Annotated in this window: 49 protein-coding genes, 1 rRNA gene and 1 pseudogene (1 of these 51 cut by a window edge); 21 read left to right on the top strand and 30 right to left on the bottom strand. The window is 63.5% G+C overall.

Going from position 1 to position 56386, the window contains the following annotated elements; all coding sequences use genetic code 11:
- Together ACWCIA_RS16400 and ACWCIA_RS16395 are read right to left on the bottom strand one after the other, a co-directional pair.
- Nucleotides 1-1058 carry the 5' portion of a N,N-dimethylformamidase beta subunit family domain-containing protein gene (locus ACWCIA_RS16400; RefSeq protein ID WP_454164960.1) on the bottom strand. It extends 325 nt beyond the left edge of the window, so the window shows 1058 of its 1383 coding nt (coding positions 1-1058); the start codon lies at nucleotides 1056-1058; its stop codon lies off the left edge, out of view.
- Nucleotides 1055-2734, bottom strand: a complete 1680-nt coding sequence (locus ACWCIA_RS16395) for a carbamoyltransferase family protein (RefSeq protein ID WP_454164958.1) — start codon at nucleotides 2732-2734, stop codon at nucleotides 1055-1057. Before ACWCIA_RS16395 ends, ACWCIA_RS16400 begins: the two co-directional genes overlap by 4 nt.
- A gap of 265 nt (nucleotides 2735-2999) precedes the next feature.
- Between ACWCIA_RS16395 and nudC the strand changes: the two genes are divergently transcribed.
- Complete coding sequence (nudC, locus tag ACWCIA_RS16390; RefSeq protein WP_454164957.1) at nucleotides 3000-3821, top strand: NAD(+) diphosphatase; 822 nt, start codon at nucleotides 3000-3002, stop codon at nucleotides 3819-3821.
- 1 nt (nucleotide 3822) lies between these two features.
- On the opposite strand, the gene ACWCIA_RS16385 is transcribed toward nudC, so the two are convergent.
- Nucleotides 3823-4716, bottom strand: a complete 894-nt coding sequence (locus ACWCIA_RS16385; protein WP_454164955.1) for a hypothetical protein — start codon at nucleotides 4714-4716, stop codon at nucleotides 3823-3825.
- Between the two features lie 168 nt (nucleotides 4717-4884).
- Between ACWCIA_RS16385 and folE the strand changes: the two genes are divergently transcribed.
- The 3 genes and pseudogenes from folE to ACWCIA_RS16370 all read left to right on the top strand — a co-directional run bounded on the left by folE (nucleotide 4885) and on the right by ACWCIA_RS16370 (nucleotide 6916).
- Nucleotides 4885-5451: a GTP cyclohydrolase I FolE gene (gene folE, locus ACWCIA_RS16380; protein WP_454164954.1), complete on the top strand. Its 567-nt coding sequence runs from the start codon at nucleotides 4885-4887 to the stop codon at nucleotides 5449-5451.
- A 96-nt stretch (nucleotides 5452-5547) separates the two neighbouring features.
- Nucleotides 5548-5823 (top strand): annotated as a pseudogene (locus tag ACWCIA_RS16375) (transposase); the annotation flags it as partial.
- A gap of 484 nt (nucleotides 5824-6307) precedes the next feature.
- Complete coding sequence (locus tag ACWCIA_RS16370) at nucleotides 6308-6916, top strand: phosphatase PAP2 family protein (RefSeq protein WP_454164952.1); 609 nt, start codon at nucleotides 6308-6310, stop codon at nucleotides 6914-6916.
- 14 nt (nucleotides 6917-6930) lie between these two features.
- On the opposite strand, the gene ACWCIA_RS16365 is transcribed toward ACWCIA_RS16370, so the two are convergent.
- Entirely contained in the window at nucleotides 6931-7350 is a 420-nt protein-coding gene (locus ACWCIA_RS16365; RefSeq protein ID WP_454164950.1) for a hypothetical protein, read from the bottom strand.
- A 152-nt stretch (nucleotides 7351-7502) separates the two neighbouring features.
- Here ACWCIA_RS16365 and ACWCIA_RS16360 point away from each other — a divergent pair, with 152 nt between their 5' ends.
- Complete coding sequence (locus ACWCIA_RS16360; protein ID WP_454164948.1) at nucleotides 7503-8738, top strand: RtcB family protein; 1236 nt, start codon at nucleotides 7503-7505, stop codon at nucleotides 8736-8738.
- A 127-nt stretch (nucleotides 8739-8865) separates the two neighbouring features.
- Here ACWCIA_RS16360 and ACWCIA_RS16355 read toward each other — a convergent pair whose 3' ends face one another.
- The 5 genes from ACWCIA_RS16355 to ACWCIA_RS16335 all read right to left on the bottom strand — a co-directional run bounded on the left by ACWCIA_RS16355 (nucleotide 8866) and on the right by ACWCIA_RS16335 (nucleotide 15505).
- Nucleotides 8866-9519: an HAD hydrolase-like protein gene (locus tag ACWCIA_RS16355; RefSeq protein WP_454164946.1), complete on the bottom strand. Its 654-nt coding sequence runs from the start codon at nucleotides 9517-9519 to the stop codon at nucleotides 8866-8868.
- An 85-nt stretch (nucleotides 9520-9604) separates the two neighbouring features.
- Entirely contained in the window at nucleotides 9605-11470 is a 1866-nt protein-coding gene (locus ACWCIA_RS16350; protein WP_454164945.1) for an AI-2E family transporter, read from the bottom strand.
- A 119-nt stretch (nucleotides 11471-11589) separates the two neighbouring features.
- Nucleotides 11590-14064: a PAS domain S-box protein gene (locus ACWCIA_RS16345; RefSeq protein ID WP_454164943.1), complete on the bottom strand. Its 2475-nt coding sequence runs from the start codon at nucleotides 14062-14064 to the stop codon at nucleotides 11590-11592.
- Between the two features lie 87 nt (nucleotides 14065-14151).
- A complete protein-coding gene (locus ACWCIA_RS16340) occupies nucleotides 14152-15066 on the bottom strand; it encodes an NAD(P)/FAD-dependent oxidoreductase (RefSeq protein WP_454164941.1) in 915 nt (304 codons plus the stop codon).
- Nucleotides 15047-15505, bottom strand: a complete 459-nt coding sequence (locus ACWCIA_RS16335; protein WP_454164939.1) for an Rrf2 family transcriptional regulator — start codon at nucleotides 15503-15505, stop codon at nucleotides 15047-15049. The genes ACWCIA_RS16340 and ACWCIA_RS16335 overlap by 20 nt, the downstream gene beginning before the upstream one ends.
- Before the next feature lie 143 nt (nucleotides 15506-15648).
- Between ACWCIA_RS16335 and ACWCIA_RS16330 the strand changes: the two genes are divergently transcribed.
- Complete coding sequence (locus tag ACWCIA_RS16330) at nucleotides 15649-17277, top strand: ATP-binding domain-containing protein (protein WP_454164938.1); 1629 nt, start codon at nucleotides 15649-15651, stop codon at nucleotides 17275-17277.
- 4 nt (nucleotides 17278-17281) lie between these two features.
- Here the strand turns inward: ACWCIA_RS16330 and ACWCIA_RS16325 are convergent, their stop codons facing one another.
- Nucleotides 17282-19132, bottom strand: a complete 1851-nt coding sequence (locus ACWCIA_RS16325; RefSeq protein WP_454164936.1) for a sensor domain-containing diguanylate cyclase — start codon at nucleotides 19130-19132, stop codon at nucleotides 17282-17284.
- 220 nt (nucleotides 19133-19352) lie between these two features.
- Between ACWCIA_RS16325 and ACWCIA_RS16320 the strand changes: the two genes are divergently transcribed.
- Entirely contained in the window at nucleotides 19353-20495 is a 1143-nt protein-coding gene (locus ACWCIA_RS16320; RefSeq protein ID WP_454164935.1) for an acyltransferase family protein, read from the top strand.
- A 219-nt stretch (nucleotides 20496-20714) separates the two neighbouring features.
- Here the strand turns inward: ACWCIA_RS16320 and ACWCIA_RS16315 are convergent, their stop codons facing one another.
- The 4 genes from ACWCIA_RS16315 to ACWCIA_RS16300 all read right to left on the bottom strand — a co-directional run bounded on the left by ACWCIA_RS16315 (nucleotide 20715) and on the right by ACWCIA_RS16300 (nucleotide 25980).
- Entirely contained in the window at nucleotides 20715-20966 is a 252-nt protein-coding gene (locus tag ACWCIA_RS16315; RefSeq protein WP_454164934.1) for a class IIb bacteriocin, lactobin A/cerein 7B family, read from the bottom strand.
- On the bottom strand, nucleotides 20938-21084 hold the full coding sequence (locus ACWCIA_RS16310; protein ID WP_454164932.1) for a class IIb bacteriocin, lactobin A/cerein 7B family: 147 nt from the start codon (nucleotides 21082-21084) through the stop codon (nucleotides 20938-20940). Before ACWCIA_RS16310 ends, ACWCIA_RS16315 begins: the two co-directional genes overlap by 29 nt.
- Nucleotides 21085-22483: 1399 nt before the next feature.
- On the bottom strand, nucleotides 22484-24646 hold the full coding sequence (locus ACWCIA_RS16305) for a peptidase domain-containing ABC transporter (RefSeq protein ID WP_454164930.1): 2163 nt from the start codon (nucleotides 24644-24646) through the stop codon (nucleotides 22484-22486).
- Nucleotides 24647-24687: 41 nt separating this feature from the next.
- Nucleotides 24688-25980, bottom strand: a complete 1293-nt coding sequence (locus ACWCIA_RS16300; RefSeq protein WP_454164928.1) for an HlyD family secretion protein — start codon at nucleotides 25978-25980, stop codon at nucleotides 24688-24690.
- Nucleotides 25981-26186: 206 nt separating this feature from the next.
- Here ACWCIA_RS16300 and ACWCIA_RS16295 point away from each other — a divergent pair, with 206 nt between their 5' ends.
- Nucleotides 26187-27473 (top strand): MFS transporter, encoded by a 1287-nt coding sequence (locus ACWCIA_RS16295; protein ID WP_454164926.1) that lies wholly within the window; start codon nucleotides 26187-26189, stop codon nucleotides 27471-27473.
- A gap of 64 nt (nucleotides 27474-27537) precedes the next feature.
- Here the strand turns inward: ACWCIA_RS16295 and gyrB are convergent, their stop codons facing one another.
- The 3 genes from gyrB to dnaA all read right to left on the bottom strand — a co-directional run bounded on the left by gyrB (nucleotide 27538) and on the right by dnaA (nucleotide 32725).
- The gene (gene gyrB / locus ACWCIA_RS16290) at nucleotides 27538-30039 is read right to left on the bottom strand and encodes a DNA topoisomerase (ATP-hydrolyzing) subunit B (RefSeq protein ID WP_454164924.1); all 2502 of its coding nucleotides are present in this window, start codon (nucleotides 30037-30039) and stop codon (nucleotides 27538-27540) included.
- 90 nt (nucleotides 30040-30129) lie between these two features.
- The gene (dnaN, locus tag ACWCIA_RS16285; protein WP_454164922.1) at nucleotides 30130-31236 is read right to left on the bottom strand and encodes a DNA polymerase III subunit beta; all 1107 of its coding nucleotides are present in this window, start codon (nucleotides 31234-31236) and stop codon (nucleotides 30130-30132) included.
- A 97-nt stretch (nucleotides 31237-31333) separates the two neighbouring features.
- Nucleotides 31334-32725 (bottom strand): chromosomal replication initiator protein DnaA, encoded by a 1392-nt coding sequence (dnaA, locus tag ACWCIA_RS16280; RefSeq protein ID WP_454164920.1) that lies wholly within the window; start codon nucleotides 32723-32725, stop codon nucleotides 31334-31336.
- Between the two features lie 346 nt (nucleotides 32726-33071).
- Here dnaA and rpmH point away from each other — a divergent pair, with 346 nt between their 5' ends.
- From rpmH to ACWCIA_RS16245, 7 genes are all read left to right on the top strand, one after another.
- Nucleotides 33072-33206 carry a 50S ribosomal protein L34 gene (rpmH, locus tag ACWCIA_RS16275; RefSeq protein ID WP_040378179.1) on the top strand — a complete coding sequence of 45 codons (135 nt, stop codon included), beginning with the start codon at nucleotides 33072-33074 and terminating at the stop codon, nucleotides 33204-33206.
- Nucleotides 33207-33237: 31 nt separating this feature from the next.
- Complete coding sequence (rnpA, locus tag ACWCIA_RS16270) at nucleotides 33238-33654, top strand: ribonuclease P protein component (RefSeq protein WP_454165086.1); 417 nt, start codon at nucleotides 33238-33240, stop codon at nucleotides 33652-33654.
- On the top strand, nucleotides 33651-33911 hold the full coding sequence (gene yidD, locus ACWCIA_RS16265; RefSeq protein WP_454164919.1) for a membrane protein insertion efficiency factor YidD: 261 nt from the start codon (nucleotides 33651-33653) through the stop codon (nucleotides 33909-33911). The genes rnpA and yidD overlap by 4 nt, the downstream gene beginning before the upstream one ends.
- A gap of 11 nt (nucleotides 33912-33922) precedes the next feature.
- Nucleotides 33923-35596, top strand: a complete 1674-nt coding sequence (gene yidC, locus ACWCIA_RS16260; RefSeq protein ID WP_454164917.1) for a membrane protein insertase YidC — start codon at nucleotides 33923-33925, stop codon at nucleotides 35594-35596.
- Nucleotides 35597-35686: 90 nt separating this feature from the next.
- The gene (mnmE, locus tag ACWCIA_RS16255; protein WP_454164915.1) at nucleotides 35687-37066 is read left to right on the top strand and encodes a tRNA uridine-5-carboxymethylaminomethyl(34) synthesis GTPase MnmE; all 1380 of its coding nucleotides are present in this window, start codon (nucleotides 35687-35689) and stop codon (nucleotides 37064-37066) included.
- A 104-nt stretch (nucleotides 37067-37170) separates the two neighbouring features.
- A complete protein-coding gene (locus ACWCIA_RS16250; RefSeq protein ID WP_454164914.1) occupies nucleotides 37171-37749 on the top strand; it encodes a DUF1439 domain-containing protein in 579 nt (192 codons plus the stop codon).
- A 379-nt stretch (nucleotides 37750-38128) separates the two neighbouring features.
- Nucleotides 38129-38320, top strand: coding sequence for a hypothetical protein (locus ACWCIA_RS16245; RefSeq protein ID WP_454164912.1), 192 nt, complete (start codon nucleotides 38129-38131; stop codon nucleotides 38318-38320).
- Between the two features lie 81 nt (nucleotides 38321-38401).
- Here ACWCIA_RS16245 and ACWCIA_RS16240 read toward each other — a convergent pair whose 3' ends face one another.
- Together ACWCIA_RS16240 and ACWCIA_RS16235 are read right to left on the bottom strand one after the other, a co-directional pair.
- Complete coding sequence (locus ACWCIA_RS16240) at nucleotides 38402-38989, bottom strand: Hpt domain-containing protein (protein WP_454164910.1); 588 nt, start codon at nucleotides 38987-38989, stop codon at nucleotides 38402-38404.
- A gap of 7 nt (nucleotides 38990-38996) precedes the next feature.
- Nucleotides 38997-40019: a CAP domain-containing protein gene (locus tag ACWCIA_RS16235; protein WP_454164908.1), complete on the bottom strand. Its 1023-nt coding sequence runs from the start codon at nucleotides 40017-40019 to the stop codon at nucleotides 38997-38999.
- 138 nt (nucleotides 40020-40157) lie between these two features.
- Here ACWCIA_RS16235 and pssA point away from each other — a divergent pair, with 138 nt between their 5' ends.
- Entirely contained in the window at nucleotides 40158-40961 is an 804-nt protein-coding gene (gene pssA / locus ACWCIA_RS16230; RefSeq protein WP_454164906.1) for a CDP-diacylglycerol--serine O-phosphatidyltransferase, read from the top strand.
- 7 nt (nucleotides 40962-40968) lie between these two features.
- Here the strand turns inward: pssA and ACWCIA_RS16225 are convergent, their stop codons facing one another.
- From ACWCIA_RS16225 to ACWCIA_RS16175, 11 genes are all read right to left on the bottom strand, one after another.
- Entirely contained in the window at nucleotides 40969-41277 is a 309-nt protein-coding gene (locus ACWCIA_RS16225; protein WP_454164904.1) for a metal-sensitive transcriptional regulator, read from the bottom strand.
- Nucleotides 41278-41285: 8 nt separating this feature from the next.
- Complete coding sequence (locus ACWCIA_RS16220) at nucleotides 41286-42212, bottom strand: aldo/keto reductase (protein WP_454164902.1); 927 nt, start codon at nucleotides 42210-42212, stop codon at nucleotides 41286-41288.
- A 354-nt stretch (nucleotides 42213-42566) separates the two neighbouring features.
- Complete coding sequence (locus ACWCIA_RS16215; RefSeq protein WP_454164900.1) at nucleotides 42567-43712, bottom strand: D-alanyl-D-alanine carboxypeptidase family protein; 1146 nt, start codon at nucleotides 43710-43712, stop codon at nucleotides 42567-42569.
- A 123-nt stretch (nucleotides 43713-43835) separates the two neighbouring features.
- On the bottom strand, nucleotides 43836-44483 hold the full coding sequence (locus ACWCIA_RS16210; RefSeq protein WP_454164898.1) for an alpha/beta hydrolase: 648 nt from the start codon (nucleotides 44481-44483) through the stop codon (nucleotides 43836-43838).
- A gap of 16 nt (nucleotides 44484-44499) precedes the next feature.
- The gene (locus tag ACWCIA_RS16205; RefSeq protein ID WP_454164896.1) at nucleotides 44500-44829 is read right to left on the bottom strand and encodes a (2Fe-2S) ferredoxin domain-containing protein; all 330 of its coding nucleotides are present in this window, start codon (nucleotides 44827-44829) and stop codon (nucleotides 44500-44502) included.
- A gap of 42 nt (nucleotides 44830-44871) precedes the next feature.
- Complete coding sequence (locus tag ACWCIA_RS16200; protein WP_454164894.1) at nucleotides 44872-46029, bottom strand: VanZ family protein; 1158 nt, start codon at nucleotides 46027-46029, stop codon at nucleotides 44872-44874.
- The gene (locus ACWCIA_RS16195) at nucleotides 46026-46664 is read right to left on the bottom strand and encodes an ABC-type transport auxiliary lipoprotein family protein (protein WP_454164892.1); all 639 of its coding nucleotides are present in this window, start codon (nucleotides 46662-46664) and stop codon (nucleotides 46026-46028) included. The genes ACWCIA_RS16200 and ACWCIA_RS16195 overlap by 4 nt, the downstream gene beginning before the upstream one ends.
- An 8-nt stretch (nucleotides 46665-46672) precedes the next feature.
- Complete coding sequence (locus tag ACWCIA_RS16190) at nucleotides 46673-47620, bottom strand: MlaD family protein (protein WP_454164891.1); 948 nt, start codon at nucleotides 47618-47620, stop codon at nucleotides 46673-46675.
- Nucleotide 47621: 1 nt separating this feature from the next.
- The gene (locus tag ACWCIA_RS16185) at nucleotides 47622-48503 is read right to left on the bottom strand and encodes an ABC transporter ATP-binding protein (RefSeq protein WP_454164889.1); all 882 of its coding nucleotides are present in this window, start codon (nucleotides 48501-48503) and stop codon (nucleotides 47622-47624) included.
- Nucleotides 48503-49636, bottom strand: a complete 1134-nt coding sequence (locus tag ACWCIA_RS16180) for an MlaE family ABC transporter permease (RefSeq protein ID WP_454164887.1) — start codon at nucleotides 49634-49636, stop codon at nucleotides 48503-48505. The genes ACWCIA_RS16185 and ACWCIA_RS16180 overlap by 1 nt, the downstream gene beginning before the upstream one ends.
- A gap of 56 nt (nucleotides 49637-49692) precedes the next feature.
- Nucleotides 49693-51201 carry a DUF4080 domain-containing protein gene (locus ACWCIA_RS16175; RefSeq protein ID WP_454164885.1) on the bottom strand — a complete coding sequence of 503 codons (1509 nt, stop codon included), beginning with the start codon at nucleotides 51199-51201 and terminating at the stop codon, nucleotides 49693-49695.
- A 156-nt stretch (nucleotides 51202-51357) separates the two neighbouring features.
- Between ACWCIA_RS16175 and rrf the strand changes: the two genes are divergently transcribed.
- The 5 genes from rrf (at nucleotide 51358) to ACWCIA_RS16150 (ending at nucleotide 55878) form a co-directional block, all read left to right on the top strand.
- Nucleotides 51358-51470, top strand: a 5S ribosomal RNA gene (gene rrf, locus ACWCIA_RS16170).
- Between the two features lie 182 nt (nucleotides 51471-51652).
- Complete coding sequence (locus ACWCIA_RS16165; RefSeq protein WP_454164884.1) at nucleotides 51653-51970, top strand: YbjQ family protein; 318 nt, start codon at nucleotides 51653-51655, stop codon at nucleotides 51968-51970.
- 1 nt (nucleotide 51971) lies between these two features.
- Nucleotides 51972-52436 (top strand): YbjQ family protein, encoded by a 465-nt coding sequence (locus ACWCIA_RS16160; protein WP_454164882.1) that lies wholly within the window; start codon nucleotides 51972-51974, stop codon nucleotides 52434-52436.
- Nucleotides 52433-53260, top strand: coding sequence for a M48 family metalloprotease (locus ACWCIA_RS16155; protein ID WP_454164880.1), 828 nt, complete (start codon nucleotides 52433-52435; stop codon nucleotides 53258-53260). Before ACWCIA_RS16160 ends, ACWCIA_RS16155 begins: the two co-directional genes overlap by 4 nt.
- A 164-nt stretch (nucleotides 53261-53424) precedes the next feature.
- On the top strand, nucleotides 53425-55878 hold the full coding sequence (locus tag ACWCIA_RS16150) for a penicillin acylase family protein (RefSeq protein WP_454164879.1): 2454 nt from the start codon (nucleotides 53425-53427) through the stop codon (nucleotides 55876-55878).
- Nucleotides 55879-56386: the final 508 nt, after the last annotated feature.

The following is a 56386-nucleotide window of genomic DNA, read 5'->3' as shown; positions in this document are numbered from 1 at the left end:
TAGCCGGCCAGCGGCGGCCAGGTGTCGGCCCCGAAGGCGTCGCCGCGCGCCAGGCCGGTGCCGGCGAATACCCAGTGCTCCGGCTGCTGCACGATGAAGCCGGCTGTGTGGCGTGCGCCGTCCCACCAGCCGCCGCCGTGGCGGTAGCTGACGCCGGCGAGCCGGTCTTCCGGCCTTCCGGCGCCGCGCGCCGGCCACCAGTGGTCGAAGGCGCCGCGCGGCCCGCCCTGGTGGCAGACGAGCGCACGGCCGTCGTCGACCAGGTGCATGCGCCACCAGCACAGGTTGGCGGCGAAGAAGGCGAGGTTGCCGCCGGCGGCGACGAAATCCTCGATAGCGTCGCGCGTGGGCTCGGTCCAGTATTCGTCGTGGCCGGCCGACACCAGCAGCCGGTAACGCAGCGGCAAGCCGGGGTCCAGGTGGATGTCGAGGTCGGTGCAGAATTCGGGCGTGTAGCCCTGGCGTACCAGCCAGCGGATGAAGCGCCCGTCCCAGTGGGCGAAAGTCTGGCGGCTGGAGCTGGCGTCGTAATGGTCGGGGGCGCCCCAGGTCGGGCCGCCGATGCCGCCGCCGGGCCGGCGCAGCGACACGCGGGCGCCGGGCGGGTCGAGCGAGCGCGGCGGATTGCAGTAGTAACAGCCGCCGCCGCTGAAGTTATAGGCGTGGTAGGTCGCCAGCGGCAGCTTGTAGAGCATGCCGCCCATGCGGTTGCCGTACGGGCCTGCGCCGCGCGGACCGCGCACGACGAACAGGGCGGCGGCGAAGTCGAGCGCCAGCGAGAGCGGCACCTTGCCTTCGGCTTCCTCGAGATGGGCGATGTAGACGCTGGAGGTCCAGTGCGCCGGCACCGGGAATTCGTAGGCCGGCCAGTCCCAGTCGTCGCCGGCGCCGCGTTCGCGCGCGCGCTCGCCCGGCAGCCAGGACGAGCTGTGCAGGGCCTCGAAACCGTCGCGCCAGCGGTAGAAGTGCACGCGAAAGCGCCGGCTGTCGGTGGCGACATGCAGCACCAGCCGCTCGCCGGGCAGCACGCTGGCGCGCTCGGGATAGGCCCGGATCATTCCGGCAGCTCCGGCTCGACGCGCTTGCGCACCAGGTAGGGCGGCATCGCCAGCGCATGCAGCGGCATGCGCCGGAACGAGGCCACCGCCTGCGCCGGCGTTTCGACGATCGGCTCGTCCTTGCCGTTGAACGAGGTATTGAGCAGCACTGGCACGCCGGTGCGCTCCATAAAGCCCGTCAACAGCGCGCGCAGCAGCGGGTCGTCGTCCGGGCCCACGGTCTGCAGCCGGGCCGTGCCGTCCACATGGGTGATCGCGGGGACAGTGCTGGCGCGACCTGGCCGTACGGGCGCGGCGAACTGCATGAAGGGAGAGGCGCCGGGGACGTCGAAATACGCGTCCGCATGCTCGGCCAGCACGACCGGGGCGAGCGGGCGGAACCATTCACGCTGCTTCACGCGGGCGTTGATCCAGTCGCGGACATAGCCGCGGCGCGGGTCGCCCAGGATGCTGCGGTGGCCGAGCGCGCGCGGGCCGAATTCGCTGCGTCCCTGGTACAGGGCCACCACCTTGCGCGCGCACAGCAGGTCGAGCATGCGCTCGCGCAGGGTGTCCTGGCTCGTAAAACGTTCGACCAGCAGGTCGGGCACGTCCGCCAGCGCCGCCGCGATGTCCTCGTCCCGGGGCTGCGGGCCGAGGTAGTCGTGGCGCCAGCGGTAGTCGCAGGGCAGGCCGGCCAGCTCGGTCAGTCCGTACAGGGCGCAGCCGAGCGCGGTGCCGGCGTCGCTCGGCGCCGGCGGGATGAACACGTTCCGGAAGGGCGTCTCGCGCAGCAGCCGTTCGTTGGCCGAGCAGTTCAGCGCGGTGCCGCCGGCGAAACAGAGGTTCTGCATGCCGGTGGCCCCGTGCAGCCAGCGCGCCACGGCGAGCAGGGCGTCCTCGAAGGCGCGCTGGCCGGCCGCGGCCAGGTTGGCGCACTCGGAGAAGCTGATGCCGGGCGTGCCGTAGCGGAAGCGCTCACGCTCGGCAAGCAGGCTGCGCCAGGCCGGCGGAATCGTGACCCGGCAGCCGTCGACCGCGAGCGGCGGCAGCTCGAATGCGTGCGCGTCGCCGTGCGGCGCCAGCCCCATCACCTTGCCCTCGTTGCCTTCGCCGGGGAACAAGGCCTGGGTGAGCAGGAAGTAGAACATGCCCAGGCCCACGAGGCGGGCGTCGTCGCGGTCCCACAGCTGCTTGGCGAGGCAGTCGACCCGTTCGCGGGTCGCGGTGTAGAACGAGGAGACCTCGCGCCAGTCGCCGGGGACGCCTGCCGCCCCGCTCCAGTGTTCGGTGAAGTCGGCGACGGGGCTGCCCTGGCCGTCGACGACCATGACGGCCGCCTCGCGGAAGGAAGAAGGGTGGAACACGCTGTACAGGTGCGCCAGGTGGTGCGAGATGCGCGCGCGCCGGCAGCCGGGCGCCAGCACCAGGGTGTCCTGCAGCTCGGCCTCGTAGTCGGGCAGGGCATCGATTTCGGCGTCGGACGAAAAGCATTCGACCAGCACGTCGATCGGACGCTCGAGCCCGGGCAGGGAAGGGAGGTAATGCCGGCGCAGGTCGCCCGGCTTGCCCCAGTGGTGCTTGTGGCGGGTGAGCCGTTCTTTCTGGATCGCCCACACCAGCTGCGAGCCGTGCATCAGGCAGATGCTGGCGTCCTGGGTGCGGTTTATACCGAGCACAACGGGTGCATCGTCCATCGTCTTCTCCCCGGTTGTCGTTCAAGGATGCAGCGATCAGTCAGCACTTTGAGCGCCATGCCGGGTGAATAGTTCGGACTGCTGGTTGCGGCTGACGCAGGTCCGGAAAACCGCGAAACGACGAAACTTGACGGCAAGATGAGGGTCAGAAGCGACAGCAGCCCTGCGGGAACGCGGCCTGCGGTCGAGGTCGTTGAGGCAGGCAGCAGGCGCAGGGCAGCGGCTCGCGGTATGATGGTCCACCTGCCATTCGACCATGACCGATATGCTGCGAACACCCCCGACCTTCACGCCGCTGATGGCGCCCCAGGCGCATGCTGACCCACTCACTTTCCTGTTCCATGGCGGACGCCTGCTGGTGCGCGAGCATGACCTCGCCTTGCCGGATGCGGCCGCGCTGGCGGCGCTCGGGCTCGATCCCGCGAACGTCCAGCCGGTCGGGCTGCTGGGCGAACGTTATTGCCAAGCAGGCTGGCGCGATGACGAGGCGGTACCGGAGGGCTATGCCTGGCGCGGGCTGCGTTCGCTCTTCTTCGGAGAGTGGGAAGAGGCGATGATGGGCGTGGCCGGGCGCGCGGCGCAGATCGCGGAATGGGCGCGTACGCACCGCTTCTGCGGCGCCTGCGCACACCCGATGACGCGCGTGCCGCACGAGCGCAGTTTCAAATGCGGCCATTGCGGGCACCTGGCCTATCCGCGCATCTCGCCGGCAATGATGGTCCTGATCCGCAAGGGAGACAGCGTGCTGCTGGCGATGCACGTGGCGTCGCCTGCCAAGCGTTTTACGCCGCTGGCGGGCTTCCTGGAGGCGGGCGAATCGATCGAGGAAGCGATCCACCGCGAGGTGTACGAGGAGGTCGGGCTGCGGGTGACGAACCTGCAGTATTTCGCGAGCCAGTCATGGCCCTTCCCGCATTCGCTGATGATTGCCTTTACGGCCGATTACGTGGGCGGCGAGATTCGCGTCGACCCAAGTGAAATCGCCGAGGCGCGCTGGTTCGGCCCCCATGACGAGTGGCCGGAGCGCGTGCCGCAGGTCTCGGTTTCGAGCGTGCTGGTCGACGCGCACCGGCCACCGGGGCGCTGATTCAGGACTGGTTGACTGCGGCCGGCATGGCGGCGCCAGTACGCACCTCGACCGCTGCCTGGGTGCGCACCGCATCGTCCGGGCGCGCGCCCGTGCCGCGCAACTGCACCGCGCGCTGGAGCAGGTCGAACCAGAACGGGGCGCCGAACAGGGTCGTCGCCGCCGTCACGATCCACCCCGCCGCCTGCAGCGCAAACGCACTGTTCAATACGGGCGGGAAGCTGGTCCAGCCGATCGGCATGGCCAGCAGCTGGCGCAGGGTTTGCGCGTCGAGCGCGCCGGGCGCGGCGCCGATGTGGGCCGCCAGCTGCGGCTGCTGCCACAGGGCCTGGAACAGGGCAATGCTGTCGATGTTGAACAGGATCGCCAGCAGCAGCGACAGCAGGAAGGAGATCAGGAGCTGGCGCCGTTTGTAGTTGCCCGACACGCGCTGCATGGCGTTGTCGAACCAGCTCGCCACCGCACGCTGGAAACGCTCGAGGTCGCCGCCCGCGCGCGCATGCAGGGCCTGCAGTGCGCGCCGTATCTGCGGATCGGCGACCGCGTCGATGTCGGCGCCCAGGCGCGCAAAATCGCCCGGCACCTGCTGGATGCTGTCGATCAGGGCGATCGCGAAATGCGCCGGTTCGATATAAGAAGGACGGCTTGCCAGCGCGCGTTCGCCGACGCGGCTGCCGTCGCTGTGCGGATTGACCAGCGGGTGCGCGTAGACGGCCTGCGCCAGCGCCTCGAAGCGCGGGTCGTTGAGCATGCTTTTGATACCCGCCAGCAGCGTGTTGGCGCGCAGCCGGAAGGCGGCCGCCAGCGCTTCCTGCACCGTGGCGACAATCAGCGCCACCGTGCCGTAACAGAACGTCAATCCGATTGCTACTTCCAGTACCGAGCTTCCGAACATAGGCCGCCTCCAGGAGTTAGGATCCTCCTTCACGCTAGCGCAAGGGTTTAGTGGATGAGTCCGGTTTGCTCAAGAAAAGGGCAGCAGCCGGTCGCTCCCGCCCATTTTCTATATACTGGCGGCAATCGCATTTTTTATGCGCATCGTTTAGCGCATTTTAGGATTCCCATGTCAGAAAAAGAAGCATTCACCGAACACGACTGGCGTCGCCTGCTGACCAGCCTCGGTGAAGATCCGAACCGTCCCGGCCTGCACGAAACGCCGGCGCGCGTCGCAAAAGCCTGGAAGCACTGGACCTCGGGCTACGACCAGGACCCGGTCCAGGTACTGAAAGCTTTCGAGGACGGCGCCGAGCAGTACAACGAGCTGATCGTGGTGCGCGGCATCCCGGTCTACAGCCATTGCGAACACCACCTGGCGCCCTTCTTCGGCAAGGCCACCGTCGGCTATCTGCCGAACGGCAAGATCGTCGGGCTGTCGAAACTGACCCGCCTGGTCGACATTTTTTCGAAGCGCCTGCAGGTGCAGGAGCGCATGACGATGCAGATCGCCAACGCGCTGATGGAAGTGCTCGAACCGAAAGCGGTCGGCGTCGTCGTCAAGTGCCGCCACATGTGCATGGAAAGCCGCGGCATCCGCACCCAGGGCGAGGAAACCATCACCTCGTGCATGCTGGGCGAACTGCAGCCGAACCTGGCGCTGCGCACCGAGTTCCTGGCGCTCGCACGCGACTGATTTTTACCAGGTCCGGGCCCTCGGCTTTGGCCAGGCCCACGCCTGTCGGGAACCTGTTCATAAACTTCGCCTCAAAGGGATTTTGGGGCGAACGACATGGCCAGGCCCGAATTCCCCAGTGACATTCCACGTGAGCAGTTCGAACTCGTACGCGACATGCTCGAAGCGGCGCGCCGCAAGACGCGTCCGCGCAAGCACGACCTGTACGACGTGTACTGCGCGGTGCTCTACTTCCTGCACACCGGAGCCGCCTGGCGCAGCCTGCCGCGCGAGTTTCCCCCCTGGCGCACCGTGCACGAATATTTCACCCAATGGACGATGGTGCGCGACGGCGAACGTACCCTGCTCGAGCAGACGCTCGACAAGCTGGGGCGCGATACGGAACTGGCGCAGCTGCACCGGCTGATGCGGCCGCGGTGAGGGCCGCCCAGGCGTGTCTGGCTGTGCAGCTGCGCCTGTTGGGTTGTATCAGTCGCGTCAGCATGGGCGCAGGGGTGATTGAGGCCAATGGCCTCAATCACGGGTCCACCGGACGGCTCCGCTCCGCGGCTGGCACTAACGCGTGGACGCCGTCCACGCGTTCAATCAGCGGACGCTTGGCCGCAGCAGTGTTTCCAAGGTGCGTTGAACGCGTGGACGGCATACCTGCCATATGAACGCTCACTGCCGGGTATAGCCGTCCACCCTACGACGTTGCGCGGTTGCGTCACATTCACGTGCTTTAGGAACATTGATCTGACTTTGAGCAGACACAGCCGTAAGCACGGCCGCTCTTGTCACATTCTGTTGCGATTTCAAAGCGTGCGCATCCAGCGGCTGAGCTAAGCTGGGATATTGCTTTTTTTGTAACGCAGCCATGTTCGACGCCCTGAACCACTCCCTGTTTTCGTTGATTAACGCCGCGCCCGGCCTGTCGGGATGGCAGCTGCACGGCGCCCTCTTTGCCGCCGAATGGCTCATCATGATCGTGCCGCTCGGGCTGGTCCTGATGTGGACCAATGGTGCGCCGGGCCAGCGCGATGCGGCCGTGCGCGCCCTGCTGGCCGCGGCCATTGCACTCACGATGAGCAAGATCATCGGCTTGCTCTGGTTTTATCCGCGCCCTTTCGTCGTCGGCATCGGCCAGACCTTCCTCGAGCACGCGCCGGACAGTTCCTTCCCGAGCGACCACGGCACCAGCATGTTCTCGGTGGCGATCGCCCTGATGCTGTGCCAGCTGCGCGAGGCGCGGCGCTTCGGCGCGGTGTTGATGGCGCTGTCGGTAGTGGTTGCCTGGTCGCGCGTGTTCCTCGGTGTGCACTGGCCGCTGGACATGGTGTGCGCCCTGGTCGTGTCGGGCGTGGCGGCGGTGCTGGCCAATAGCCGGGCAGGGCAGGCGGTGGCGGGCGCGCTTGGCGGGCTGATGCAATACGTCTACCGCCGCGTGCTGGCGGCGCCGATCGCCCGCGGCTGGCTGCGTCCCTGAAGTGTATTAAACGCTCAGGCTGGCGGCGTTTCTGCCGCCGCTTCGAAAATCAGTTTCTTGTTCTCGTCCAGGTGAAACAGGCCGAGCGGCTGCCCGGTCACCTGCTCGGGCGCGTCCAGCTCCCTGCACCCCTGCGTTTCGACGCGCCAGGCCTGTTCGCCGGCGCGCAGCGTGTATTCGTTCTCGCCCGAGGCGAACAGTTCAAGCTCCAGTTCCCCGATCGGCAATTCGCCCAGCGCGATGCGGCGCTGGCAGTCCGGCATGCGCGCCGCGACCAGCTCGAGCGTGACATCCTTTTTCCAGAACCAGTCCTGGGTCGCGCGCACCGTCAGGGCGTGCTGGTTGCCGTCGATGTAATACGTGGCCGAGTCGTCGACGCAACCGGCCAGCAGCAAGGGCGCGAGCAGGGCCGCGAGCAAATGAGATTTTCGCATGCAGGGTTCCGAGGTTCGGCGCGGCAAGTGCGGCGCCCCGGGGCAGTATAGAACGTGCCTTTCCCGCCGTGCAACTGAGCCGCGCCTGCCGGACTCCCCCGAATCGCGAATTCGGCGATGATGAAAGCCTTGTCGTCTCCATCAGAATCCCGATGAAACAGCCTGCCTACGAACTGCTCGACGCCGACAAGGCCAAGCCCGTCAAAATGTGGACCCGCGGCGTGCCGGTCGAAGCCGCCGCCAAGGACCAGCTCGCCAAGCTGGCGCAGATGCCCTTCATTTACCACCACGTCGCCGTCATGCCCGACGTCCATCTCGGCAAAGGATCGACCATCGGCAGCGTCATCCCGACGCTGGGGGCGGTGATCCCGGCGGCGGTCGGCGTCGATATAGGCTGCGGCATGATGGCCGCCAAGACCACGCTGCGGGCACAGGACTTGCCCGACAACCTGGGTAAACTGCGCGGCGCCATCGAACAGGCGATCCCGCACGGCATGTCGCCCAAGACGCGCAATGCCAAGGGGCGCGACGTCGGCTCCTGGAACAACCCGCCGCCGCCCGTCGATGCCGGCTGGGCCAAGCTCAAGGACGAGTTCGACGCCCTGTGCCGCAAATGGCCGAAGCTGCGCGGCACGAACAACTACAAGCACCTGGGCACGCTGGGCAGCGGCAACCATTTCGTCGAAATCTGCCTCGACGAAGAAGGGGCCGTCTGGCTGATGCTGCACTCCGGCTCGCGCGGCGTCGGCAACGCCATCGGCACCCATTTCATCGAGCTGGCCAAGCAGGACATGCGGCGCCACATGGTGAATTTGCCCGATGCCGACCTCGCCTATCTCGAGGAGGGCACCCAGCACTACAAGGATTACGTGGAAGCCGTCGGCTGGGCCCAGAAGTTCGCGCGCGTGAACCGCGAAGTGATGATGCAGAACCTGATCCACGCGGTGCGCGGCGTGATCACGAAACCCTTCGAGACCCATGTCGAAGCGGTCAATTGCCACCACAACTATGTGCAGCAGGAACGCCACTTCGGCCGCGACGTGATGATCACCCGCAAGGGCGCGGTCTCGGCGCGCGCGGGCGAGCTCGGCATCATTCCCGGATCGATGGGCGCGAAAAGTTTCATCGTGCGCGGTAAGGGGAATCCGGAAAGTTTCAATAGCTGCAGCCACGGCGCCGGCCGCGTCATGAGCCGCACCGAGGCCAAGCGGCGTTTTACGCGCGCCGACATGGAACGCGCCACGCAAGGCGTCGAATCGCGCAAGGACGACGGCGTGATCGACGAGATTCCGATGGCCTATAAAGACATCGACGCCGTCATGCAGGCGCAGAGCGAGCTGGTGGAGGTGGTGCATACCCTCAAGCAGATTGTGTGCGTGAAGGGGTGAGATTCGCGAAGGAAGTAGGGTGGACGGGTCTCCCGTCCACGCGTTCAACGAACGGTTGATTGGCCTGGGCGTCTGTAGCGACCGCTCACCTGATAGGTGAACGCGTGGACGGGAAGACCCGTCCACCCTACGGTGTACTGACCCGTTTCGCCTGCAAACTCGCAATCCCCGCCAGCGACGCCGGCAAATCGAATTCATGCTCCGGCTCCACCTTGCGCAAGGCCTCAATCGGCGCATAGCCCCAATGCACGGCCGCAAAGGCGACCCCCGCCTTGCGTGCGGCCTGGGCATCGGTTTCCTGGTCGCCGATATACAAGGCGGCGCCCGGCGCCACGGCGGCGCGCTGCAGCACCTTGCGGATGCGCGCGGTCTTTCCGAAGATCGACATGCCGCACTCGTACTGGCTGATCAGGGCGGCCAGGTCCGGTCCCAGCACGCGGCGCACGTTGTCTTCGGAATTCGACGAGACGATGGTCAGCCCGACCGCGCCGCGCGCCAGTTCGCGCAGGGCGTGGTCGACGTGCGGGAACAGCCGGATGCGGTGCGCATTCTGGCTCATCAGCGTTTTAAAACTGGCGGCGGCCAGCGGCAGTTTCCAGGCCGGCATGCCGACGTGGCGCATCATGTCGCGCGTGCCGTAGTGGCGCAGGCGCTCCACCTGCGCCAGGTCGATGCGGCGAAAGCCGTGCTCGTCGGCGATCTCGTTGAAGACGCTCAGGAAGAACGGAAACGAGTCGGCAAGCGTGCCGTCGAAGTCGAAGATGGCAAGGCGATAGCTCATGCCAGCAGGGTAGCGGAGCCGCCGCATGCAACACAAGCGTTGCAGTGGACACATTGGCAAAATTGCCACACTCGAGGGCGCGTGTTCACCCCTGAGTGCGTTCCGGCACCACGAAAGCCAAGCTTTCCTCGAAGGAGCGCAGCACCATGTCGACGTGCTCCTGCACCGCGGCCTGGTTGACCTCGCCGTCGGCAAACGGCAGGCGGATCGTGACCAGCAGCGCGTCCGGCAGCCCGGCGCGCAGCTCGCCGGCCACGCGCTGCCATTCTCCGAAGGTCGCCTCGACCGGATAGCCGAGGAACACGGTCGAGACGAGGTCGGCCTTGTCGGGGCCGGGATTGTCCTGGCCGGCGCCGAGCACCACGCTGCGCGCATCGACGCCCAGCTCGCGCAGGGAGCGCACCAGCAGCTCGCTGATCAGGTCGTCGCGTTCGGTGCCGAGGCCGGCGCACAGCACGACCGAATGGGCGGGCACGTCGAGCGAGCCCTGCCAGCGTCCCAGGCGTTCCTCGCGCATCTTGCGCAGGTGGGCGCCGACGTTGGCGTCGAGCAGCGACACGCGTCCTTTGCGGCGTGACGGCGCGCCCGAGACCGGCGTCAGGGTGGCGGCGACGTCGGCGATGGTGCTGCGGATGCGCGCTTCCTGGGTGGCGTCGATCTGCCCGCTGCGCCCCTCGGTGGCCGCCAGCGCAACGCCGGGCAGCAGGATCTGGTCGCAGTAGCGGGCGAAACTGTGGCGGCCAAGATACGACTTCGCATCGGACAGGATGGCGTGGCGCTCGCCGCCCAGCGCGCGCTGGTAGAAGCGCTGCGCCACGTTCACGTTCGGCACGTCGCCCAGCAGGATCGTCACCGGCTCGAGCGCGCGCACGTGGCGACCGGCCACCACCAGGCACAGCGTCAGCGGCGTCGACAGCAGCAGCCCGACCGGGCCCCACAGCGCGCCCCAGAACAGCGCCGAGACGATCACGGCCAGCGGCGACAGGCCGGAACTGTGCCCGTACACCTTCGGCTCGACCACGTGCGCCACCACCAGTTCCAGCGCCACGAACATCGCCAGGCAGGACAGCGCCAGCGTCCAGCCGGGGTCGATCGCGGCGACGAAAATGGCGATCAGGATGCCCGCCACCAGGATGCCGAGGTAGGGCACGAAGCGCAGCAGGCCGCTCAGGGCGCCCCACAGCGCCGCGTGCGGCACGCCGAAGGCCCACAGCAGCACCCCGGTCAGCACCCCGAAGGTCAGGTTGACGACGAACTGGGTCAGGAAGAAGCGCGACACGCCGCGCGTGGCGTCGGACAGGGCGCGCACCGTGCGGCTGATCTCGGCCTGCCCCGCGAGCCGGATCACCCGGTCGCGCAGGGACTCGTGTTCCAGCAAAATAAAGACCAGCAGCACCAGCACCAGGCCGGTTTCGCCGATCGGCCCCCAGGCCAGCGCGAACAGGCGCGCCACCGTGTCGCGCGTGGTGGCGCGCGGCGCCCGGATTTCCACCGGCAGCGGCTGGTTGGCGCTGGTCGTCAGGGTGCCGCGCCGGACCGTGACCGGCGGCGCTGGCGGCAGCACCTGCGGCGCCACCGCGCTCAGTTCGGCCTCCAGGCGCGCGAACGGGCGCTCCGTCATTTCGCGCACGCTCTCGACCTTCGAGCGGATCGCCTTGCGGTACTGGGGCAGGTCGGCGGTGACGGCCACCAGCTGGAAAGCGAGGATGATGCTCACGCCGACGACGCAGGTGCCGGCCAGCAGCACCGACACCAGCGTGGCCGGCAGGCGTCCGAAGCCGACGCGGCGCAGGCTGCGGATCAGCGGCGCCAGCACCAGGCTCAGGATCGAGGCCAGCGCCAGCGGCTGGAGCACGTCGCGCCCGAAGTACAGCAACCCCAGCACGCAACTGGCGGTGACGATGGCGCTGGAAGTGAGGTTCTTGAACAGGGATGAGTCTGAGTCGCGCATCGGGCTGGTAAGTGGGCTGCGTGGGGTCGCTCGTTAGTCGATGCCGGCGGCCAGGTCGACCCGGTCGCGCCAGCGCGAGCAGTCTAGCACCAATGGCAACTCGGCAGTTCCCATAGGCATCAAGCCAGGTCCTGGCGAGCGTTTCCGTGTGCGTTCAACGCCGCAATGAGTTGCGGCGCATCCACCGGCTTGACGAAATGCTCGTTGAAGCCGGCCTGGCGCGAGGTTTCCACGTCGCTCACCTGGCCGTAGCCGGTGAGGGCGAAATAGGCCGCATGCTGCAATGTCGGCTGCTCCCGCAACTGGCGCGCCAGGGTATGGCCGTCGATCAGCGGCATGCCGATATCGAGGATGAACACGTCGGGAGGAGAAGCCAGCGCCGCGGCCGGCGCCAGGCGCGGATCGTTGAGCGTGTGGACCTCGTGACCGGCCGCTTCCAGCAGGGTGCACAGGGTGGCCGCGGCGTCTGCATTGTCGTCCACCAGCAGGATGCGCAGCGGTTGTCCCGGCGTGGCGGCCGCCGGCGCCGGCGGCACGAACACGGTACGCGGCGGTACCGCGGCGGCGGGCAGCTCCACGATGAAGGTGCTGCCGCGGCCCGGCCCGGCGCTCTGCGCCTCGACCCGCCCGCCGTGCATGCCGACGATGTTCTTGACCAGCGCCAGCCCGAGCCCGAGACCGCCCTGGGCACGGTCCGGCGTGCGCTTGCCCTGCACGAACAGCTCGAAAAGGTGCGGCAGCAGGTTCGGTTCGATGCCGTTGCCGTTGTCCGTCACCGTGATGCGCGCCCGGCCATCCCTGGCATCGACGGCCAGCGAAATGAGGCCGCCCGGCGGCGTGTACTTGGCCGCATTCGCCAGCAGGTTGGCGGTAACCTGGATCAGGCGCGCGCGGTCGCCCAGCACCGTGGCCGGGGCCGGCCCCAGCTGCAGCGCCAGCGTATGGTGGCCCGCTTCGATCAGCGGATGTACCTGCTCGGACGCGCTGGTGAGCACCGACTTCAGGTCGACCGGCGCCTTGTCCAGCTGCACCATGCCGCGCGTGACGCGCGAGACGTCGAGCAGGTCGTTCACCAGCGTCGTCATGTGGCTGACCTGGCGCGAAATGACTTCGCTGTACTGGCGCACCTTGTCGGCGTTGTGCGGCATCAGGCGCAGCACCTGGGCGGCCGCGCTGATCGGCGCCAGCGGGTTGCGCAGCTCGTGCGCCAGCATCGCCAGGAACTCGTCCTTGCGGTGGTTGGCGGCCTCCAGCGCCTCTTCGTTGAGCTTGCCCTCGTGGATGTCGGTGTCGGTGCCCAGCCATTTCACGATGTTGCCTGCCTCGTCGTGCAGCGGCCGCCCGCGCGCCAGCACCCAGCGGTACTCCCCGCTGTGGTGGCGCGCGCGGTAGGTCATCTCGTAGGGTTCGCCGGTGGCGACGCTGTGCTCCCAGCGCGCGCGGCCGGCTTCCTGGTCGTCCGGGTGCAGCAGGTTCTCGGCCCAGGCCGCGCCTTCGGCAGTGCCGCTTTCCATCCCGGCGAAATGGTAGAACTGCTCGTTGTGGTAATCGATCGTGCCGTCGGGCTCGGCAGTCCACACCATCTGCGGCATCGCGTTGGTGATGGTGCGAAAACGCCGCTCGCTTGCGCGCAGGTCTTCCTCGAAGCGTTTTCTCTCGGTGACGTCGCGCGTGGTGCCGGCCACCGCCTCGACCTCGCCGTCGGGCCCGAGGATGGGCACGAAAATGTAGTCGTAGATGCGGCGTCCGAAGGTGCCGTTGAAGGGCACCTCGCCGCGGATCGGCGCCTTGGTCGCTTTCACTTGTTCGATCTCGCGGCCGTGCATCTCCGCGTGCCAGGGCTCGTAGCCGAGCTCCAGGCAGGTCTTGCCGACCGATTCCTCGAGCGTTTTGCCCCACATTTTCAGCAGGACGGCATTGGCGTAGGTGAACCGGTGCTCGAGGTCGAACACATAGGCCAGGTCGGGCGAATTCGACAGCACGGTCTCGTACAGGCGGCGCTGGCGCTCGGAGGCGGCGACCATGGCGGCCAGTTCGCGCTCGGCCTGCGCGTGGCGCGCACCGGTTTCCTGCTCGTGCAGGTGGCGCTGCGTGAGGAGGGCGAGCAGGTCGGTGAAGTAGCCGATTTCGCGGCTGAGCGCGGCGTCCGGCACCTTGGGCGCGCCATGGAAGAAGGCAAGCGTGCCCAGCACGCGGCTGCCGGGCGAATGCAGGGGGAAGGACCAGCAGGAGCGCACGCGGTGGGCGGCGGCAAGCTCGAGGTAGGGGCGCAGGCGCGGCTCCACCAGCACGTCCTCAACGACGACGACCTGGCCGGTATGCGCGGCGCGCCCGCAGGAGGCCTCTTCCGGACCCATCGGCAGGCGCGCCAGCGCCTCGGCAAAGGCGGGCGGCATGCCGGTGGCGGCCGCCATGCGCAGCTGGCTTGTTGTCTCGTCGACCAGGTAGACCGAGGCCCAGCTGTCCTCGCCGATCACCCGGCGCGCCTCGTCGAGCAGGCTTTGCAGGATGGTGTCGTACGACGCTCCGCGGACGGCTTCGGACAGGATGTGTTTCAGACCGTCGAAATCCAGGCTGGCCTGGTGTGGCTTCATCGGGGCGCCGTTTGAGTATGATCAAGGCATCGATTGTAGCCCAGCGCCCCCGCGCGCCAGCCGGCCCCATGCGCTGTGGTGCGCGGCCTAGGCGGCCTGTTGCAGCTGCGGAATCAGCGAGCGGTGCGCGGCGATGCCGGCCATGGCGCCATCGGCCACCGCAAAGGCGACGTTGCCGGCCGGGCGCGCCATGTCGCCGCAGCAGAACACGCCGGGCACGCTGCTCGCCTTCATCGCATCGGTGCGCACATACGGGCCGGCAGGCCCATCCTCCACCGCACAGCCGAGCTCGTGTGCGATCGTGCTCGCAGGGAGCATGCGCGGCGCCACGAACAATCCCGCCATCGGCAGCACCCGGCCGTCGGCCAGCACCACGTCGGCCCGGCCTTCGATCCGTGCGACCGGCGTGCGCTCGATCGTCACCTGGCGCGCATCGAGCGCCGCCAGTTGCGCCGCATCCGGCTCGAAGCTGCCGTTCAGGAACAGCGTCACCCGGCCCCAGTCCGGCAGCATCAGGGCGTGGTGCATCGACAGCGCACTGGCGGCCAGCACGCCGATGTCGCCGGCGTCGAGTTCGTAGCCATGGCAGTAGGGGCAGTGGAAGACGCTGCTGCCCCAGCGCTGCGCCAGCCCCTCGACAGGAGGCAGCTCGTCGGCGACGCCGGTGGCCAGCACCAGCCGCCTGCCGGAGACGATCTCGCCGCTGTCCAGCGTCACGCTAAAACCTTCGCCGCGGGGCAGGGCGCCGGCAGCCTTGCCCTCGATCCAGGTCAAGTTTGGATAGTTCAGCAACTGCGTGCGTCCCTGGGCGGCGATGGCGGCGGCCTCGCTGCCGTCCTGCGTCAGGAAACCGTGCGAGTGGCCGGCGAAGCGGTTGCGGCGCTGGCCAGCGTCGATCACGAGCACGCGCCGGCGCGCGCGGGCCAGCTGCATGGCGGCCGACATGCCGGCATAGCTGCCACCGATGACGATGGCGTCGAACTCAGTCTGTTGGGTGTGCATGGTGTCCTCCTCGGTGTTGGGCGTACTGCGCATTGAACTGTTCGGACAGCGTGGCCAGTGAGACTTCGCCCAGGCGCCGGATCAGCAGGGCCTCGGCTTCCTCGAAGGCGCTTGCCAGCGAGGCGTTGACGACCTGCTCGACCAGGCAGTCGGGCTCGTCGACCCGGTTGCCCATCGCGAAGACGGTGGGCGCGCCGACGGCTTCATAGATGTCGCGCAGGCTCACCTGGCGCAGGTCGGCCGTGATCACCCAGCCGCCGCCATGGCCCTTGCCCGAGCCGACATAGCCGCGTTCGCGCAGGCCGGCCAGCGTGCGCCGCACCAGCACCGGGTTGGTGTGCAGGAAGCCGGCCAGCTCGTCGGAAGTGAGGGGCCGCCCGCTGTGGGCCATGTGCAGCAGCAGGTGCAGGATCGAAGAAAGTCGGGAATCGCGTCTCATGTAACTTATGATAGTACATAACTTCAAAGGCTGCTTGAACCCGTTTTTTCGCGCCTGGACAGTGGCATTTTCAATGGTGTGTTCACATGCCATGAACAGCCTTACAATCTTGTTACCTTTATATCTGCATTTCCCTCACATCCATGGCCCAAATTCATCCTGCCGGCTGGCGCGAGATGTCCGTCACCGGAAATGCAGCACGCGAGATCGAAACCCTCGCCCTCCTCGAACAGCGCCTGTCCGACACCCCCTACCACGTCTACCACGGGGTGCACTGGACGAATGTGGAGGCGGGCTTCTCGGTGTACGGCGACGTCGACTTCATCGTCGTCGCGCCGAACGGGCGCCTGCTGCTGATCGAGCAGGTGGCCGGCTTCCTCAACGAAACCCGGGACGGGCTGCTGAAGAACTTCCAGGGCAAGCCTCGCAAAATCCACGCCCACATCCTGCACACGATCGAGGGCCTGACCAGGCGCTACCAGGGGGAACTGTCGATCGACTACCTGCTGTACTGCCCCGACTACACGGTGCGCGACCCGAACCTGGCCGGCATCGACCCGCGCCACATCATCGACGCCACCAATAAGGGGAAACTGGCACGGGTGATCCGCGAGACGCTGCCGGTCACGGAGAAGACCGACGAATTCGACAAGGTCACGCGCTTCCTCGGCGACACCCTGAGCCTGCGCCCCGACCCGAGCTCGATGATCGGCTCGGCCACGCAGATGGTGACGCGCCTCTCGGGCGGCCTCGCCACCTGGGCGCGCCGGCTCGAATTCGAACCCTTCCGCCTGCGCGTGGTGGGCACGGCCGGCAGCGGCAAGACCCAATTGGCGCTGGCCGAATACCAGGCCGCCATCGACGCCGGCCTGCGCCCGCTCTACGTCTGCTTCAACCGCCCGCTGGCCGATCACATCGAGCGCCTGGTGCCGCCGGGCGGGCGCGTATCGACCTTCCACATGATGTGCGACGCCTACATGCGCGCCCAGGACGTGACTCCCGACTATTCCTCGCCCGAGGTCTGGAATGACATCGAAACCGCGCTGGCCGAAGTCGCCCTGCCGGAAACCTGGCAGTTCGACGTCCTGATCGTCGACGAGGGACAGGATTTTTCGCTGGCCTGGCGCGACATCGTGCTCGGCATGCTCAAACCCGGCGGGCGCGCCATCTGGCTCGAAGACCCGGACCAGAATTTATATGGGCGCCAGATGGTGCCGCTGCCGGGCTGGGTGAAGCTGCATTCCGACACCAACTACCGCAGCCCGCGCCAGATCGTGCAGATGCTCAAATCGATCGGCGCCGCGCGCGACCCGGTGGAGGCGGGCAGCCCTTTCAAAGGGGCCGACATCGAGGAATTGACTTATCCGGAAGGCGACGTCGAGGCCATGCTGGCGCAAACCCGGCGCGCGGTGACGACCTGCCTGGCCGCCGGCTTCGGCCGCCACGACATCGCCATCTGCTCCTTCCGCGGCCGCGAAAAGTCCGCCATCCTCAACCTGGATAAACTGAGCGACGCCCACACGCTGAAGTCGTTCACGGGCGAATACGATTTGTTCGGCAACCCGGTGTTCCGCGAAGGGGGATTGCTGGCGGAGTCGGTCTACCGCTTCAAGGGCCAGTCGGCGCCGGCGCTGATCTTTACCGAGATCGACTTCGAGGACATGACGGACCTCGTGCTGCGCAAGCTGTTCGTGGGCATGACGAGGGCGAGGCTGAAACTGGTGCTGGTGATGAGCGACCGGGCGTCATTGCAGTTGCTGGACCGGATGTAAATCTTCAAATACCGGCCGCGTCGTCCATCGCCGGCGCGCCAGGCGCATCGGATTTGGCCACCCGCACGCAATTGCGCCCGCCGTGCTTGGCCTCGTACAACGCCAGGTCGGCCGCGTGCACCAGCCCCTGCATGTCGTTGCCGTGCTGTGGATACGAAGCCACGCCGATCGAGGCCGTCGCGCCGATGCGCTGGCCGTCGTGCAGCACGTCCCCGGCCGCGATCGCCACGCGGATCGCATCGGCGCGCTTGATGGCGTTGTCGGTCCCGCATTCCGGCAGCAGCACCACCATCTCTTCTCCGCCCATGCGGCAGGCCACGTCGCAGGAGCGGATGTTCTCGCGCAGCGTCAGCGCCACCTTGCGCAGGATGGCGTCGCCGGCCTCGTGGCCGTAGGTGTCGTTGATGCGCTTGAAGTGGTCGAGGTCGAGCACCAGCACGCTGATCGGCGTGCCGCTGCGGCTCGAACGCGCCAGCTCGCGTTTGAGCACCTCGTCCATGTAGCGCCGGTTATACAGCTGGGTGAGCGGATCGATGATCGACTGCTGGCGCAGCGACACGCGCAGCCGCACGTTGCTCAGCGCCAGGCCCAGCTGCTCGGCCAGCTGGCCGATCCACGCGCGCGGGGGGGGGGGGGGGGCGGCGCCCGGCGCCGCGGCCCCCCCCCCCCCCGCCCTCCCCGCACCCCCACCCCACCCCCCCCCCGCCACGCCCCCCCCCCCCCCCCCCCCCCCCCCCCCCCCCCCCCCCCCCCCCCCCCCCCCCCCCCCCCCCCCCCCCCCCCCCCCCAGGCTGGCGCCGGTCACTGTCAGGCAGCCGATCACGTCGCCCTGCGTTACCAGCGGCAGGCACAGGCGCGCCACATCCGCCTTGCCGCCGTGGCGGCAGGCCAGGCCATGGCCGCCGTCGTAGGCGTGCGGGCTGCCGCGCCGCAGCGCCCAGCAGTCGAGCGCCTCGATCAGTTCCGGCTCGTCCCGGAAATCGCCCCAGCCGGCCTTGCGCTCGAGGATGTCGCGCGAATTGTTGTACAGGTAGAGGCTGCCCGACACGTTCGGCAGCAGGCGCGGCAGATAGCTGGCGATGACCTCGGCCGACTCGTCGACGGTTTCCGCCAGCTCCAGCGAGTGCATCAGCTCGGCACTGCGGAAGAGCAGGTCGTTCTGCAGCGAGATCCGCTCGTTGGTCAGCTGGGCGCGGTCGGCCGCGTCCTGCGCCTTGTGCTCGGCCGTGTCGCGCTGGCGCAGGACGCGCGAGGCGGCGACCAGTACGGCGCCGAGGAAGAGGATGTTGGTCAGCGTCGCCACCAGGCTGGCGTTGGCCGCCAGCCTCGAGGTCGCCAGCAGCTGGTCGGCGAGTTCGGTGCGGCGCTGGGAATAGATCGACAGTTCCTTGCCGATCAGGCTGCGCAGCAGGTCCATCTGGGCCTTGCCGGTACCGGCCAGCACCAGGGCCTTCGCTGCCTCGAAACCCTGGTTGCGGCGCAGGGTAATCGTCCACTCGACGGTCTGCATCTTCGCAGCCACGGCGCGTTCGATCGTCCTGGCGCGTTCCACTTCCTGCGGACTCGTCATTTCGCGGCGCAAAGCAGCCTGGGCGGGCAGAATCGCGTTCACTGCGGAGTGGTAGGGCTCGAGAAAGAGTTCGTCGCCTGTGACCACGAAGCCGCGCTGGCCGGTTTCGGCGTTGAGCAATTCTTCCAGCAGCTTCAGTTGCAGGCGCTCGACATTCGACGCGCTGCGCAGTTCCGACATCACGGTCGTCACCTGGTGGTTGACGAACATCGGCAGCGCCGCCACGGTCGACATGACGAGGATGATCGCGGCGGCGGCAAATTTGAGCTTGGATTCGAATTTCATCTGCTGGGGCCGGAGGTCGGGGCATGGCCACTGCCAAGTGACCACCGGTCGGTACACGGAACGGCAAGGTTACCACAGGAAAACTCACGAATTCCCACGATATGGCGCGTGGTATCGATCCGGCAAGCTCGGCTATGATGTCGCCCGGTCGGCAATATCAGCAGCAGTCTGCTTCGGTAGCGTCGGGAAGCGTTGTTGAGGTTGCCAGGCGAGGATGTGGATGAAAGCAAGTGTTGGAGCAGTACCCGCGATGGAGCGGGCGGAGTTTGGCGTTATCAATCTGTTGAAGGCGGTGGCGGCGCAGCTGATCGTGCTGCACCACCTCGCGTTTTACGGGCCGATGGCGGACCACGCGCGGCCCCTGATGCCGGACGTGATCGACTGGCTGGCCGGGGATGCGCGCATCGCCGTGCAGGTGTTCCTGGTCGTCGGCGGCTTCCTGGCGGCGAAGTCGCTGTCCCCGCAGGGCTACCCCGGCCTGAGCGACCCCCTGGGCAAGATCTGGCGCCGCTACCTCAAGCTGGCGCCGCCCTTCATGGTGGCGATGCTGCTGGCGGTCGGCGCATCCGCACTGGCCAGCACTTGGATGGCCCACGATTCGATATCACAGCCGCCGAGCGTGGGGCAACTGGCAGCGCATGCGCTGTTGCTGCACGACGTGCTCGGGTATGAGGCACTGTCGGCGGGGGCCTGGTATGTGGCGATCGATTTTCAGCTGTATGCGGTGATGGGTTTGCTGCTCTGGTTGTGTGGGCGGCTTGCAGGGGAGCGTGTGCGGCCGTGGCTGATGCCCGGGGTGATGACGATGGCTGTCGGGGTTTCGCTGCTGTACTTCAATCTGGATTCGGACTGGGACGTTTGGGCGCCGTATTTTGTTGGGAGTTATGGATTGGGTGTGCTGGCGTGGTGGGCGGGCGATCCGGTGCGTCGTCCGCGTGCGGTCGTGGCGTTGTTGCTGATGATTGCGGTGCCGGCGCTGGTGGCGTTGATGGTTGAGTTTCGGAGTCGGATTGCGGTTGCTTTGGCGGTGGCGTGTGTGCTGATTCTGTTCGGTCGCGCGAAGCCGCGTGCTGGGGCGGGTGGGGTGTGGTCGTTCGTGAACGGCATGGGGAAATTTTCTTACTCGCTGTTCCTTGTCCATTTCCCTGTTTGTCTAGCGGTCAACGCGTTCTTCACTGAGTTTGTCACGGCTGAAGCAAATTTTCAAGCGGTGGGTATGCTATTTGCCTGGATGGCAAGTTTAGTAGTTGGCGCGGTGTTCTTCTGTCGCGTTGAACTGCCGTTAGGCCGCCTACATTCTGTAGGCCTTTCGTCCCGTAGCAGTAGCCAGCTCGGCGCACGGCTGCCGAGCCGATACACATAGGACAAATGCTTCTTGCTAGACCAAGTCAGTCCGCGTTTGGGGCGATCAGGACATGGAGATCGGTATCCATCGGCTCCGGCACTTCAATACGCAACCGTAGGAGTAAATGTGAAAAATACTCATCAAACGCCGAAACTTTCTTGAATAGTTTAAAAACTTCGGAGGTTTAATTAGATTAAGGCATGGCTAAATAGCTATGCCTTAATCCGTCTTAGTTTATTAATGCAGGGCTCTATAAAGCATGCCGCCAAGTTTATGCCCAAAATCTAGTGCGGCGTTTCCTACTGCAATAGCTGCCGCCGCTGCTACAAGAGGCGGAAAGCCTCCTGAGATATTTTCTACCTCGTAGTCATTCAATTCATAAAATTGGAAATTATGATTCTGCGCTACACTATCCAGAGCATTCATTTTAATTCCTTTCAAACGTTTAATCAAAACTCGCTTATTTTTCTTTTTTCTTATTTTTCTCATCCATATAGCCTGCCGCTGCCCCAATTGCTATTAATACGACTACGACTACGACTACGGCTACAACAGCAGCACCGCCACCGGAAACTTCATCAACTTCTTGCATACTCAGCTCTTGCATATATTCTCCTTAAAAATTTTTAAGTATTAATTAAGAATTTTGTAAGCGAACGCGCCAATTTTCTGCCCTAGCTCTAATGACTGATTTCCTAAAAATATCGATAGCGCCGAAATGATGACGGCGTGGTAAGGTGTAGGCAATCCATTAAACGCTGAAAAAAATTCTTGAAATGATTGATTCATGGTGGCAATCTCTTTAAAAAGTTCGAGACAAATAATAGATTCAGCATGTGTAGAGCTATTATTAACCATTACTCACAAAACGCTTTAATAGCAGTATAAATAACATGCATGCTTTCCATTTCGGAGATGTTTAGATTTCTTTATCAGCTGCCATTTATGAAGTATAAAATCCTTCAAGCCGGCAAACTCATAATATTGCACTGGTAGAAACTTAAGTTGCAATCAATCAATATTCTTGGATTTTGCGGCGTTCATTTGGAAAATTTTGATTTTAGTTAAAAATTCGCATTCGACGCGACGTGGTCTATTGGCAAGATAGATTTTAATGATTTGGCTCATCACCGTCTCAAGCTTATACTCAGAGGTCGTTGCTAACCTAAAAATCACAGACAATTATTAGATGTAATTGAAAAGTGAATGCTGGGGCCGCTGTCCAGTGGGCACTGGGTAAATCGCAGAGCTTGTTTTTTCTCAGTAAATCCTTGATCAGGAATTAACCGTATTCTAAAGGCTTGCTGCATTGTAATAAGGCAATACATCCGATGCCGTGGTCGATGTCGATGGAAAGACCGGAGCTATACAATAGAGCTAGTCAGGAGCGGCGCAAGCACACTTGATAAAAAACTAAAGATGCAGAGCCGTAGCCAGAAATGGAATGCCGCTGCCGGGCTCAATGGTCAGTACTAGAGGCAAGGCGACGTGACTTAAGGAAGCTCAGATCGAATTTATGAGATGGAGATATCTGCATTTACCAGTACTGCCGAAATATAAACGTTAGTGTGCTCAGCATCACTATTACTCTAGCTATAGCGTGGACGCGTTTAGTCGGAGTTTGACACAGTTAAACCGAGTTTTTAACCAATTACCGTTGGAGTCACATGCAAGGAGAGCGGGGACACTACCTCGCCAATAAGCCACAGTGATCTGGCGCTTCGAACGCGGATGACCCGAAAATGTGGTTTGGATAAAGTCGCTTAAGTAACAGAGCGGCTAAAAACCGAACACGATGTCTCGGGTAGTAAGATATCGGAAGAGCATGCTAGCGATGCTGTGTTTACCGGATAAACTATTTTGAAGAGCCATCCTCAGCTCAGATTTTTAACGGATCAGACATCGGCAATCTCTATTTGGCAAGATTCTAATTTTCTGCAAGTGTAAGCGTGCATGATTAATTTGTGTTAAAGCTTCCCGCATTCTTTTTCTCCATTCCGAGTAAATTATGCCGCGATAACTTCTTCGTCTTCATGCAAATTTTCGAGATCGCTCTGCAAGTGGTCCTGTACAATCCTTCCCTGTTGTATGACAACTACCCGCTGTGCCATAGCAATCGTTTCAGGACGATGCGCCACAAGTATGCGAGTGAGGTTGAGTGTTTTGATGGCTGCATTAACTGCATGTTCGTTCCACACGTCCAAGTGACTAGTAGCCTCATCGAGTACAAGAATTTTTGGGTCTTTATAGAGTGCACGTGCCAACAAGAGCCTTTGCTTCTGACCGCCTGACAAACCGCTGCCGATGTCGCCAACCAGCGTGTTATAGCCCATCGGCATTGAACCAATTTCTGTATGAATCGCTGCCAACTGCGCACACATTTGGACCCGTTCCAAGTCAGCTGTAGGAGAAAAAAAGCTGATGTTGTCTGAGACTGATCCTGCAAACAGCCCGTCGTCTTGCATTACCGTGCCAATAAGGCATCTGAAAGTGGCGTTACCCATCTGCGACAACTTCATCCCATCGATTAGGATGTCACCTTCGGTTGGATCGAGCAGGCCCAGCAATAATTTCATAAGTGTAGTCTTACCGCATCCTGAAGGACCAGTTATGGCAATGCATTCTCCGGCAGGAATGAGTAAGTTGAAATCCTTGATGATGAAAGGTTCGCCATCACCATAGCGGAAGGAAACGTTACGGAACTCGATTGATGGGTTAAAAGCATCGGTATCAACCTCAAACTCCTGCTTGCTCGCCTCCGGCTCTGTCATCACAATGTCTGCCAATCGGTTGCCATGAAGACGTAGCATTGTAAGCTCAAACACCTTATCAACCAGGCTCGTCATACGGGAGCTAAATTGGTCCTTATAACTAATGAATGCGAATAACATTCCAACAGATAACATGTTATCTAGTACTAGCGTTGCGGCGAGCCAGATCACTAATACGCGCTCGCCACTAAAAAGGAAGGTGTTCGCGCTTTGATAGGTTACGCCCAATTTGGCAATACGTAAGTCGGCATTAAATTGTTCGACTAGCGCGTTTGTCCAGCTGGCACGTCGCTCTTCGCTTCTTCCGAACAGACGGATGCTTTGGATGCCGCGAACCGATTCCATGAAATGTGTTTGTTGTTTCGCAGCATGGATGATTTGCTCCGCCGTTGCTTCGCGCAATTTGCTAAAGATGGCCAAACGCAGCAGAACATATAACATAACGGCGATACAAGCAATAGCCGTTAATTTGGGGCTATATAGAAACATCATAATGAGAGTGCCTACCACTAGAATGCCGTCGATGATTCCTTCAACAAACTGCGTAGTTAGACTGCGCTGAATAGTTTCGATTGAGCCGAATCGCGACACGATATCTCCAGTGTGACGTTTCTCGAAATAAGGAAGGGGAAGCTTCATTAAGTGATTGAAAGCGTTTCCAAGCCATTGGAAATTTAAGTCCATCGCTAGTGAAGTGGTAATCCATGCGCGCACGCCTCCAATCGCCGTCTGTAACATTACTAGCAAAAAAAAGCCGCAACCAAGAATAGTTACTAGGTCCCTGTCAGATGCCAGCAAGGCTTCATCGATTACCCACTGCATATAGAAGGGCGCGACGAGTGCACACAATTGCAGCACCAAGCCAAGAAGCAGTAATTGAAGCATGCCGCGACGCAACCCAGTAACACGACCCATTAATGTCAGTAGAGGGAAGTTTTGCGTTTCTTCTTTCTTGACGAATTCTTCAGTTGGCTTGAGTTCCAGCGCTACGCCAGTGAAATGCTTAGAAAACTCTGCGAGCCGGAAGCGCCGAACGCCTACGCCGGGATCGTGAATCACTGCATGGGTATTCGTTACCTCTTTAAGCACAACGAAATGGTTCATATCCCAATGCAGCAAGCATGGTGTCTTGAGTTGCGGCAGATTTTCCATTTCAAGCTTCAATGGGCGGGGTTGCAGCGCTAACCCTTGGGCCATGGTCATGACACCCTTGAGCGTTGCCCCTTTTAGAGACACGGAGAAGCGGCGGCGTAAGCTAGCTAAGTCTAACTTATGGCCGAAGTAGCTAGCCACCATACATAAACAAGCAAGCCCGCATTCGGCCGCCTCAGTTTGCAAAATAACCGGCAGTTGACTGCGGCGCCAAAAGGAATACTGCAGGGGAGCATTGGGTTTCATGTGTTCTCTGGAGTGTAGGGCTGCTGCCGCATAAGGTCCTTCTACTGGCGGCCGGTAATGCTAAACAGCGGTTCTAGGATCCATTCATACAGACGACGATGGTCAAGATGAATACTGGCATCAACCACCATTCCCGATCTCAGCGGTAGATGTTTGCCGTATGCCTGAATCGTTTGGGAATCCAGGGTTAATCGAATCCGGTAGAGAGGTTCTGGCGAAGCGTTCTGCGGTAAACCTAATTCCTGGGGCAACATCGAGGTGTCTGCCACATCACGCACTCGCGCAGAGTACTGACCGAATTTTTGATAGGGATAAGCTTGATAGCGTAACAAGACCTGCATGTTGGGCTTAACGAAGCCGATTAACCGCGAGGGTACGTAGATTTCGGCTTCTAGTTCAGCACCCTCAGGCAGCATCGACGCAAGGGTAACGCCTTGAGTGATCGTTTGGCCCACTTCCGTAGCAAGAGCCGCGACGATACCATCCACAGGTGCGCGGACGAGTATTTCGCGCCGTGCTTCGTTCTCCGTCAGGTTTTGCTCGAGTGAGAACGCGTTCCTGTCCATCACGCTGACTTCACGCTGTGCTTGCAACTGAAGGTCATTTAGGTCAGCTTGTGCAGCCGTTAATTCACGGTGGTTGGCAGCATGCATCCGCTCGAGATCGGCAAGGCGTTGGCGCTGGTCTAGCAACTCGCCCTGTTTATCCTGTAGCTGAGCAGCAGAGATATATTTTGTTGCTTCCAGTTCGGTAAAACGATTGAACGCCTGCTCGGCTAGCGATACTCTGCTCTTTTGCAAGTCAATTTGCCCGATTGTGTGCTCGCCTTCTGTCAGAATGTCGCGAACGCGCTGCCGTGCAGCTGCGATGCGTTGTGCTCCCTGCAGTTGCGACTGTTTTAGTTCAACTCGCAGGCTAACGAGCTGGCGCTCTAGCAAAGACGAAATTTTCTTCTCGGTAGATTCGCTCGTTCCGCTACTGCGTTCGCCGGAGAGTACGAACATAATTTGGCCTGCCTTGACTGCTTGGCCTTCCTTGACGCGCATTTCAGTTACAACGCCACGCTGAACCGGCGTGACGCGAATTACCCCAGCAGTCGGCAGTAACACTCCGGTCGCTTGAGCCTTTCGTGTCGTGCTGAAAAGAACAAAAAATCCGATGATGCACAGCGCAATGCTGACAAATACTGCCGTGAGAACGCGGTGACTAACGGGGTTTGCGAGAATCACTGTTCCGTATTGCCGGGCTTTCACATGCTCGATAGCCTGGGAGCGAAACAATGTACGGCTAGCAATTTCCTTCTGTGTATCTGACGATTCCGAGACTTGATCCATGCTAGAGGAATTTAAGCTATTGATAGTGGGATTGCACTTTGGAAAGATACCTACATCTACAAGAAGCTAACTAGAGCTGGCGCAAATTGGCTGCAGCCTAGATACATGGCATAAAAATGCCAACGCTAAACAAGGCACATCGGCGACAATCTGCAGCTTTCAGAATATTTTTCGACCTGGCAACGTTCGTTTGGTAGCATCTCGAAATGAACGCTACTCCTGCCTACGAAACCGCTCCCCCACGCATCCGCCGCAGTCAAACCTTGGCCCTCGTGCTCTTGGTCCTCACCGGCGTCATCAACTACCTGGACCGAGCCACCCTGGCCGTCGCTAACGAATTCATCCGCGCAGACCTCGGCCTCTCGCTCGGCCAGATGGGCTTGCTGCTGTCGGCTTTCTCCTGGAGCTATGCGCTCTGCCAGTTGCCAGTCGGCGCGCTGGTCGACAAGATCGGCCCACGCTGGCTGCTCGGCATGGGTCTCGTGGTCTGGTCGCTGGCACAGGCAGCAGGCGGACTCGTCTCGACCTTCGGCTGGTTCGTCATCGCCCGCATCGTGCTCGGGATCGGCGAAGCGCCGCAGTTCCCGGCAGCGGCGCGGGTCGTGAGCAACTGGTTCCCTTTACGAGCACGGGGTGCGCCGACCGGGGTCTACAACTCGGCATCGCCGCTGGGTGTCGCGCTCGCGCCACTGCTCCTGTCGCCGTTGATCGCCGCGACGAGTTGGCATTGGGCCTTCTTCGTGACCGGTGCGATGGGTATCGTGGCGGCGGTAATTTGGGTCGCCCTGTATCGCGATCCTGTGCGTTCGGAGCTGAGCAAGGAAGAGATTGCCTACCTGGACGCGGGGCAGACGAACGAACCCGCACCGAAAACAAGTTTTGCCTCCTGGCGCGCGCTGTTCCGGCACCGCGCTACCTGGGGCATGCTGTTCGGTTTTAGCGGATCGGTCTACCTGAACTGGGTCTACTTGACCTGGCTGCCGGGCTACTTACGCACCGAGCGGCAGATGGATATCGCCTACGCCGGGCTCGCGGCCTCGGTTCCTTTCGCCTGCGGTTTCGCAGGCGCATTGATCGCCGGCTGGGCGTCCGATCGTGTGGCCCGAAATTCCGCTTCGCCGCTGTCCGGCCGCCGCAAGGCGGTAGTCGCAGCGATGCTGGGCATGGTGGCGTTCACGATTCCGGCGGCCCTGGTTGAAAGCAATACCGTCGCCATCGCCTGCATTTCGATCGTGATCTTCCTGGCTAATGCCGCGTCGGCCTGCTCGTGGTCGCTCGTCACCGTGGTGGCGCCGCGCAGCCGCGTCGGGTCGCTGGGCGCGATCCAGAACTTCGGTGGATTCATTGGCGGCGCGCTGGCGCCGATCCTGACCGGCTTTATTGCGCAAACCTGGTCCTTCGTACCGGCCTTGCTCACGGGCGCTGGCATCGCCTTCCTCGGTGCGATGTCCTACCAGTTCCTGGTCGTGCGCGCGATTCCTGAACAGGAATAAGGCATAAAAAAGCCAACCTCGAAGGTTGGCTTTTTTTATTACTGCTTATTACTGCGTTCGTGAATCAGACGTCGATATTCCCCGCCTGCAGCGCATTGCTTTCAATGAAATTACGACGCGGCTCGACTTCATCACCCATCAAGGTCGTAAAGATCTGATCCGCCGCAATCGCGTCCTCGATCTGCACCTTCAGCAGGCGGCGCACGGTCGGGTCCATCGTGGTTTCCCACAGCTGTTCCGGATTCATCTCGCCCAGACCCTTATAACGCTGCTTCGACACGCCGCGTTCGGCTTCTTCGCGCAGCCAGATCATCGCTTCGTGGAATTCACGTACGGCGAATTCCTTCATCTTCTCGCCTTCGCCGCGGCGCATGATGGCGCCTTCGCCCATCAGGCCCTGGAAGGTGGCGGCGGCGTTAGCCAGCACGGCGTAGTCGTTGCTGAGGACGAAGTCGGCGTCGATCGAGGTCACGTACACGTTACCGTGGCGCATGCGCTCGATGCGCAGGGAGTGCTTCTCCGACAGTTCGTCCGAACGCACGACCACGCGCACGGCCGGGTCGTTGATCGCCGCTTCCATCGTCTGGGCGGAGACGCCGGCGTTTTCCAGCGTGCTCATGTCCAGCGTGACGCCGCTCATGATGGCGGTCAGCGCAGCGCGGTCGATCACGCGGGTCAGGCGCATCATGATGGCGTTGGCCAGGTTGTACTGGCGCACCAGTTCCGACAGGGCTTCGCCGTTGATCGGCTCGGCGCCTTCGCGCGGGATCAGGGAGGCGCCGTTGAGCGCCACCATCATCATGTAGCTCGCTTCCTCGACGTCGTCCTTCAGGTAGCGTTCGTCGCGGCCGGCCTTGACCTTGTACAGCGGCGGCTGGGCAATATAGATGTGGCCGCGCTCGACCAGCTGCGGCATCTGGCGGTAGAACAGCGTCAGCAGCAGGGTGCGGATGTGGGCGCCGTCGACGTCCGCATCGGTCATGATGATGATACGGTGGTAGCGCAGTTTGTCGACGTTGAATTCGTCCGGGCCGATCGAGGTGCCGAGCGTCGCGATCAGGGTCGTGATCTGCTCCGAGGACAGCATCTTCTCGAAACGCGCCTTTTCCACGTTCAGCACCTTGCCGCGCAGCGGCAGGATGGCCTGGAACTTGCGGTCGCGGCCCTGCTTGGCGGAACCGCCTGCCGAGTCACCCTCGACGATGTACAGTTCGGCCAGCGCCGGGTCGCGTTCCTGGCAGTCGGCCAGTTTCGAGGACAAACCCAGGCCGTCCATCACGCCCTTGCGGCGGGTCAGGTCGCGCGCCTTGCGTGCCGCTTCACGGGCACGGGCGGCTTCCACGATCTTGCCGCAGATGATCTTCGCGTCGTTCGGCTTTTCGTTCAGGAAGTCGGTCAGCGTTTTCGCGACGATTTCCTCGACCGGGCCGCGCACTTCCGACGACACCAGCTTGTCCTTCGTCTGCGACGAGAACTTCGGCTCAGGCACTTTCACCGACAGCACGCAGGTCAGGCCTTCGCGCATGTCGTCGCCCGAGATTTCGACCTTCGCCTTTTTGGCGAAATCGTTCTCGTCGATGTATTTGTTGATCACGCGCGTCATCGCCGCACGCAGGCCGGTCAGGTGGGTGCCGCCGTCGCGCTGGGGGATGTTGTTGGTGAAGCAGAGCACCTGCTCGTTGTAGGCGTCGTTCCACTGCATCGACACGTCCACCGAGATGTTGGTGCCGTGCTCGGACACGCGGTCGCCGGTTGCCTGGAACACGGTCGGGTGCAAGACCGATTTGGTCTTGTTGATGTATTCCACGAAGCCGCGGGTGCCGCCTTCGAAGGCGAACACTTCTTCCTTGCCGGTGCGGTGGTCGCTCAGCTTGATGTTGACGCCGTTGTTCAGGAACGAGAGTTCGCGAATGCGTTTCGACAGGATCTCGTAGTGGAATTCGACGGTCGTGAAGATTTCTTCGTCGGCCCAGAAATGCACTTCGGTGCCGCGCTTGTCCGTTTCGCCGATCACCTTGATTGGCGAGACTTCGAAACCGTCGACGATTTCGATTTCGCGGTTCTGCGGGACGCCGCGCACGAATTCCATCTGGTGCACTTTGCCTTTTTGGCGGACGGTCACGCGCAGCAGCTTCGACAGCGCGTTCACGCAGGACACGCCGACGCCGTGCAGGCCGCCCGACACCTTATAGGAGTTCTGGTTGAACTTGCCGCCGGCGTGCAGTTCGGTCAGGGCGATTTCGGTCGCCGAGCGCTTCGGCTCGTGCTTGTCGTCCATCTTGACGCCGGTCGGGATGCCGCGGCCGTTGTCGGCGATGGAGATCGAGTTGTCGGCGTGGATGGTGACGTGGATTTCGGTGCAGTAGCCGGCCAGCGATTCGTCGATCGAGTTGTCCAGCACTTCGAACACCAGGTGGTGCAGGCCGGTGCCGTCCGAGGTATCGCCAATGTACATGCCCGGCCGCTTGCGGACCGCTTCCAGGCCTTCCAGAATTTGAATCGAGGCGGCGCCGTATTCGTCCGACTGCATCGGCGACTGGGGCATTTCGTTAGTGTTCTCGGACATGGACTGCTTTCTCAAAAAACTGTGTATTCAGACTGCTCAGTTCGGGCCGCCCGCTGATTAAACAAGAGGCAGCCCGGGATGCATCATCTTTTAAATGCGCATCGGCATGACGACATATTTGAAGTCGCCATTGTCGGGAATCGAGATCAGGGCCGACGAATTCGAATCGCCCAGCGCGATGTTCACCTGATCGCACTTCAGGTTGTTCAGCACGTCGAGCAGGTACGTCACGTTGAAACCGATGTCGATCTGGTCGCCGCCGTAGTCGATCTCGAGTTCTTCGACCGCTTCTTCCTGGTCGGCATTGGTCGAGCTGATCTTCATGCTGCCCGGGGTGATGATGCAGCGCACGCCCTTGAACTTATCGCTGGTCATGATCGCGGCGCGCTGCAGCGAGCGCAGCAGTTCGTCGCGGCTGATCGTGAAGTCGTTCTTGTAACCCTTCGGGATCACGCGGGTGTAGTCAGGGAACTTGCCTTCGACCAGCTTCGACACCAGTTCGATGTCGGCGAAGGTCAGTTTCACTTGCGAGGCGGCGATGTCGAGGCGCACGGTCTCGTCGCTTTCTTCCAGCAGGCGCTGCAGTTCGATGATGGTCTTGCGCGGGATGATGACTTCCTGGCGCTCGAATTCCTGCTCGGCCTGCACTTGGCAGAAGGCCAGGCGGTGGCCGTCGGTAGCGACTGCGATTACTTTATTACCGTCCAGCACCAGCAGCAGGCCGTTCAGGTAGTAGCGGATGTCCTGCTGGGCCATCGCGAAGTGCACCATGTTAAACAGGTGCTTCAGCGTCTTTTGCGGCAGGGTGACCGAGGCGTTATACGTGTCGGCAACCGAGACGGTCGGGAATTCTTCGGCGGCCAGGGTCTGCAGGGCAAAGCGCGACTTGCCGCTCTGCACAGCCAGGCGCTTGTTTGCCAGCGTCATCGTGACGTCGCCCGACTCCGGCAGCGCGCGCAGGATGTCCAGCAGCTTGCGCGCGGCAACCGTGGTGCCGGTGATGTCGTCGCCGGAACCGATGTTGGCGTGCGTCGTGATCTGCACTTCGGTGTCGGTCGACAGGAAGGAGACGCTCTCGCCGTCCTTGCGGATGAGGATATTGGCCAGAATCGGCATGGTGTGCCGACGCTCGACAATACCGCTCACGATCTGCAGTGGCCGGAGTAGCGTGTCTCGGGTGGTTTTGACCAATTGCATAAATGTCCTCGAAAGGTTTATTTGATGAAAGTTTTACTACTGCACTATTTTGCCGTGTGCCGGGGGTAATTGCCACCCCCGGCTGAGCTCCCGCCGATCAACCTTTGAGGGTCTGTTCCAGCACGTGCAGTTCGTGGTTGCACTCGGGGTTTTTCTGGCGATCGCCGGCGATCTTGCGCACCGCGTGCAGCACCGTGGTGTGGTCGCGGCCGCCGAAGAGTTCGCCAATTTCCGGCAGGCTCTTCTGGGTCAGCTCTTTCGCCAGGTACATGGCGATCTGGCGCGGGCGGGCGATGTTCGCCGGGCGCCGCTTCGAGTACATGTCCGCGACCTTGATGTTGAAGAAGTCGGCGACCGTCTTCTGGATGTTTTCCACCGAGATCTGGCGGTTCTGCACCGACAATAAATCCTTCAGGGCTTCCTTCACGATGTCGATCGTGATGTCCTTCCCGTGGAAACGCGAATAGGCCAGGATCTTGCGCAGCGCGCCTTCCAGCTCGCGCACGTTCGAGCGCAGGTGCTTGGCGACGAAGAAGGCGACGTCGTCCGACAGGGTCACGCCCTCGGACTGCGCCTTCTTCAAGAGAATGGCGACGCGCATTTCCAGTTCCGGCGGCTCGATCGCGACCGTCAGGCCGGAGTCGAAGCGCGAGATCAGGCGGTCGTCCATGCCGGTGATCTCTTTCGGATAGGTATCCGAGGTGATGATGATCTGCTTCTTGGCGGCGATCAGGGCCTCGAACGCATAGAAGAACTCTTCCTGCGTGCGGCTTTTCCCGCCGAAGAATTGAATATCATCGATCAGCAGCATGTCGAGCGAGTGGTAGTAATGCTTGAAGTCGTCGAAGCCTTTCCGCTGGTAGGCGGTGACGACGTCGCGCACGTACTGCTCGGCGTGGATGTAGCGGATGCGCGCGCCCGGCTGGTCGGCCATGACCTGGTTGCCGATCGCGTGGATCAAGTGGGTCTTACCGAGGCCGACGCCGCCGTAGAAGAACAGCGGGTTGTACGACACGCCCGGGTTGTTGGCGACCTGGATCGCGGCGGCGCGCGCCAGCTGGTTGGCCTTACCGGTCACGAAACTGTCGAAGGTCAGGTCCGGGTTGATGCGGCTCTGCTCGCGTTTCGGCGAGTTGGCGATGTTCAGGTTCGGCTGGGGCTCGACGCTGGGCGCCGACGGGCGCAGCTGGCCTTCGGTCGATGCCGCCGGGGCAGGGCGCACTTCGGCCGGCTTCTTCGCCATGTTCAGGCGCGGGTCGAGCACGAACTGCACCTCGACCGGGGCTTCCCAGTATTGGCAGGCCAGCGCGGTGATGCGGTTGGCGAACTGCGTCTTCACCCAGTCGAGCTTGAAGCGGTTGGGCGCTGCAATGCGCAGCTTGCCGTCCTCGTAATCGAGGGCGACGAGCGGTTTGATCCATGCGCTGTATTGCTGCGGCGTCAGCTCGAGCTCCAGCTGCGCGGAAGCGGTCTGCCAAAAGTTTTCCATGTGTGCGGCTTAATGATACGTAACACGCTATTTTACCCGTTTTCTCGGTAGTTATCCACAGGCAGCGCGACATTTTCGCCGATCGGCTGGGGATAAAAGGCGAGTTATCCCAAGTGCGCGCGACAGTCGGAAACAACACCTGCCTTGACAGCCAAGTGTCAAGTAGGGTCTAATTCAGGGTTCCCTGTCCGCCGACCTGTCAGCCAAGTAATTGATGGTTGAAAAAATGCGGACGAGCTGTGGCGTAACGCTGGCTTAACAAACTGCGAACTGTCATTGGCGCCGATTCCTGACGTAAGACGTCAGACCCGATTTTGCATCCTATTTTGCTTTAAGCGAGACCACCATGAAACGTACTTACCAACCTTCCGTCGTTCGTCGCAAGCGCACGCACGGCTTCCGCGCACGTATGGCTACCCGTGGTGGCCGCCAGGTTCTGAACGCACGCCGCGCCAAGGGCCGCAAGCGTCTGGCTGTCTAAGCCAGTAGTGCCTGATCGACCGCGGTCAGCCATGACAGGCGAAGGTTCGCACGACTTCGCGCGCGCTCGTCGCATTCTAAAAACGGATGAGTTCTCATCCGTTTTTCGTTTGCGGCCGACGCAAAAATCCGCGCATTTCGTGCTCTACACCCGGCCCAGCCCGCTGCCTCATGCGCGGCTGGGCATCGTCGCGGCCAAGCGCTTCGCGCCGCGCGCCGTCACCCGCAATACCATCAAGCGCGTCACGCGCGAGCTGTTCCGCACGAACGAGATCCAGGCCGTCGACTGCATCGTGCGCCTGGCGCGCCCGGTCAACACCAAGGCCGGTCCGGCGACCAACAGCGCATTGAAGCGCCTGCTGCACGCCGAACTGTCGCGCCTGCTGGCATCGCAGCGCCCGCGGCGGCCCTCGGGGCCGGCACCGGCGCCTGCACCTTCAGTCTCATGAAAACCGTGCTCATCTGGATCGTGCGGGCCTACCGGCTCGTGTTGTCTCCGATGCTCGGGCAAAACTGCCGCTTTTATCCGTCCTGTTCCAGCTATGCCATCGAGGCGCTCCAGACCCATGGTGCGCTGCGCGGCAGCTGGCTGGCCGCGCGCCGCCTCGGCCGCTGCCATCCCTGGAACGCGGGCGGCGTCGACCCCGTGCCGCCCAAGGGGCGCAAGCATTCCCATTCAGCCGCTTGCGGTTGCAACCACTCCTGATCAATACCTCAATGGAAATCAATAAACGTACCATTCTGTGGATTGTCTTCACCGTCTCGCTAGTCATCCTGTGGAACAACTGGATGATGGCGAACGGTAAGCAATCGATGTTCTCGGCCACGCCGCCGGCCAAGGTTGCCACCGCGCCGACCACTGCCGCCGCTCCGAACGGCACCGCCGGCGTTCCCGCCGCGGCCGCCCAGCCGGGTACGGTGCCGGGCGCCGTTCCCCAGCCTGCCGCGCCTGCGCCGGTACGCGCCGAGCGCATCACCATCACCACCGACGTGGTGAAGGCCGAGATCGACACCATGGGCGGCGTGATCCGCCACCTCGAGCTGCTGAAGTATCCTGACCAGTACGACAAGACCAAGAACCAGGTCCTGTTCAACGTGGCCGGCAATAACGTCTACCTCGGCCAGACCGGCCTGATCGGTTCGACCCCGGCCGGCGTGTTGCCGAACCACAACACCGCGTTCGTGGCCCGTCCAGGCATGCGTACGCTCGACGGCAACAATTCGGTGCAGCTCGTGCTCGAAGCCGAGCAGGGCGGCGTGAAGCTGACCAAGACGCTGACCTTCAAACGCGGCGACTACGTCATCGACGTGCGCCACGATGTGACGAACCTGACTGCGGCGCCGGTGCAGCCTTCGCTCTACCTGCAGCTGCAGCACGACGGCAACAAGCCTCCGGGCGATTCCTTCTTCATGCCGAGCTACACCGGTCCTACCCTGTGGACGCCGGAAGACAAGTACCAGAAGCTGACCTTCGAAAACATCGAAAAGGGCAAGGCCGAGCACTCGACCAAGGCCAACGGCGGCTGGGTGGCGATGTCGCAGCACTTCTTCGTGTCGGCTTTCATTCCGTCCGAGAACGCCGCGCGTGAGATCTTCACCAAGAAGCTGGCAACCAACCTGTACGCGATCGGCACCGTCCAGCCGCTGGGCACCGTGGCGCCGGGCGGCACCGTCTCGAACACGGCGCGTCTGTACTCGGGCCCGCAGGACGAGAAGACGCTGGAAACCATCACCCCGGGCCTGGAACTGGTCAAGGACTACGGCATGTTCGCGATCATCGCCAAGCCGCTGTTCTGGATCATGGACCAGATCCACAAAGTACTGGGCAACTGGGGCTGGACCATCATCGCCTTCACCATCCTGATCAAGCTGGCCTTCTTCCCGCTGTCGGCAGCCGGCTACCGCAGCATGGCGAAGATGCGCGTCGTGACCCCGAAGATGCAGGCGATCCGCGAGCGCTACAAAGCCGACCCGGTCAAGATGCAGCAGGCGACCATGGAGCTGTATAAAGCCGAGAAGATCAACCCGCTGGGCGGCTGCCTGCCGATCCTGGTGCAGATGCCGGTGTTTCTGGCCCTGTACTACGTGCTGCAGGCTTCGGTCGAGATGCGCGGCGCGCCGTGGATCGGCTGGATCCAGGATCTGACCCAGCCTGACCCGTGGTTCATCCTGCCGATCCTGTACGCCGGCTCGATGTTCATCACGCAGAAGCTGAGCCCGCAACCGGCCGACCCGATGCAGGCGAAGATGATGCTGTTCATGCCGCTGGCTTTCTCGGTCATGTTCGTGTTCTTCCCGTCGGGCCTGGTGCTGTACTGGGTGGTCAACAACCTGGTGTCGATCGCGCAGCAGTGGGTCATCACCAAGAAGTACGAGACCGTCAAGAAGTAACGAGGTCAGGTACCAACAAGAAGCCCGTGGATTCCACGGGCTTTTTTTATGCAGGGCAGGTTCCTGCTTTAAATCATCTACAATTCGCGCATGAAGCTAGACACCTCACCCATCGCGGCGATTGCCACCGCACCCGGACGCGGCGGCGTCGGCATCGTCCGCGCCTCCGGCAAAGCGCTCGCTCCCCTGATCGAGACCCTGTTCCCGGGCACGGTCCTGGCGCCGCGCCACGCCACCTACATCCCTTTTAAAGCAGGCGACGGCGCGGTCATCGACCAGGGCCTGGCCCTGTATTTCAAGGGCCCGCATTCCTACACCGGCGAAGACGTGCTGGAACTGCACGGCCACGGCGGCCCGGTCGTGCTGCAGATGCTGCTGGCGCGCGTGCTGGAAGCGGGGAAGGAAGCCGGCCTGCGCCTGGCCGAACCCGGCGAATTCACGCGCCGCGCCTACCTCAACGACAAGCTCGACCTGGCCCAGGCCGAAGCCGTGGCCGACCTGATCGACGCCTCGACCGAAGCGGCGGCGAAATCCGCCTCGCAGTCGCTGTCGGGCGCCTTCTCCCAGGTGGTGCACCGCCTGGTCGAGCAGACGATCAATTTACGGATGCTGGTCGAGGCGACGCTCGATTTCCCGGAAGAGGAAATCGACTTCCTGGAAAAATCGAACGCGCGCGGACAACTGGCCGGCATCATCGATTCGCTGGAACACGTGTTCCGCCAGGCGGCCCAGGGCGCATTGTTGCGCGAAGGGCTGAACGTGGTGCTGGTCGGGCAGCCGAACGTCGGCAAGTCCTCGCTGCTGAACGCGCTGGCCGGGGCGGAGGTGGCAATCGTCACCCCGATCGCCGGCACCACCCGCGACAAGGTCAGCGAGACGATCCAGATCGAGGGCATTCCGCTCAATATCATCGACACGGCCGGCATCCGCGCCATCGACGACGGTATCGATGTCGTCGAACGCATCGGCATCGAGCGTACCTGGGGCGAGGTCGGCAAGGCCGACGTGATCCTGCACCTGTTGGATGCCAACCTGGGCCCGAGCGCAGCCGACGAACAGATCGTCGCCGCTTTCCCGGCCGGGGTGCCGGTGGTGCGCATCTGGAACAAGATCGACTTGTCGGGCCACCGCGCCGCGGTCGAGGGCGCGGCGGACGCGACCCACATTTATTTGTCGGCCAACGAAAAGCTCGGCATCGATTTGTTGCGCGCGGAATTGCTGCGCATCGCCGGCTGGCAGCAGACCGGGGAGTCGCTGTATCTCGCGCGCGAACGCCACCTGATCGCCCTGCGCGGCGCACGCCAGCACCTCGACCTGGCGGCCCAGCACGCGGCCCAGGACGACCAGTCGCTCGACCTGTTCGCCGAAGAGCTGAGGTTGGCGCAGGACCAGCTGTCCAGCATCACCGGGCAATTCACGCCGGACGATTTGTTGGGGGTGATTTTCAGCCGCTTCTGTATCGGCAAGTAGCGTCATCGCTGGCGATGACCCGCGAGGGCTCAAGAGCCCACCCTACAGAAAACAGGAACGCGCTTGCCGTGCTAGGCTCTCCTCAAGCAAACAGAGGAGCCAACATGCTTGAAACGAACCTGCGCACAAGGCGCAATCTGCTGGCGGGCCTGGCCGCGGCCTCCGCACTGACCCTGCTGGCCTCCTGCTCCAGCCTCCTCGGCCCGCGCGAAGTCGACCTGCCGCTGCACAAGCTGCAGGCGAGCCTGGACCGCCGCTTCCCCGTCGACAACCGCCTGCTCGAACTGTTCGACGTGCGCCTGTCGCGCCCGCAGCTGAACGTGCTGCCGGGCGACCGCGTTTCGCTGACGGTGGACGCCAGCGTGGCCCAATCCTTCCTGCGCAACCCGCTGGCCGGCACGCTGGCGTTTTCGGGCCGGCTGTACATCGACCAGGCGCGCAGCGGCGTCTACCTGGCAGAGCCGCGCATCGAGCGCTTTGCCGTCAGCGGCATCGACGAATCGGTGCAGCGCCAGCTCGCGCGCGCCGCCAACGGGCTGCTCGACCGCGCCATCCTCGACATCCCCGTCTACAGCTTCCGCATGGAAGACCTGCGCTATGCGGGCGTGCAGTACGTGCCGACCCGGATTGCGACCACGGCGAACGGCCTGCGGGTGTCGCTGGAGCCGGCGCAGCCACGCTGAGCCGGGCCTTGCAATCTGTTACACAAAAGACCTCTTTTATGCGCCGCGCACGATTGGATCATGGCCGGAATGCCCCATCCGTACTGCTATGATTTCCGCAGCTGACGCCGCCGCTGACATGCTTTTGACGTGCTCGCCGCCGTCATCCGGCGAGCTGTTGCAAGCTTGCCGCAACCGTAAAAAGGCGGCGACGAGGCATTGCGGCTGCGCCGGGTTGAGCGCACACTGAAGCATCAGGAACGGCTGTGGCAGCGCTGCCTGACAAGGGACTTCCGGTTGCGTTGGCTCATGCCTGGAATGTTCCGCTACAGTAATATTGCTTCACGGATCGATGTGTTGCAGCAGGAGGTGGACCTTGGAAACGATACAGAACAGTGTGATGAGCGACAGTGTGGCGCCGGATGCCATGTCGGCCGGCGCAGCTTCCGCCGTGCAGGCGCGGCCAACGCGGCTCAGCCTGCCGCCGAAGGGCTCGTGCTGGTACTGCGAAAAGCCGGTGGACAGCGTGCGCCGCTTCTGCGGCAAGGACTGTACCGACGCGTTCGACGAAGAAGCCGAATACACGCGCTGAACGTCTGACAATCTCGCCATCGCGGCGGCGCATCGCTCGCCGTAGATGGTGCCTTCGCAGTGGCGCCTTCGCAGTAGTGCCTTATCTACCGGCTGCTTTAGGCCGGTCCAGCAGTTCCAGTGCGCGCTCGTAATCGAATTCCATTACCGCCGCGCGCACGGCTTCATATTCCCGCTCTCCCAGTTCCGCCACCAGTTCGGCGCGCGCGGCCGCGACCAGGTCGATCGCGGCGCCGTCGCCGATGTCGAGCATCGCGCGCAGCCGTGCCCGCGCACCGGGCAGGGCAGGCACCGCCGCGGAGACTGATGCTTCCTCGGAGGGGGCCATCTCATCGAGTTCGCGCAGCACGCGCGCCAGTGCTTCCTCGGTGTGCAGGAACAGGGCGTCGACATGGCGTTCTCCGCCGCGCAGGGCGCTTTCGAGCGCCAGCGCGGATGCGTACAGCGCGCCCGCTTCGATCATCCCGGCCGCCCCCTTGAGCGTATGCGCCAGGCGCTGCGCGAGCGCCAGGTCGCCGCCGGCGAGTGCGGCGCGGATGGTGGGGCCGGCGTGGCGGTAGTCATGGCGAAAGCGCGCCAGCGCGCGCAGGTAGATCTGACGGTTGCCCATCAGGCGCTCGACGCCGGCTTCCAGATCGATTGCCGGCGGCGCACTGGATGGGAAGGTCATCGGCGATTTACAAGGTCGTGAACGACCAGGTGCGCGACACCGGTATGCCGCCGACCGTGCCGGTGAAGCTGACGTCGTAGACGGTGTTCGTGGCCAGCGGCGCGAGCGGCACGATTGCGGCCGACGAACGCCCGGTATGGGTGTCGTTCGCATTGGTCAGCAGCCGCACCGCCATCTCGGCACCGCCGCGCGGACGCACGCTGAAGGTGGTCACCAGGATGGTGCGGTCGATGTTGGCGTGCACGCTGATCGGATAGCCGACTTCATTGCGGTCGGGAACCGGGTCGGGAGACTCGGTATTGCTGAAGAAGTTGCGCGGAACGGCCGTCTGGCCGCTGAACGGCCATACTGCCACCTGCCCACTCGCCAAACCTGGGCCGAAGCCGTTGTTGGCGGTGAAATTGGCGGTGAAGTAATTACGACCCGTGCTTCCCGTGGCCGCGCCGGTGCCGATTTCCTTGAACACGGGTTCGAAGATCACGAACCGGTGATAGATGGCGGTGATCAGTTCCTCGGCCATGTATTGGCCCGAGCCGTTGTTGGTGGCGGAAATCACTTCGCCGAAGGCACGGCTATTGTTCGTATTGAATACGTAGCCTGCCGCTTGCAGGCGGTCGGACAGGGTGGCGCCGGTAAAGCCCGGGCGGCCGGGCGTCTGGTCGTGGGTGATGTCGTTATTGGTGCTCTGGTATTCCGAATGGCCCTGGGCGGCGGCGTCGACCACGGTATTGCGCGTCAGCGTCGTCATGCCGATCTGGGTGCGGCGGAAATTGATCCACTCGCGTCCGTCGAAAGCGATATTACCAGTCAGGACAGGTGCGCCGGGTGCGACCGGCGTCTGCGTGACGGGGGGCGCAGGGGTGAGCGGGTCGGGATTGACGGGCGCTGCCGGTTGCTGCGGGGGCGCGTTGCCGGTCGGCGGCGGGGTGACCGTGTCCGGACCGTCACTGCCACCGCCGCCGCAAGCAGCCAGGGCCAGGGCGGTCACGCATCCCGCCAACACCATCCTCACGCGCAGCAGCTCGCTCATCCCTGTACTCCCAATTCGTATTCGCGCCAAAGTGGCACATTCTAGGACAAAACCAATATGCATGACGTCAAGCAGCGTGCGCGACCGCAGGCGGGTGCCCTGTAGAATAGGGCCATCCTTCTCTTGCCCGGACACGAATTGAACCAGCCTCGACCCACCCGCCTTGCGCGCGCCAAATTTGCCCTGCCGAGTTTCGTGACGCTGCTGTCGATCGCCTGCGGATTCGGCAGCATCGTCATTACGGTCGACAACGCCCAGGTCGGCGCACCCGGCGACTTCCGGCTGGCCGCCATCCTGCTGGTGCTGGCCGGCGTGTTCGACGCGCTCGACGGTTTCGTCGCCCGCGCCACCAACACCCAGTCCGCCTTCGGCGTGCAGCTCGATTCGATCGCCGACGTCATGAACTTCGGCTGCGCGCCCGGTTTGCTGCTGTACTGCTACGGCTTTTCCCAGCTCGGAGAAGCCCACCCGACCATCGTGCGCATGGGCGGGCTGGCCTGCTTCATCTTCGTTACCTGCGGCGCGCTGCGCCTGGCCCGTTTCAATATCTCGGTCGGGCGCACCGATCCGCGCTACTTCGTCGGCATGCCGATCACCGCCGGCGCCGCCTGCGTCGCCTCGGTCGTCGTGGCTTGGCCCGAACCCGTCAGGACCAGCGCCGGCGCCTTCGCCGTGATGGCGCTGATGGTCGCGGTGGGGACTCTGATGGTGTCGACGGTAAGATTTCCTAGCAGCAAGCAACGCCTGACCAAAGGCATCTTAATCGTGATTGCCGCCGCCGTTCTGCTCCTGATCATGCTGCAGACGCGCTTTTTCGTGCTGTTCTTTCTGATCTACGTGAGCGCGACGCTGTTGCTGAACATCGGCTGGCGCACCGGCTGGCGCGGCGTTGCGCCGCCGGTGGTCTACCCGGACGAGAGCGAGGACGAAGAGAAGCTGTAAGAAGCTTTTAAGCGAACTTGTCGAGCAAGGCCGCGAGCCGAGCCGCGACCGCGCGTGCGTCGGCCAGGTCCTCGGCCGCTTCGCTGTGGGTCACGACGGTGGCGGTCAGCAGCTGGACGAAAGAGCGGTCGAGCGCCTTGCGCGCCGCCGCCATCTGCTGCGCCACCGCTTCGCAGTCGGCCGGCTCGGCCGCCAGCGCGATCAGTTTCTGGACCCCGCGCAACTGGCCCTCGATGCGGGCCAGGCGGTTCAGCAAATCCTTCTTCTGCTGCGCCGTCAGCGCGCTTCCCTCGACAATCTTGACCGGCTCCGCCATGGTGTTCCTCAGGCCACTTCGTGACCGCGCGCCGCGCGCAGGATCGCGAACCAGTCGCTGCGCTCGAGCGTGAAGCCCGTTGCGGCGACCGCGGCGGCGACGGAAGCGAGCTTGCCGCTGCCGGTCAGCGGCATCGGACGGCCAGGCAGAGCCATGATCCAGGCGAACACCACGCTCACAAACGGCTGCTGGACGCGGTCCGCAACTTCCTGGATGGTGGCGCGCAGGTTCACGCTGCGGGCGTCATCGGAGGTAAACAGGCGCCCGCCGCCCAGCGGCGACCAGATCATCGGCGCGACGCCCAGGTCCTGCAGGCCGTCGAAGGTCTCGTCGAACATCGGCGCCGTGTGCAGCGGAGAGAATTCGACCTGGTTGGTGGCCAGCGCCACCCGCCGGTTCAGCGACTCGAACTGGTGGCGCGTGAAATTCGACACGCCGACATGGCGCACCTTGCCGCTCGTTTGCAGGTGGATGAATGCTTCCGCGACCTCGTCGAAGTCCATCAGCGGATCCGGGCGGTGGATCAGCAGCAGGTCGAGGTAATCCGTACCCAGCTGGCGCAGCGAGTTGTCGACCGAGGCGAAGATGTGCGCGCGGCTGGTGTCGTAGTGCTGGATGCGGTGCTCGGGTCGCGCCGGCGACACCAGCTTGATGCCGCACTTGCTGACGAGCTCCATGCGCCCGCGCAGTGAAGGCTGGGCGCGCAGGGCTTCGCCGAACAAGGCCTCGACGCCGTAGTTGCCGTAGATGTCGGCATGGTCGAAGCTGGTCACGCCCATCGCGATGCATTCCTCGATGAAGGCGATGCGCTGCTGGACCGACATGTCCCACTCGCCGAGACGCCACATGCCGGCGATCACGCGGGACAGGGACAGACCATGGCCATCCTTGCGGGTGGCGATGCGGGGGCAGGAGAGGGAGGCAGCTTGGGTCATCGGCAGGGCTTTTTTGCTGGGGAGGTAGCTGTGCATTATAGCGGCGCGACCCTAAACAGGCGGCGCCGTACGCGCTCACGCCTCTCGTAGAGGGGGCACAGGCCCGTAGGGTGTGCGGCTCCACCCTGGACGATGATCTGCCTGCTGCCCATGCGCCGCCCACGCGTTCAACCAGCGGATGATCTGTCGCGAGGTTTCATGTGGTGGTTGAACGCGTGGGCGGCGTTAAAGCAGCGTGTCCGCATTCTCCTAGGTGGAGCCGCACACCCTACATCCCTCCGGCATGCCCCGTGTATAAAACAAAATGCCCGCCGGGTGCGAACCGGGCGGGCATCGATCGAAACAGCGATCCGCTTACTTGATCATCAAGCGCACCGAGTCCCAGGCGCGGCCGAAGATGCTCGCTTCCTGCACTTCTTCCAGCGCGACCACTGGCAGCACCAGCAGCGGCTTGTTGTCGACCATCATTTTCAGGGTGCCGACGCGACCGTGGCGGGCCAGCGGAGCCATCAGCGGGTCCTGGCGCTCGAGCACAGGCTTGAGTTTGCCGGCGACGCCTTTCGGCACCGTCACCAGGATGTCGTTGGTGAAGCCGATCTTGACGGTCTCCTGCGCGCCTTTCCACACTTCCGGCGTGGCGATCGGCTGGCCCTTCGAGTACAGCTTGACGGTGTCGAAGTTCTGGAAGCCCCAGTTCAGCAGCTTCTGGCTTTCCTGGGTACGCACGCCATCCGAGCTGGCGCCGGAGAGTACCGAGATCAGGCGGCGCTGGCCGCTGGCGCCGTTCGGGCGGCGGGCCGAGGCGATCATGCTGTAGCCGGACGATTCGGTGTGGCCGGTCTTCATGCCGTCGACGGTCGGGTCGAGCCAGAGCAGGCGGTTGCGGTTCTGCTGGGTGATCTTGTTGTAGGTGAACTGCTTGACCGAGTCGATCTTGTAGAACTCGGGGAAGTCGCGGATCACGGCGGCGGCCAGGCGGGCCAGGTCGTTCGCGGTCGAGAAATTGTCCGGGCTCGGCAGGCCGTGCGGATTGGCGAAACGGGTATTTTTGAGGCCCAGGCGCTGGGCTTCGCGGTTCATCAGCACAACGAAAGTGCCTTCGTCGCCGGCGACGGCTTCGGCCAGGGCGACGGCTGCGTCGTTACCCGACTGCACCATCAGGCCGTGCAGCAGGTCGTCCACGCTGACCGGGGTGGCCGGGTCGATGAACATCTTAGAGCTGCTCGAATCGACTTTCCAGGCACGGGTCGACACGTTGACCATGGTGTTCAGGGCCAGCTTCTTGTCGCGGATCGCCTGGAAGGTGACGTAGGCGGTCATGATCTTGGTGAGCGAAGCAGGTTCGATGCGGGTGTTCGGTTCCTGGGCCGCGATGACCTGGCCGCTGGTGGCGTCGAGCAGCAGCCACGAGCGCGCGGCAATCTGCGGGGCCGGCACGGTTTGCGCGCTTGCCGACATCATCAGCAGGCTGGCGGCCACGGCCGCAATCAGTTTTTTCATGGGAGCAAAATGTGAGTCAGTAGGGTGGTGAAGCGGAGGAAAGTACGCGTAGCAGTAAAGCTCCATGGGCAAGGCGCATGGCGTTGCCCAATGGAATCAATCCAAGAAGTGCCTAATTATAGGTCAATGCTGCGCTGAAATGTCACGGCGCCACATTTGCACGACAAGATTTTTGATGGGATTGAGCCGCTTGTGGAAGAAGTGGTCGGCGCCCGGGATCACGATCACCGGGATTTCCAGCGGCCGTGCCCAGTCGAACACCATCTGCAGCGTGATCGTATCGTCCAGTTCGCCGTGGATCAGGATCGTGTCTTCGGGGACGTGCGGCATGGGCCACTTGCCGGCGGCGGTGCCGACCAGCACCATGCGCTCGATGGCATCCGGCTTGCCCTCGTTTTCCAGGCGCGCGCGCAGCTGGGCCTGCACGAAGGTGCCGAACGAGAAGCCCGACAGCGCCACCGGCAGGCCCGGATACTGTTCCTGCATGTAGGCCATCATGTGGGCCATGTCGTCGACTTCGCCGTGGCCACGGTCGTGCACGCCCTCGGACTGGCCGACGCCGCGGAAGTTGAAGCGGGCCGTCGCATAGCCGAGCGTGACAAACGTGCGCGCCAGGGTCTGCGTGACCTTGTTTTCCATGGTGCCGCCGTACAGCGGGTGCGGGTGGGCGACCAGGGCGATGCCGCGCGGCGCGCCTTCCGGCAGGTCGAGCATGCATTCCATCTTGCCGGCCGGGCCGTCGAGCGTAAAACGTTTCGAAAACTTGTTCATGTACTTGCTTGAAAGATCAGATTTTGAGGCGCTCGACGACTTGCCCCTTGAGGATGTGCGAGTCGATGATGTCGTCGATGTCGGCCGTGTCGACATAGGTGTACCAGGTGCCTTGCGGGTAGATGACCACGACCGGGCCTTCTTCGCAGCGCTCCAGGCAGCCGGCCTGGTTGATGCGCACCTTGCCCGGCTCGTTCAGCCCGAGCGCCTTGATGCGTTTCTTCGCATGCTTCTGCGCCACTTCGGCGCCCGCCTTGCCGCAGCTCTGGCGGCAATTCTCGCCTTCTCGCACGTTCATGCAGAAGAACACGTGGTGTTCGTAGAAAGGTTTGTTCTCGTCGTTCATGTCGGTACCTTCCGGTAGGGGCGTTTGCAACCAGCCGCAATCTTACCCGCGATTGAGTTTATGCGAAGGAAGTAGCAGGAACCACAAGGCGAAGAAGGGCCACAACAGCGACAGGAACTGGGCCGCGCCATTGAAATTCAGGAACTTGCCCTGCACCCAGCCCTGCAGCGTCAGCGTGAAATACGGGTTCGCCGGAATCGTATTCACCACGATCAGGCTCAGGATCAGGCTCACCACCGCCAGGCGCCGCTGCGCCAGTTGCGGTGCGAAGGCCAGGCCCGCCAGCATGATCAGGCCGATCAGGAAGCCGCCCTCGGCGCCGGGCGTGATCCAGACAAAGGCGTTATCGGGGCGGAACAGGAGCGAACTGGCGAGCGCCTTCACGACCAGCGCGGCGCCCACCATCAGCAGCACCAGCGTGTAGCGCGGCGCGCTCCGGCGCAGCAGGCACAGCAGGGTGAGCGCCGCCCCGGTCATGCCGCAGGCCGTGATGATGGTCTCCGACAGCCAGTACTGCTCGACGCTCATCGCCGGCCCCTGGCGCAGCATGGCGACCAGGTCGATCTCCTCGTCGAACAGTTTTGTCAGCCACCCGGAAATAATAGGGAGCACCTGGCCGTGGCCAAACAAAAAACTTTGCGGATAGATCTGGGCCAGCGGCCACAGCATGAGCAGTACCAGGCCCTGGCTGGCGTGCGGCGCGAACCAGCGGCGCCGCAGCCGGTTCAGGCGGCCCTCCAGCAACAGGCCGCGCGCCAGGAAAGGGCCGAGGCAGGCGCCGATGAAGGCGCCGGCCGAATTGGTCAGCAAATCGAGGTTCGAGGGCACGCGGCTCGGCAGGAAGTTCTGCACCGCCTCCATCGTGCCCGACACCAGGAAGCCGATGATGGTGGCCAGCAGCGCCGCCCACACGCCGCGCACCAGCGGGTACAGGGCCAGCACGAGCAACACGCCGAGCGGCACGTAGCCGACGATGTTGACCATCACGTCGAAGCCGGTCCAGTAGCGCTGCTTGACCAGGTTCATGAACCCCAGCAGCGGCAGCCCGTTGTTGCGCCAGCCGGTGAACGGGAACCAGCTGGCGTAGACGATCAGGAGCAGGTAGGCCAGCAGCGCCGCCCGCGAGATGGGCGAGCCGCGACGGCGCCGCTCTTCCTCCGGAACCGGCGTGTCGTCCACCGGCACGTCGGTGTTGGTCATCGCTTGCGGGTGTCGATGCCGGCCAGCCAGGCGCTGATATCGGCGGCGGCGCCGTCGGTGCTGGCGGCCAGCGCACGCGCGCCGCCGGGCGCATCCGCGCTCGGCGCCGGGGTGGCGCGGCTGAAGGTTTTCTGGTCGAGCAGCGTGTGGCGGTCGAACACCGAGGCGCGCAGCACCAGTTGCCCTTCGCTCCGGGTCGTGCTGGCGAAGGCATGCGCGAAATCGTCGACCTCGAGGCGCAGGATCGGCACGTTGGTGTTCGAGTCGGTTGCCGACAGCACCTTGATGCCGGCCTGGGCCAGGCGCGATTTCACGCGCTGGGTCACCAGCATCAGCGGATTGGCGGCCCAGCGGGCGTAGGCATAGGTGCGCGCCTGCAGCGGGTCGTCGTAGTTCAGGCGGTAGAGCATGCGCTCGTTCTCGAAGGCCGGCGAGCCGGTGGCGTCCATCACGACAATGGCGGCGATGGAGGGCCGCTCCGCTTGCGGCGCAGGCGCCCCAAGCGGGCTGAGCGGCGGGCCCAGCGGGCCGAAATCGAACTGGCTGTTCGCCGGCGCCTTGCTGCCGGATGCGCAGCCGGCGATGCTCGCGGCAAGGACGGCGGCGCCGAGGATGCGGGGCAGTGTCAGGGTCACGTTGAGCCTCATTTGGTCGGGGCGACGAAGCCGGGTTCGCCGGGGCCGGGTTGGAGGTTGGGGCCGCCGAACAGGATGCTTTGCGGGCGGTCGCCGATCGCGTCGGAGGTGCGCCGCACCGAACGCAGCGCCGTGCGCGCTTCGTCGGTCATGCGCATCAGGTGCGGCAGGGTTTCCGCCTCCAGGTCGGAAGTCACGCCCTGCAGCGAGCCGATGGCGTCGTTCAGGCGGTTGATCGGGCCGTCCGGCGCCTGCAGGCCGGTCGCCAGGCGGTCGTAGTTGCGCACCGTCGTGGTGGCGCTGTCGGCGAAGGTGTTGAAGGAGTCCAGGCTCCGGTCGAGCTTGTCGGCCATGCGCGGCAGCTTGTCGATGGTCGGGCCGAGGCGCTCGGGGATCTCGCCATACGCGGCGGCGGCCTTGCTGATGTTGTCGAAGGCGCCGATGATCGTCTTCTGGTTCTCGTCGCTCATGAGATTGTTGATGCGCGCCGTGATCTGTTCGGTGCGGTCGAGGATGGCGAGGCCGCGTTTTTCCAGCTGGTCGAGCAGGCCCGGGCGCAGCGGAATGCGGCCGACGTGGTCAGGATCGGTTTTCAAGAGGGGAGACCCGGTGCGGTCGTCGTCGAGCTGGATGAAGGCGATGCCGGTCACGCCCTGGTAGCCGAGCGAGGCGAAGGTGGTCGTGGTCACGGGCGAGCCTTCCTCGACCGACAGGCGGATCAGGATCTGCCCGGTCACCTTCGGATCGAACACGATTTCGTCGACCCGGCCGACTTCCAGGCCGCGGTAGCGCACGGTCGCCTGGGGGTTCAGGCCGGGGATCGACTGGGTGGTGACGATTTCGTAAGGCGCGAAGTCGGTCTTGTCGCGGTTCAGCCAGAGGCCGACCAGCACGGTGGCAATCAAGAGGGCGATCGTGAAGACGCCTGTCATCAGGGCATAAGATCGGTTTTCCATGTCACTCCTTGGGTTTCTCTTCGGCGGCTTCGTCGCGCTCCTCGTCGCGTTCCTCATCGCGCTCATCGAGCACTTCGAGTGCCCGCTGGCCGCGTCCGCCGAGGAAGAAATGTTTGATGAACGGATGGTTCACCCGCAGCACGTCGCGCGACGGTCCCACCGCCAGCACGTGCTTCTCGGCCAGGACCGCGATGCGCGAGGACAGCGCAAACAGCGTATCGAGGTCGTGGGTGACCATCACCACGGTCAGTTTCAGTTCCCGGTGCAGGGCCTGGATCAGCGTCACGAAGGCGTCCGACGCATCGGGATCCAGGCCCGCGGTCGGCTCATCCAGGAACAGCAGCCTCGGTTCCAGCGCCAGCGCGCGCGCCAGGGCTGCGCGCTTGGTCATCCCGCCCGACAGGTCGGACGGCATCTTGTTTGCATGTTCCGCGCCCAGGCCCACCATATCCATTTTCAGCAGCACGGCGTCGCGGATCACATCCTCGGGCAGGGCGCGCAGTTCGCGCATCGGCTGGGCGATGTTGTCGAACACGCTGAGCGCGGAATACAGCGCGCCCTGCTGGAACAGCATGCCCCAGTGGTTGCGCATGCGCTGCAGCTGCTCGGGGCCGGCCTCGCTGATGTCTTCGCCGAACACGCGCACGCAGCCGCGCGAGGGCGTTTCCAGGCCCAGCATCTGGCGCAGCAGCACGGTTTTACCGGTGCCGGAACCGCCGACGATCGACAGGATTTCGCCTGCGTAAATCTCCAGGTTCAGGTCCTGGTGCACGACGGTCTTGCCGAACTTGGTCCACAGGTTGCGGATCTCGACCACCGGCGGTCCGACGTCTTCTTCCGGCTTGCGGTTGAGCTGCTGGGGCTTGCGCTGGGTGTCCGCCATCAGAATCCGACCCCGCTGAAGATGATCGCAAAGACGGCGTCGGCCAGGATGACGACGGTAATCGAGGTGACCACCGAGGTGGTCGTGCCGCGGCCCAGGCTTTCGGTGTTCGGCTTGATGCGCAGGCCGAAGTGGCAGGACACCAGCGCAATCAGCACGCCGAAGGTCATGCCTTTCAACAGGCCGATCGTGTAGTTCACCATCGGCACCGCATCGGGGAGCTTTTGCAGGAAGTAGCGGAACGACATGCCCAGCTCGATCTTGGCCGAGACCATGCCGCCGATCAGGGCCATGGCGTCGGTCCAGACCACTAATAACGGCATCGAGATCGCCAGCGCCACCACTTTCGGCATGATCAGGCGGTAGCCGTGCGAGATGCCCATCACCAGCATGGCGTCGAGCTCCTCGGTGACGCGCATGACCCCGAGCTGGGCGGTGATGGAGGAACCCGAGCGGCCGGCGACCAGGATTGCCGCCAGCAGCGGGCCGAGTTCGCGGATCACGGCCATGCCGAGGATGTCGACCAGGTAAATGTCGCCGCCGAACTGGCGCAGCTGCTGCGCCGACAGGAAGGACAGGACGACGCCGATCAGGAAGCCGACCAGGGCCGTGATGCCGAGCGCCTGGAAGCCGGAGTGATAAATGTTGGCCGAGATCTCGCGCCAGGGACCGGTGTTCGGGCGGCGGATGAAACGGCCCAGGTCCTGTACCAGGCGGCCGATCAGTTCGATGAACCCGTGCAGGTGCTCGAAAAAGCTGAGCAGGCCGGCGCCGAGCACGATGATCCAGTTCAGCGGGCTGACCTTCTGGCGCGGCAGGCTGTGCTTGCTGGCCTGCTCGATGCGGGCAAACAGCTCTTCCTGGCGCGGGTCGAGCTGGAGCCGGCCGGGGCGCTTCTTGCCCCAGGCGTTCCACAGCATCTGGGCGCCGATGTGGTCGATGCTCTCGACCCCCGTCAGGTCCCAGGCCAGCTCGGACTTGTTTTTCAAGCCGGCCAGCATGCGGTTGATGCCCTTGAGCCGGCCCTTCTGGCTCAGCGCATGCACCTGCCAGACGCCGGTTGCCATGACAGATTGCGCCACGCCGCCGGCGGAAGGTTGAATCGTCAATATTGGCGTATTTTCAATCTGCATTGTTGCAGTGTAAAAGGAATTCGCCGACTCTGCCATGGGCCGTCACCCTAGCGTGCTCAGGCCGCGAGGTGACGAAGTTGACGAGATGGGGCGGCAAGGGCCGCCGCCGGCGCCGCCTTTTCCTTTTCCTTTGCTTTGGCTGCGCCGTCGACGCTGCCGGCATAGTCGCTCGCCACCAGGGCCGCGGCCCGCTCGCGTTCCATGCCGGTCAGGGTCAGCCATTCGACGACGAGTTTCGCCAGGCGGTCGAGGGCGATGCGGTGGGTGGCGTCCGTCTTCGTGTACATCCAGTTCGAGAACGCCATGAAGTTCTCGAACGGACGCACGCCCAGCAGTTCGCGTACGGTGTTGGCGAAGCGCCCGGAATTGGCGACCAGATCCCAGTAGCGGGCAAAGCGCACCAGGCGCTGCATGGTCGGGAAGTCGATCAGGCTGGTGGCCAGCACGGTGTAGGGCGGCGCCGGGTCGTACACCATTCGATAAGGCTCGGTGTGGCGGATGATCGGCGTGCCGCGCAGGCGTTTCAGGATGCCGAACTGGATCTCGTGCGCACCGAGCCCCACCAGTTGATCGAAGCCGCGCGCGAAGCTGGCGATGTCTTCCCCGGGCAGGCCGGCGATCAGGTCGACGTGCAGGTGGGCCTGCGAGTGCTCGCACAGCCAGCGGATGTTGTCGGCCGCCTTCTCGTTGTTCTGCCGGCGGCTGACCAGGGCCTGCACCTCGGGATTGAAACTCTGGATGCCGATCTCGAACTGCAGGGCGCCGGGCGGGAACTGGGCGATCGTTTCCTTCAGCGCTTCCGGCAGGTGGTCGGGCACCAGCTCGAAGTGGGCGTAAACCGGGTCGTCCGGGTTGGCGGCCAGCTTGTCGAGGAAGAACTGCATGATGCGCTGGCTGGTCTTGACGTTCAAATTAAACGTGCGGTCGACGAACTTGAACAGGCGCGCGCCGCGTGCGTGCAGGCTTTCCATCTGGGCCAGGAAGTCGTCCAGCGGGAAGGGCCAGGCGGTCTTGTCGAGCGAGGACAGGCAGAACTCGCATTTGAAGGGGCAGCCGCGCGAGGCTTCCACGTACAGGGTGCGGTGCGCGATGTCCTCGTCGCTGTACAAAGCGTAGGGCAGGGCGATCTCGGCCATGGGTGGCTGCACCCCGGCGTGGATCTTCATCAGCGGCTTGGGGCCATTTACGATCTCCGCGCACAGCTTGGGGAAGGTGACGTCGCCCCAGCCGGTGACGACGTAGTCGGCCAGTCTGGCGATCGGCTGCTCGTTCGTTTCATACGATACTTCCGGGCCGCCCAGCACGACGGTCACCTCGGGCGCGACGCGCTTGAGCATGGCCACGACCTTGGTCGTTTCCTCGACGTTCCAGATATACACGCCGAAGCCGACGATGCGCGGGCTGTGTTGCAGCAGGCGCTCGACGACGTCGGTGGTCTTGGCGCCGATGACGAATTCCTGGATGCGGGTGTCGCATGCCAGCGGCCCCATGTTCGCCAGCAGGTAGCGCAGGCCCAGCGAGGCGTGGGTGTAGCGGGCGTTGAGGGTGGACAGCAGGATGGTCATGGCGGAAAAAGGCAGGGTAGCGAAGCGGCAAAGGGGGCATTTTACGCGCTGGGACCAACATCGGCACTGGCGCGGTTGTAAGTTGCCTGTTAGAATGCGACCCGGAATTCAGGGAAGCTGTTGCCCAGTTGTGGAACAGTCGCCCAGCAAGTTAAGCCTGATGACCATAGCAAGTCGGTCCCACCCCTTCCCATCCCGAACAGGACCGTGAAACGACTTTGCGCCGATGATAGTGCTGCAACCAGTGTGAAAGTAGGTTATCGTCAGGCTAGTTATAAGAGAAAAACCCGCTGAGTGAGCTCAGCGGGTTTTTTTTGTCCTATGTATCCTACGTGTCCGGCGTATGCCGCAGGCTACAGCCGCCACCCGCGCCGCATATCGATGCTTTCCTAATTGCAATTAGCAAACACACATGCCTAGAATGCATGCTCAGCTAATGAGGAAAGCCATCATGTTCATGAGCAATATCGAAACCATTCCCGGCATGACGATCACGACCAGCCACGGCGTCGTCTCCGGCAGCACGGTGCGCGCCAAGCACGTCGGCCGCGACATCATGGCAGGACTGAAAAACATCGTCGGCGGAGAGTTGCGCGGCTATACCGAATTGCTGGAGGAGTCGCGCGAGCAGGCGATCGAGCGCATGAAGGCGCAGGCGCAGCAGATGGGGGCGAACGCCATCGTCAACGTGCGCTTCTCGACCTCGTCGGTCGCGGCCGGCGCCGCCGAGATCTACGTCTACGGTACCGCAGTGACCGTGCGCAGCTGAGATGGACCTTCTTTTCCTGCTGCTGTTCTGGGGCGTGCCGATCATCCTCGGCTACATCTGCGGCCAGATTGCGGACAAGCGCCACTACCGGTCGATCCACGCGCGCGAAAAAGCCTGGCTGCACCTGCCGACGACGGCCGGGCGCTTCCCGGTCACGGAGGGGCAGGTTGCCCGCTGCGAGCTGGTCAGCGCCGGCACGGTCGTCTCGGTCGACTACTTCAAGCGCGCCACGGCGGCCTTGCGCTCGATCGTCGGCGGGCAGGTCAAGTCGCACGAGAGCCTGCTCGACCGTGCCAAGCGCGAGGCCGTGCTGCGCCTGAAGGAAAGCTGCCCGGGTGCGCATGAAATCGTCAACCTGCGCCTGGACACGGTGCCACTCTCGAAAAACGCCTCCGGCGGCATAGGCGCGGTCGAGATCTTCGCTTACGGCACGGCGCTCTGGTTCGTGGATCCGCCCGCGCCATGAAGTACGCGCCGTCGCTGCAGGAGCGCAACGACAACGTCACGCAGGAGCATCCGCTCAAGGATTTCCTGCTGATCCTGGGTGCATTGGGGGCGCTGGCGCTGGTCGGGTTTTTCCTGCTGGGCCTGCTCATCGACGCCGTCGTCGATCGCATGGCGCCGGACACCGAAGCATCGCTCACGCGCATCATCGCCGAGCACATGCCGGCCGAGACAGTCAAACCCGATCCACGCCGGGCGCAGGTGCAGGCGCTGGTCGACAGCCTGCGCCCATGCGTCGGGTTGGCCGGGCCGGCGCAGGTGCGCCTGAACCCCTCGGCCACGCCGAACGCCATGGTCGTGCCGGGCGGGACCATGTATGTGTTTTCCGGGCTGCTCACCCACGTCAAATCGGAAAACGGCCTGGCCTTCGTGCTGGCCCATGAGCTGGCGCACCTGGCCCACCGCGACCACCTGCGCGCGCTGGGCCGGGGCATCGTGCTGTATGGCCTGGCTGCGCTCGTCACCGGCGACAATTCGGCGCTGGCGGGCGTGCTGGCGCCGGTGCACCGACTGGGAGAAAGCAGCTATTCGCGTTCGCGCGAATCGGCGGCCGATATGCTGGCGCTGCGCGTGCTGCATTGCCGCTACGGCCATGCCGGCGGGGCCACCGAATTCTTCAGCGCGCTGCAGGGCAAGCAGGACAGCGAGCTTCCCGGTTCCCATTATTTTGCTTCGCATCCCGCGATGGCGGCGCGCATCGCCGCGCTCGAGGCGGCAATCGCCAGCGCCGGCATGAAGGCGGGGCCAGTGCTGCCGCTCGCCCTGGCACGGACCGCACCAGAATAAATAGCTGGACGCGCTTGATGGGCAAGCCATCAACTTCGCTAGCTTAGCAAGCAGCTGGCAGGCATCCAAACTGACTCTCCGCGTCAACATGGGCGCATCATACGGCGCCCCACGGGTTCTTCGTTTTTCATCTCGCACGCGGCAGCGCCGCAGAAAGCGTTAACATGAAACGTCAGCCAGGCGCTCCACGGCGCCCTTGTTCCCTTTTCCTGCAAGCCGGCCTGGCCGCAAGCTTCCTTGTACTGGCGGGCTGCAGCAGCGATTCCGACAACCCGGGTCCGGGAACTTCTCCGCCCCCACCCGTCAGCACCGCCTCCCGCATCAACGTCGACGTCGCCCGCACCACCTACGGTGTGCCGCACGTGCGCGCCAACGATTTCCGCAGCCTCGGCTATGGCCTGGCCTATGCCTACGCCCAGGACAACCTCTGCATGTTCGCCGATTCGGTGCTGACGGTGCGCGGCGAGCGCTCGCAGTTCTTCGGCGGCGAAGCCAGGGCGACCCAGCGTACCGGCGACGAATACGGCGCGGCCAGCGGCTTCATGGACCTCAAGAACGAGGACAGCGATTTCTTCTTCAAGGGCTATCTCGACATTGCGCAACTGCGCGCCAACTATGCCGCCGGCAGCGCCGAACCGCGCGAGCTGGTCGAGGGCTATGTCGAGGGCTATAACCGCTACATCAAGAATTTCGCCGGGCAGTATCCGGCCGCCTGCAAGGACGCCAAGTGGGTGCGCCCGATCACGGTCGACGACATGTACCTGGTCATGGCCGAGAAAGCCCTGCATGCCTCGGGCCAGGTGTTTTCGAAAGAATTTGTGGCCGCCGGGCGCCCGGCTTGCTGCTCGGGCAGCGTCGCATCGCGCGCGGGCAGGACGAAGCTGGATTCGGCGAAGCTCGATCCCACGTTCCTGCTGGCGCGGCTCGACCGCTTCAACCGGCAAGGCATCGGCAGCAATGCGCTCGCCGTCGGCAAGGACTTGTCGAGTAACGGCCGCGGCCTGCTGCTCGGCAATCCGCACTATCCCTGGACCTCGTCCGACCGCTTTTATCAAGCCCACCTGACCGTGCCCGGCCGCTACGACGCGATGGGCGTCATCATCGGCGGCGTCCCGGCGGTCGTCATCGGCTTCAATCGCGACGTCGCCTGGAGCCACACGGTCACCACCGCCATCCACTTCACGACCTTCCGCCTGGCGCTCGATCCGGGCGACGCCAGCGGCACCACCTATCTATATGACGGCAAGCCGGTCAAGATGACGTCGAAGACGGTGAGCGTCGACCTGCTGCAGGCGGACGGTACGCTGGCCAAGCGCAGCAAGACCTTCTGGTTCAGCCAGCAGGGCGCCGTCATCGTCCGGCCGGAAGCGGGCATGAACTGGACCAGCAGTGCCGCCTACGTGCTGGCCGACCCGAACCGCAACAACACCCGCATGCTCGAACAATGGCTCGGTATCGGCAAGGCCAACAGCGTGCAGGCGCTCAAGACCGCGCTCGACCAGGTCGTCGGCCTGCCCTGGGTGAACACGGTTGCTGCCGACCGCGCGGGGAACGCCCTGTACGCCGACGCCAGCGTGGTGCCGCACATGGACGCCACCAAGTTCGCAAACGGCTGCATGCTGTTGCCGGCGGCCCTGATGTTCGACGGTTCGCGCAGCAGTTGCGCCTGGGAGCAGGATGCGAACGCGCCGGCCGGCATCTTCTCGCCGGCGAATGGCCCGTCCATGCTGCGCACCGACTATGTCGGCAATTCGAACGACAGTTACTGGCTGACTAATTCGAAAGCCCTGTTGACGGGGCCGGCGCCGCTCGGCTACTCGCCCTTGTACGGCCGCGTCGGCGTCGAACAGCACCTGCGCACGCGCATCGGTTTTAAGCAATTCGAGGAACTGCTGGCCCAGGGCAAAAAGCTGGAACTCGCCGACCTGCAGAGGCTGGCCTTCGCCAACCGCCTGTTCGCGGCCGAACTCGTCCTGCCGGAGTTGCTGCCGGCCTGCTCGAGCGGCAGCGACCAGGTACTGTTGCAGGCCTGCGCGGCGCTGGGCGCCTGGGACCGCAAGGTCAATGTCGACAGCCGCGGCGCCGTGCTGTTCCGCGAGTTCTGGACGGCGGCGGCGAGCATCCCGAATAAATGGGCGGTGCCCTTCAATCCGGCCGATCCGGTCAATACCCCGCAGGGCGTGGCGCCAGGTGCGGTGCCGGCGATGCTGACTGCCCTGAAGAACGCGGCGCTCAAGCTGCAGTCGCTGGGCATTCCGCTCGACGGCCGCCTGGGCGACTACCAGACCGAGACGCGCAACGGGGTGCGCTTCCAGCTGCACGGCGGCATCGGCAACATCGATGGCTCCTATAACTCGCTTACCATGCGTAGCGGCTTGACCGCGACCGGCTACAACGGCGTGTACTGGGGGCAGAGCTATATCCAGACCGTGACCTTCGACGAGGCGGGCCCGGTCGCCCAGGCGATGCTGACCTATGGCCAGTCGACCAACCCGCGTTCGCCGTATTACACGGACCAGCTGGGGGTGTTCTCGCGCAAGGAATGGCCGCTGTTGCCCTTCGCGCAGGACAAGATCAAAGCCGACCCCAACTATCAGCTGCTGACGCTGACGGAGTGAGCTGAAAAAACGGACCCCGGCGCGAAAAAAGAGACTTGCGGAGCGCCGCCGGGGTTCGCTATAATGCGCCTCCCGCTGCAGTAGTGCTGCGAAACAGCCAACGAAATCAAGTAGTTGGCGGTGTCGACAGTGCGCTACGAACAGCGTGGTGAAAAAACGAAGGGGTTGACGAGTTAAGCGAAACACTGCATAATCTCACTTCTGTGCTGCTGACGAACAAAACGATTCGCAGAACACAGCAAAGCAGTACCGAATAAGTTCTTTAACAATTAACAGTCGATAAGTGTGGGCGTTTGATGAAGGTGCCAGCTGACTAGTTCAGTTGATTACTTAAATTATCAAATGTTCACAAAAAAGAAATACGTTATCTCAGCAATGAGATGACGGTCAGTATTTTGAGTGAGCGACACCTCGCAAGAGGTTGCCAGAAATGGCGAAAACAGAGATTGAACTGAAGAGTTTGATCCTGGCTCAGATTGAACGCTGGCGGCATGCTTTACACATGCAA

This window comes from Massilia sp. SYSU DXS3249, assembly GCF_053668055.1.
This window is presented reverse-complemented; position numbering and strand designations above follow the sequence as displayed.

Bases quoted from the DNA above. Each gene is read 5' to 3' on its own strand.
- folE (WP_454164954.1), top strand. From the start codon at position 4,885: ATGTCAGAAAAAGAAGCATTCACCGAACACGACTGGCGTCGCCTGCTG.
- ACWCIA_RS16340 (WP_454164941.1), bottom strand. From the start codon at position 15,066: ATGCACACCCAACAGACTGAGTTCGACGCCATCGTCATCGGTGGCAGC.
- dnaN (WP_454164922.1), bottom strand. From the start codon at position 31,236: ATGCAATTGGTCAAAACCACCCGAGACACGCTACTCCGGCCACTGCAG.
- yidD (WP_454164919.1), top strand. From the start codon at position 33,651: ATGAAAACCGTGCTCATCTGGATCGTGCGGGCCTACCGGCTCGTGTTG.
- mnmE (WP_454164915.1), top strand. From the start codon at position 35,687: ATGAAGCTAGACACCTCACCCATCGCGGCGATTGCCACCGCACCCGGA.
- ACWCIA_RS16185 (WP_454164889.1), bottom strand. From the start codon at position 48,503: ATGGCGGACACCCAGCGCAAGCCCCAGCAGCTCAACCGCAAGCCGGAA.
- ACWCIA_RS16250 (WP_454164914.1), top strand. From the start codon at position 37,171: ATGCTTGAAACGAACCTGCGCACAAGGCGCAATCTGCTGGCGGGCCTG.
- ACWCIA_RS16395 (WP_454164958.1), bottom strand. From the start codon at position 2,734: ATGGACGATGCACCCGTTGTGCTCGGTATAAACCGCACCCAGGACGCC.
- ACWCIA_RS16385 (WP_454164955.1), bottom strand. From the start codon at position 4,716: ATGTTCGGAAGCTCGGTACTGGAAGTAGCAATCGGATTGACGTTCTGT.
- ACWCIA_RS16235 (WP_454164908.1), bottom strand. From the start codon at position 40,019: ATGAGCGAGCTGCTGCGCGTGAGGATGGTGTTGGCGGGATGCGTGACC.
- ACWCIA_RS16370 (WP_454164952.1), top strand. From the start codon at position 6,308: ATGTTCGACGCCCTGAACCACTCCCTGTTTTCGTTGATTAACGCCGCG.
- ACWCIA_RS16180 (WP_454164887.1), bottom strand. From the start codon at position 49,636: ATGCAGATTGAAAATACGCCAATATTGACGATTCAACCTTCCGCCGGC.
- ACWCIA_RS16365 (WP_454164950.1), bottom strand. From the start codon at position 7,350: ATGCGAAAATCTCATTTGCTCGCGGCCCTGCTCGCGCCCTTGCTGCTG.
- gyrB (WP_454164924.1), bottom strand. From the start codon at position 30,039: ATGTCCGAGAACACTAACGAAATGCCCCAGTCGCCGATGCAGTCGGAC.
- ACWCIA_RS16155 (WP_454164880.1), top strand. From the start codon at position 52,433: ATGAAGTACGCGCCGTCGCTGCAGGAGCGCAACGACAACGTCACGCAG.
- ACWCIA_RS16190 (WP_454164891.1), bottom strand. From the start codon at position 47,620: ATGGAAAACCGATCTTATGCCCTGATGACAGGCGTCTTCACGATCGCC.
- ACWCIA_RS16225 (WP_454164904.1), bottom strand. From the start codon at position 41,277: ATGGCGGAGCCGGTCAAGATTGTCGAGGGAAGCGCGCTGACGGCGCAG.
- ACWCIA_RS16200 (WP_454164894.1), bottom strand. From the start codon at position 46,029: ATGACCAACACCGACGTGCCGGTGGACGACACGCCGGTTCCGGAGGAA.
- ACWCIA_RS16330 (WP_454164938.1), top strand. From the start codon at position 15,649: ATGGCCCAAATTCATCCTGCCGGCTGGCGCGAGATGTCCGTCACCGGA.
- ACWCIA_RS16150 (WP_454164879.1), top strand. From the start codon at position 53,425: ATGAAACGTCAGCCAGGCGCTCCACGGCGCCCTTGTTCCCTTTTCCTG.
- ACWCIA_RS16345 (WP_454164943.1), bottom strand. From the start codon at position 14,064: ATGAAGCCACACCAGGCCAGCCTGGATTTCGACGGTCTGAAACACATC.
- rnpA (WP_454165086.1), top strand. From the start codon at position 33,238: ATGACAGGCGAAGGTTCGCACGACTTCGCGCGCGCTCGTCGCATTCTA.
- ACWCIA_RS16300 (WP_454164928.1), bottom strand. From the start codon at position 25,980: ATGGATCAAGTCTCGGAATCGTCAGATACACAGAAGGAAATTGCTAGC.
- ACWCIA_RS16305 (WP_454164930.1), bottom strand. From the start codon at position 24,646: ATGAAACCCAATGCTCCCCTGCAGTATTCCTTTTGGCGCCGCAGTCAA.
- ACWCIA_RS16245 (WP_454164912.1), top strand. From the start codon at position 38,129: ATGAGCGACAGTGTGGCGCCGGATGCCATGTCGGCCGGCGCAGCTTCC.
- ACWCIA_RS16205 (WP_454164896.1), bottom strand. From the start codon at position 44,829: ATGAACGACGAGAACAAACCTTTCTACGAACACCACGTGTTCTTCTGC.
- ACWCIA_RS16210 (WP_454164898.1), bottom strand. From the start codon at position 44,483: ATGAACAAGTTTTCGAAACGTTTTACGCTCGACGGCCCGGCCGGCAAG.
- ACWCIA_RS16160 (WP_454164882.1), top strand. From the start codon at position 51,972: ATGGACCTTCTTTTCCTGCTGCTGTTCTGGGGCGTGCCGATCATCCTC.
- ACWCIA_RS16240 (WP_454164910.1), bottom strand. From the start codon at position 38,989: ATGACCTTCCCATCCAGTGCGCCGCCGGCAATCGATCTGGAAGCCGGC.
- ACWCIA_RS16175 (WP_454164885.1), bottom strand. From the start codon at position 51,201: ATGACCATCCTGCTGTCCACCCTCAACGCCCGCTACACCCACGCCTCG.
- dnaA (WP_454164920.1), bottom strand. From the start codon at position 32,725: ATGGAAAACTTTTGGCAGACCGCTTCCGCGCAGCTGGAGCTCGAGCTG.
- ACWCIA_RS16355 (WP_454164946.1), bottom strand. From the start codon at position 9,519: ATGAGCTATCGCCTTGCCATCTTCGACTTCGACGGCACGCTTGCCGAC.
- ACWCIA_RS16335 (WP_454164939.1), bottom strand. From the start codon at position 15,505: ATGAGACGCGATTCCCGACTTTCTTCGATCCTGCACCTGCTGCTGCAC.
- ACWCIA_RS16315 (WP_454164934.1), bottom strand. From the start codon at position 20,966: ATGAGAAAAATAAGAAAAAAGAAAAATAAGCGAGTTTTGATTAAACGT.
- rpmH (WP_040378179.1), top strand. From the start codon at position 33,072: ATGAAACGTACTTACCAACCTTCCGTCGTTCGTCGCAAGCGCACGCAC.
- ACWCIA_RS16220 (WP_454164902.1), bottom strand. From the start codon at position 42,212: ATGACCCAAGCTGCCTCCCTCTCCTGCCCCCGCATCGCCACCCGCAAG.
- ACWCIA_RS16320 (WP_454164935.1), top strand. From the start codon at position 19,353: ATGAAAGCAAGTGTTGGAGCAGTACCCGCGATGGAGCGGGCGGAGTTT.
- ACWCIA_RS16310 (WP_454164932.1), bottom strand. From the start codon at position 21,084: ATGCAAGAGCTGAGTATGCAAGAAGTTGATGAAGTTTCCGGTGGCGGT.
- yidC (WP_454164917.1), top strand. From the start codon at position 33,923: ATGGAAATCAATAAACGTACCATTCTGTGGATTGTCTTCACCGTCTCG.
- ACWCIA_RS16360 (WP_454164948.1), top strand. From the start codon at position 7,503: ATGAAACAGCCTGCCTACGAACTGCTCGACGCCGACAAGGCCAAGCCC.
- ACWCIA_RS16215 (WP_454164900.1), bottom strand. From the start codon at position 43,712: ATGAAAAAACTGATTGCGGCCGTGGCCGCCAGCCTGCTGATGATGTCG.
- ACWCIA_RS16165 (WP_454164884.1), top strand. From the start codon at position 51,653: ATGTTCATGAGCAATATCGAAACCATTCCCGGCATGACGATCACGACC.
- ACWCIA_RS16295 (WP_454164926.1), top strand. From the start codon at position 26,187: ATGAACGCTACTCCTGCCTACGAAACCGCTCCCCCACGCATCCGCCGC.
- ACWCIA_RS16325 (WP_454164936.1), bottom strand. From the start codon at position 19,132: ATGAAATTCGAATCCAAGCTCAAATTTGCCGCCGCCGCGATCATCCTC.
- ACWCIA_RS16350 (WP_454164945.1), bottom strand. From the start codon at position 11,470: ATGCGCGACTCAGACTCATCCCTGTTCAAGAACCTCACTTCCAGCGCC.
- nudC (WP_454164957.1), top strand. From the start codon at position 3,000: ATGCTGCGAACACCCCCGACCTTCACGCCGCTGATGGCGCCCCAGGCG.